This window comes from Micromonospora sp. NBRC 107095 (assembly GCF_030269705.1).
In the GTDB taxonomy this organism is placed as follows: Bacteria; Actinomycetota; Actinomycetes; order Mycobacteriales; family Micromonosporaceae; genus Micromonospora; species Micromonospora parva.
This window is the reverse complement of sequence record NZ_BSTU01000001.1, coordinates 2,097,521-2,152,827: the sequence shown is the minus strand read 5'-3', so window position 1 is coordinate 2,152,827 and position 55,307 is coordinate 2,097,521. Positions and strand designations below refer to the sequence as shown.

Genomic DNA, 55,307 nt, shown 5'->3' with positions numbered 1-55,307 from the left:
GCGACCCTCTACTTCAAGTGGCGGCTGAAGGGTGACACCACCGCCGGTCGCAACTTCGTCGGCGCCGACTGCGGTCTGTGCCGCAGTCAGTGGAGCGTCCAGCAGAAGAACCTGACGCTCGACGACGGAACACCGCCCACCACGCCGCCGCCCACCACCCCACCGCCCACCACGCCGCCGCCCACCGGCACCCCCGGCTGCACCGCTGTCTACTCCGTGCAGGACCAGTGGAACGGCGGATTCGTCGCCAACGTCAGCGTCACCGCGGGAACCACCGCGCTGACCGGCTGGCGGGTCACCCTCACCCTGCCCAGCGGCGCGTCGGTCAGCTCGCTGTGGAACGGGGTCAGCAGCGGCACCAGCGGGATCATCACCGTCACGAACCAGAGTTACAACGGGCGACTGGCCGCAGGACAGGCCACCAGTTTCGGATTCCAGGGCACCGGCACCGGCAGCGGAGCCACAGCGAGTTGCACCGGAAGCTGACCACGTCGCTCGGCGGGCCGGTGCCGGGGGCACCGGCCCACCGAGGGTGCGCGAGGGCCAGCCGGATAGGGAAGACTGGCCGGCATGGCTGATTCGAGCGACATGAAGGCTGCGCTGCACCTCTACCTTCGAGGGACCCGCGAAGACCTCATCTGGAAGCTCGACGGGCTCAGCGAACGCGAGGCCAGGCTGCCCCGCACGGCGACCGGAAACAACCTGCTGGGCATTCTCAAGCATTGCCTCAATGTCGAAGCCGGCTACTTCGGGCCCACCTTCGGCCGCGAGTTCCCGACCCCCGACGAGTTGGTCCCGATGGCGGCGTTCGACGAGGACCCGCAGGCCGACTGGTACGCCCGGGAGGACGAGACGAAGGACGGGCTGATCGCCCTGTATCGCCGGGTCGGCGCGTTCGCCGACCAGACGATCGACCAGCTACCGCTCGACGCGCCGGGGCACGTGTCGTGGTGGCGGCCCGGTTCGCAGGACGTGACGCTGCACCGGATCATCATCCACGTGACCTGCGATCTCGCCCGTCACGCCGGGCACGCCGACATCATCCGCGAACAGCACGACGCGGCGATCGGCCTTCGGCGGGACAGCAGCATCCTCCCCGACGACTACGACTGGCCGGCGTACGTCAGCAAGCTGACGAAGCTGGCCGACCGCTTCGCCTGAGCGGGAGACCCGTCGACGGGCGAGACGACCTCGCCCGGATCGAAGCGGCGTTCGCGGGCACCTCACTGGCCGGCCTGCGCCGGTGGGAGGTCGCCGTCGCCCTATCGGCCGGTGACGTGTGGTTCGTCCACAACCGGCCCTGACCGGCCGACGGCGCGGGAGACCTCGCGGATCAGTTCGAGCGGTTGCTCGGTCCAGTGGGAGACGAGGACCAGCTCGCGGGCCGGATCGATCCACAGCAGGTGTCGTCCGCCGTTGCCCCGGGCGCTGCGGCCGGTGGCCGGGGCCCCCGGCCACGGCACCTGATCGTCGTTGAGCCACCACAGATAGCCGTACTCCCGCTTCACCGGGCACGGAGACCACGACTGGTCAACCCACTCGGCGCTCAGCAGCCTGGTCCCGCCGTGGGTCCCCCGGTCCAGGAAGAGCTGACCGATCAGGGCCAGGTCCCGGGCGGGGATGATCAGCCCGCCGCCCCAGTGCGCGCCGCCGGAGACCACCTCCGTCGGGCGACCGTCGATGTCGACGACGCTCGTCCGGTACCCGTGCCACGACCACCGGTCGGAGGCGCCCAGCGGGTCCATGACCCGCTGCCGCAGCACCTCCGGCAGCGACCGGCGGAGCCGCAGCGTCAAGGCGTACGCCAGCAGGTTCATCCGCACGTCGTTGTACGCCCACCCCTGCCCCGGGGGCGTACCGTGCACCTCCGTCCGCTCGCGGAAGCTCTGCGCGTCGACGCTGGTCGGCTTGCCCCACAGCTCGCCCTCCCACTGGCTCGACTGCTGCAGCAGATGACGCCAGGTGATCTGCTCGTTGTGCGGCCCGTGGAACTCAGGAACGTCGACGACCTCGTGCACCGGTTGGTCCGGCACCAACAGCCCGTCGTCGAAGGCCAACCCGGCCACCACCGACACGACGGATTTGGTGACGCTGAAAGCCATCTCCGGGACGTCCGGGTCGCCCCAGGCAGCGACCTCGCGGCCGCCGACCAGGACCACACCGCTGGCCCCACTGGCGGCGAGCAGCGGGCCGACGACCTCCCGGTGACTGACGTCCGCGACCTGCGCCGCCAGGTAGGTCCCGATGTCGGCGGCGTCTCTCGTCCACCGCGCGCCGAACTCCTGGACGACCCGCCCCAGCCGCTGCTGGTCCACCGACACGTGACCCATGCCCAGCAGTGTCCAACACCGCCAGGACGAGTCGCGACCGGCCACCTAGGATCGGCTGACCGTCGCCGGACATGAGGAGCATCCCGGATGACCCTGTTGGAGCGACTGCACCGGGCCGGCCTGCGTGAGGTGGTGACGGTGCAGCCGGTGACGGGCGGGCTCGCGGCGCTGGCGGGCATCGCCACCCGCCGGGACGCTCCGCCGGTGTTCGTCAAGGGTTTCGCCGACCCACCGGCCGACGACGTCTTCGCCGCCGAGGCCGACGGGCTGGCTGCGCTGCGCGAGCTCGGCGGGGTGGCGACCCCCGAGGTGATCCTGGCGGATCGGGACCTGCTGGTGTTGTCGGTGCTGCGGGCCAGGCCGCGCAGCGAGGCCTTCTGGGAGCGGTTCGCGCACCTGCTCGCCCGCCTGCACCTGAACACCACCCATCCTCGCTTCGGCTGGCACCACGACAACTGGCTGGGTCGCCGCCGCCAGATCAACACCTGGAACGACGACGGCTTCGCCTTCTTCGCCGAGCACCGGCTGCTTCGCTGGCTCGATCAGCCCCGCGTCGAGGCGGCGCTGGACGCGGCGGACCGAGCCGCGCTGGAACGGCTCTGCGACCGGCTGCCGGACCTGCTGCCGGACCGGCCGGCGTGTCTGACGCACGGCGACCTGTGGGCACAGAACATCCTGGCCACCGTCGACGGGGAGCCCGCGCTGATCGACCCGGCCGTGTCGTACATGTGGGCCGAGGTCGACCTCGCGCACGTGTGGTCCACCTCTCCCCCACCCGAGGCGCGACGGATGTTCGCGCTCTACGCCGAGCTGACCTCGCTCGACGGCGACTGGGAGGCCCGCATGCCGCTCATCCAGCTGCGGCAACACCTCGCCGTGCTGGCCCAGTTCGACGACGACTGGGGCGCGGCTGACCAGATCCGCGCCGTCCTCGCGCCGTTCCGGACCCGACAGTGACCGGAGGCCCCTGCCGTCGACCGCGGCAACCGGCCCACCCGTGACGTGATCGACGTCCGGCGGGAGACCGTGAGCGGGGCGGAGGTCGGGGACTCCACTACGGTGACCCCTGAAACGGGGGTGGGAGATGGCACCGGAGGTGTCGCCGCGAAGGGCCAGGGCGGTGCTCGTCACGCTCTCCCTCGCCGCGTTCGCGTTCATCACGACCGAGCTGCTGCCGGTCGGTCTGCTCACCCACATCGCACCCGATCTCGGCCGGTCCCGCTCACAGGTGGGACTGCTGGTCAGCGGGTACGCCGTGGTGGTGGTGCTGGCGTCCGTGCCGCTGACCCGGCTGACCCAGCGGATCCCCCGGCGGCAGCTGCTCGGCGTCACGATGCTGCTGTTCGCCGCCGCCAACGCCGCCGCCGCGCTCGCCTCGACGTACACCGTGCTGGCGGGCGCCCGGCTGGTGACCGCCCTCGCCCAGGCGCTGTTCTGGTCCGTCGCCACGGCGACAGTGATCGGGCCGTTTCCGGTAGCGGTGCGTGGCCGGGCGGTGGCCATGTTCGCGACCGGGGCGACGCTCGCCCCGGTGCTCGGCGTACCCCTGGGCACCTGGCTCGGGCAGCAGGCCGGCTGGCGCGCCGCGTTCGCGGTGCTGGCCGGGGTCGGTCTGGCGATCGCCGCCGCGGTGGTGGTCCTCCTTCCGTCCTATCCTCCGGCCGCTGGCGGCGCCGCCCGGGGCTCCGCGCCGGACGGGCGTCGCTTCGCCGTGTTGTTGATCGCCACTGCCCTCGGCATCGGCGGCTTCATGACCCTGCAGACCTACGTGACACCCTTCCTGCTCGACGTCAGCGGCTTCGCCGACGCGGTGCTGGCACCGCTGCTGTTCGTCTCGGGTGCGGCCGGGGTCGTCGGCACCCTGGTCGCGGCGCGGACTCTGGACAGCCGACCGATCGCCTCGCTGCTGACGCCGCTGAGCATCGGCATGGTGTCGCTACTGGGGCTGTACGCGCTCGGCGCGCTGAAGCCGGGTGTGGTCGCGTTCCTCGCCGGGATCGGCCTCGCGTACGCGGCGTTCGGCTCCGCCGTGCAGAACCGGATGCTGCACCTGGCCCCGGGCAGCACCGACATCGCGTCGGCCGGGGTCAGCATCGCCTTCAACACCGGCATCGCCGGCGGGTCACTGCTCGGCGGCGCCCTGCTGCCCACCTCGGGGGCCCGCCCGCTGGCGCTCGTCGGCGGGCTGCTGGCGCTGGCCGCGCTCACCCTGCTCGCCGTGGACACGCGTCGCGGTCGCGCCGTCGGACCAGCACCGACCGACCCCACCGCGTCGCATCCTCCGCGCACGCTCCGCCGTCGAACGGTCAGCCATCGGCCCCGCTGACCACCGCCATCATGACCAGATCGCCCTGCTCGCCCACGACGGCCGGCTCCTCTGACGCGAACCGGCGGTCAGGCCAGCGCCACCGGCAGCACGAGGACCGCGAACCGGACCATCCGACCGGACAGGCACACGACCGCGAACTCCCAGCGTCGAAGGCCCGCGGTGCCGGCGGCGAGGCTGACGACGGCCAGCGGTGGAACCCCCACCGTGGCGGAGACGAGCACGGTCGGCAGGGCGGTGCGGCGACGGGAGAGCCAGCGCCGGACCGGCGCGGTCCACCGTACCGTCCGGGCCGCCGCGCGACCTGATTCGCCGCGCTGCGCGAGCGTCCGGGCCAGCCGCCCCGATCCGCGTCGCGCCGATTCGAACAGGAGCAGCTTGCCGGCGGTCTGCCCGAGCGCCAGGGCGAGCACGGCGAGGAGAGCGTGCCCGCCACGGCGCCCGGCGACCACTGCGTACGCCTCGGCGTTGACGACCGGGACGAGCGCCGAGGCGAGGCCGTAGCCGAGCGCCACCGCGGTCTCGGCGAGGCTGTTCACGCCCGGCCGTCCCGGTGCAGCAGCCGGACCACCGCTGCGACCGACCACAGCTTCACCGCGACGACGGCGACGGCGACGCCCAGCGCGAGCCGGTACTGCCCGAACGCGATGGCGCCGATCACCCCGGCGGTGTTGGCGACCTTGGCCATCGGCGACCAGTTCCACGCCCATATCCGCCGGTCGACGGTGTGGAAGTAGTTGGGGCTGAGCACCGGCCAGCACAGGAACGCCAATGACAGCATGGTGTCCAGCACCAGGAACGAGAGCAGAAAGACCACTGCCACGACCGCGACCTCGGGCACGAGGGCGACCAGGCCCCCGCAGAGTACGGCGGTGCAGGCGCGGTCGCTCACGATGTCGAAGACGGCCCCGGCTCGCGTTTCCTGGCCGAGCCGGCGGGCGGCCCACCCGTCGAGCACGTCGCCGACCCAGTAGATACCGTACGATACCGCCATCAATGTGACCGAACCGGAGACGAGGGCGACGACACCGACGGCGACAGCGGCGACCGTACGAACGGCGGTGATGTAGTTGGGAACCGTACGGAAAGGGCCGACGGTGAGGGCGGCACGGGAGTCGACGAGAGTCACCCCCGCAGGTTCGTCCGCTGAGCGTTCACGCGGAACGTGCTGTGGTGCCGATCTGGACGCGCGGGCGGTACCGGGGTGCCGGCCGATCCGGTACCTGGGTACTGGTCGGCGTTCCGGCTGGTCGCGGAGACTGTGCGGGTGATGACTGGAATCCGCGAACTGTTGCGCGACCCCGCGCGGGCGCGCCGGCTCGCGTACGGCGTGGTTGGTTTGATCATCGTCGCCGTGGTCACCACCGTCGAGGGGGGCGTGTCCGTTCCGGCGGGCTGGGCGTGGCTGGTGCTGCCGGTCGGCCTCGGAGCCGCGGCGCTGCACCCGCGCCACCGAACCCTGATCTTCGCGGCCTGCGCGGGGTTCGTGGCGATCGTGAGCACCGGGGAATCGGTGCAGCTGGGCCTCGCGGCCGCCGGCCTGGTGTTCGTCTCGACCTGCGAGGACCCGGCCCGACACCCGTGGCTGGGCTGGGTGGGTGGCTTGACCGGTGCGACCGGCGCACTCGGCATCGCGCTGCTCAACGAGCGAGGGCTGTACGAGCAGCCGTTCTTCCTCGTGACGGCCGGCTACCTCCTGGCGATCCTGTTGCGCTCATGGTCGCGCGGCTACGCCCTCACCCGGGAGACGGCCGACCTGCGCGGCCAGGCCGCCTGGCTCGAACAGCGCACCAACCTGGCCCGCGAGCTGCATGACGTGGTCGGCCACCACGTCACCGCGATGGTGGTGCAGGCCGAGGCGGGCCAGCTCAGCGACGACCCTGGGGCGGCGTTACGGGCGATAGCGGGCAGCGGCCGCACCGCACTGAGCGAACTCGACACTCTCGTCGTGCACCTGCGCGACCCGAACGCGTCGATCGCGGTGAGCGCGCCGCCGCGCCTATCCGACATCGACGAACTGCTCGCGCAGCCGTTGCGCCAGCAGGGCGTGACGGTACGGGTCCAGTTGGACCCCGAGCCGGGCCTGGACGAGATCGGGGTGTTGACCGCCTACCGCATCGCCCAGGAGGCCCTCACCAACATCGCCCGGCACGCGAAAGCCACAGCGGCCTGGGTCGAACTGGTCCGGGTCGGCGACCATGCCCGCCTGCGGGTCAGCGACGACGGCGTCGGGCCTCCCCGCACGCCCACCAGCGGGTCGGGGCTGCTCGGCATCGGCGAACGCGTCTCCGCGTGCGGTGGCAGCTGGGAGCTGAGCCAACGCCCCGGCGGCGGCACCGTCGTGCAGGCCAACCTGCCGGTGGCGAACCGGTGATCCGCGTCGCGATCGCCGACGACCAGGAGTTGGTCCGGGACGGCTTCAGCCTGATCCTGCGATCCCAACCCGACATCCAGGTCGCGGCCGAGGCGGCCGACGGCCGGCAGTTCCTCGACGCCGTACGCCGCGACTCCCGCATCGACGTCGCCCTCGTCGACATCCGCATGCCGGTACTCGACGGTCTGCAGGCCACCCGTGAGCTGGCCACGATCCCGCACGCACCGGCCGTCATCGTCGTCACCACGTTCGACGACGACGCCTACGTGCTGGACGCCATCGCCTCCGGTGCCCGCGGGTTCCTGCTGAAACGGTCCAGCGCCCGCGACCTGATCGCCGCGGTGCGCACCGTCGCGGCCGGCGAGGCGGTCCTCTCCGCCGAGGTCACCGGTGCCGTCCTCGACCGGGTCCGGGCGACCGGCCCGGTCACCCGGGTGGACCTGTCGGCCTACCAGTTGACCGCCCGGGAGCTCGACGTGCTGGCCCTGATCGGTGCCGGGCTCAACAACAACGAGATCGCCGAACGCCTCTACCTGTCGATGAGCACCGTCAAGACCCACGTGACGAACGTGCTGGCCAAGACCGGCAGCCGGGACCGGGTACGAGCGGCCATCCTGGCGATCCAGGCCGGCCTCGCACCATGAGTGATCCGGGCCGGCAGGCCGTAGGGTGCAGGTATGGCACAACGACTCGTGAGCGTATGGCAACCGTTCTTCCTCGCCAGCGAGAGTCGGGGCGCGGTGATCGACGCCGCGACCGAGCTGGAGGATCTCGGCTATTCACGAATCTGGTTCTCCGGTGGTTTCGGCGAGAACGTCGCCCCGCGCTTCCGGGAGATCCTGGACGGGACCACACGCATCGGGGTCGCGTCAGGAATCGTGAGCATCTGGCACTCGTCGCCCCCCGAGGTGGCGGCGTTCGCCCAGGACGCCGAGCGGGCGCATCCGGGCCGGTTCCTGCTCGGTCTCGGCGCCAGCCACGCCGTGGTGGTGGAGAGCGGCGGCACCGACTACCGCAGGCCGTACTCAAGAATGGTGGACTACCTGGACGGCCTCGACGCGGCCGGGCTTCCGCCCGAGCGGCGCATCCTGGCCGCCCTGGGCCCGCGGATGCTGGAACTCTCCCGCGACCGTTCCGCCGGGGCGCACCCGTACTTCGCCCCGGCCGAGCACACCGCTGAGGCCCGGGCGGCGATCGGGCCCGACCGGCTGCTCGCCCCCGAGGTCGCGGTGGTCCTCGACGCGGACGCCACCACCGCGCGCGCCACCGCCCGGCAGTACACGAGCGGATACCTCGCACTACCGAACTACACCAACAACCTGCGGCGCTTCGGCTGGACCGATGAGGACTTCGCCGACGGCGGCAGCGACCGGCTCGTCGACGCCCTGATCCCCTGGGGGACGATCGAGAAGGTGGCGGCCGGCCTGGAGCAGCACTACCAGGCCGGCGCGGACGAGGTGGCGATCCAGGTGCTCAACGGCGGCGACGCCACGACGTTCCCCGCCGACGCGTTCCGCACCCTGGCCGCGGCCCTGATCTGAAGGACGGCTCCGACGGTCCGGTCTGCCGCGACCGGCACGGCTCAGGCTCGCTCGCCGAGATCGAGGCCGGTCAGGTCGGCTGACAACGCCCAGAGTCGGGCTGCCTCGCCACTGTCCGTCCGGTTGCTGTCGGTGAGGTGGCAGTCCACGCAGTAGTCGCCGCCGTTCGCGTCGAGCTGGGGTGACGTGGCGGCCCAGACCTGGGTGGCCGCCCCTTGCTCGACGGTCTTGAACAGGCCCGGCGCGAGGTTGCGACGCCCGGTTGGTGGGTAGGACCTCGGCCCCGGGGCCGTGAGTACGCTGGACCGGCGACAGCCGCAGACGAGAGGCGAGACCACACGATGACCGCAGTGCCAGGCCAACGGTCTCCTGCCGCTGCGGCTCCGGCTGCTGCCGAGCGAGCAGCGGAGGAGGACCTGCGGGGGTTGTTCGGGCAGTCCATCGCCGTCTTCGCGTCGCTCGCGGGGCCTGAGCACCTGCTGGAGACGGCCAACCCGGCGTTCTTCGCCACCATCGGTGAGGAACGCGCCCGCGTCGGGCTCCCGCTCGCCGAACTGATGCCCGAACTGGCCGATCAGGGGTTCATCGCGCTACTGGATCAGGTCTTCCGCACGGGTGAGCCCTACACCGGTCGGGACATCCAGGTGATGCTGGGCAGCGGCCCGCAGGTGCGGGAGGCGTTCTTCGACTTCACCTACGAGCCGCGCCGGGACGCCCACGGCAACGTCACCGGGATCCGGGTGCTCGGTGTGGAGACCACACAGGTCAGACATGCCCAACGGCTGATGGCCGAACACCGGGCACTGCTGGAGCAGATCGCCCGCCAGGCACCGCTGACCGAGGTGCTCGACGGGATGGCCCGCTGCATCGAGAATCTCGCACCGGGGGTGCTCGTCTCCGTCCTGCTCGCCGACGCCGACGCCCGACACCTGCGTCACGGTGCCGCGCCGAGCCTGCCCGACTTCTACAACAAGGCCATCGACGGCATCGCGACCGGCGAAGGTGTCGGCTCCTGCGGAACCGCCGCCCACCGGCGGGGGCCGGTCATCGTCACCGACATCGCCACCGACCCGTTCTGGGACGACTTCCGGGACCTGGCCGACCAGGCCGGACTGGCGGCCTGCTGGTCGACGCCGATCCTGGCCCGCGACGGTGGCCTGTTGGGCACCTTCGCGATGTACCACCGCACCCCGCGCGTCCCGCAGGACACCGACCTCGCCCTCGCCCGGCTCTTCGCCGGCACCGCAGCCCTCGCCATCGAACGCCACCACATCGAGCAGGCGAAGCTCGCCGCCGAGGCACACGCCAGGTCGGCCAATGACGAGCTGGCCAGGGTGGTGCGCGTGGAGCGGGAACTCCGCGCCGAGGCTGAGCAGCGTGCCGCCGCCGCCGCGGAACTCGCCACCCAGATGCGAGCCGCCGCGGCGGCGCAGGCCGCCGCGCCGCACCCTGAGCACTGCCAGCTCGGCGGCGCCGCCGGGTGCACCGCGCCGGCCGAGATCAAGATTGCCGATTCGTGGGGCGACGCGGCGTGGGGCTGCCCCACCCACGTCGAGGAGGCGATCCTCAACGTGCGGTCGGTGTTCATCGCCAGTGAGGAACTCGGCGGCCTGGCCGCCTACCTCAACCGCTGACGGTTCACGGGGGCCTGCCGGACACCTGTGTGCGCAGCATAGGCCGCGCCCCACTCCGGGCCGACGTCACATGCTTGACCAGGCATCCAACGAACTTGCCGGGAGCCGCCGCCGGGCGTCCGACCCGGCCGGGTCAGGGTGTCCAGCGCACGCCCGGGTTCACCTGGCCGGACCAGTTGAAGATGGCCATGTTGTCCCACTGGTTTCCGGTGCCGTTGATGTTGGCCGGGTCCCAACCGTTGCCGCGGACGGCGTACCAGGTCGGCTCCCAGTAGAAGACACCGATGGCCCCCGCGTTGCGCGCCGTGTTCTGAACCCAGTCGAACTCCTGGGCCTGCCCGGACCAGGTCGCGCTGATGCCGTCACAGGTCGCGTCGCCGATGGCGTTCGGCTCGCTGTCCGCGTTGTCGCGGGTGAAGGGGTACGCCGTCTCCACGATCACCACCGGCTTGCCGTAGCGACCACGCAGGTCGACGATGTTGTTGTAGAGGTTCGCCAGGCTGCCGTGCCACATGCAGTAGTACGACTGGGCGGTGATGTCCCACTGCACACCCTGGGCGCGGATGCCGTCGTAGAACCATCGGGCGTTGGCGTTGCTGTCGGCGTTCGCGGTATGGATCATCACCGGGATGCCGCCGCCGCACGCCTTCGTCGCGTGGTAGCCCTGCTTCAGCAGGCTGGCGAGCGGCGCGAAGTCGTTGTTGACGACCCTGCCCTCGTTCCACAGCATCCCGACGTTGATCTCGTTGCCGATCTGGACACTGTCCGGTGGGGTGCCCTGGCCGCTGAGGCTGGCGCAGACGTCGTAGGTGAAGGTGTAGACGTCGGTACGCAGCTGGCTCAGGTTGTGGGTGGCCCAGGCGGCGGGCTTGTACTGCTTACCAGGGTCGGCCCAGGTGTCCGAGTAGTGGAAGTCGATGAGCACCTTGAGGCCCTTCGCCCTGGCCGCCCTCGCCTGGGCCAACACCCTGCTCTTGTTGTTGTAGCCGCTGATCGGGTTGTTCCAGACCCGCAGCCGGACGTAGTTGACGCCGACGGATTTCAGGATGTCCAGCGGGTCGCGGGCGACGCCTCCGGCGTCGTGGTACGTGGCCCCCAGATCCAGGCTTCGTTGCAAGGATGAGACGTCGGCGCCCCTCATGGTGAGCGTGTTCGCGGCGGAGACCGGTGTGGGCGCGCCGACGAGCGTGGCGGCGACGAGGATGCCGGCGGTGACAGCGGCGACCAGGGCCCTGGTACGGGGATGGGTGTTCACGAGACTCCTTCAGCCCACGCTGCAGGCGGCGCCGTTCAGCGAGAACCCGGTCGGCGACGCGTCGCTGACACCCCACCGGCCCTGGATGCCGAAGGTCGCCGACCCGTCCGGCGCGAGGACCCGGTTCCAGTCGACGTTACGGGCGGTCACGGTGGCACCGGTCTGGCCGATCGTGGCGTTCCACCCCGAGGTGACCTGCTGGTCTCCCGGGTAGCTGAACGTCACGGTCCAGCCGTCGACCGGCGCTGCCCCGAGGTTGTGGACCGTCGCGGTGGCCACGAAACCGCCCGGCCACTCGGACTGGTTGCGGTAGGTCACCCGGCAGGTGGAGGGTGGCGGCGTCGGGGGCGTCGTGGGCACCTCGACCGTGTTGGACGCGATCGAGACGTTGCCCACCGCGTCCCGGGCCCGCACGTAGTAAATGTCGCGCAGCGGCGTCGACGTCGGTAGCGACGCCGTGTACGTCGTACCCGACACGGTCGCGATCAGCCTGGAGGTGTACCAGCCGTCGAACCGGTAGACGTTGTATCCGAGCACGCCGACGTTGTCCGTCGACGGTGACCAGGACAACGCGACGGTCGAGGCGGTCACCTCACCGACGGTCAGGCTCTGCGGCGCGCTCGGCGGGGTGGTGTCCGGGCCGGTGTCCGTCACCGGCGTGACCACGGTCAGCCTGTCCGACCAGTTGGAACGTTGCCCGAGGCTGTCCCGGGCGATCAGCCGGAACGAGAGTTGCATGCCCGGCCCGACATGGGCGGTGATCGTGGTCGTGGTGACCGCGCCGGCGGTGGCACTGAAGATGACGTCGCCAAACTCCTGGTAGTACGTGATGTCGTAGCCGGTGATGGCGCAGCAACTGGACGTGGCAGCCGTCCAGGTGAGGGTGATCGACCCGGTCCGAACCTCGCTGGCGGTCAGGTTCGTGGGCGGACTCGGCGGGACGGGCGTGGTGCTCGGCGTGCTGACCGGCGCCGGCGGCGCGGTTCCGGCCGGCACCGCGGCCGCACCGGCTGCCGGGGCGACTCCCGGATGGGCGGCGGGCGCAGCGGTGGCGGCATCGGCCCGCGGTGCGGCGCTCAGGGCGGTTCCGAGGACCGCCGTCGACAGCAGGACGGCGGCCAGCAGGGCCGGCCGCGGACGGCAGAACAGTGAGGACCAGGAGACGCCTGTCATACCTCGACCATGCAGTGAGACATCGATGATCGCCAACTTATCTCACCCCTCGGTCGGCGGCGGCCCGGCTCGCACCCGAGGGTGCCGCGCCCTTCCTCCCGGGTCGGCACCATTCACGCCCCTCGCTGGGCTGGGAGCGATACCAGCGGGGCAAAATTCAATCCCTCCGATCGCTAGACTCGCCGCAACGCCGGCACCACCCGCAGACCTCTGCCTGCGCCAACCCCGATCGAATGGAGACGCCTATGACCCGCGACAAGGCGGCACCCGCCGGCATCGACCCCACCATTCCCAGCGTGGCCCGGGTCTACGACTTCTTCCTTGGCGGCAAGGACAACTTCGAGGCCGACCGGAAGGTCGCCGAGCACGCCCTGCGGATCACACCGGACGGGCCGGCCGCCGGCCAGGCCAACCGGGCCTTCCTGCGTCGGGTGATCCGCTACCTCGTCACCGAGGCGGGCATCGACCAGTTCCTCGACATCGGCTCCGGGCTGCCCACCCAGGGCAACGTGCACGAGGTCGCCACCGAGCAGAATCCGAAGGCTCAGGTGGTCTATGTGGACAACGACCCCATCGTCCTGGCGCACGGGCGCGCCCTGCTCGCCGCGGAGGGCACCGCCACGGTGATCCAGGCGGACATCCGCGAACCGCAGGAGATCCTCAACCACCCCGACGCACGCCGGTTCCTCGACTTCGACCGGCCGATCGGGTTGCTGCTCTTCGCGATCCTGCACCACATCGGTGACGACGAGGACCCGAAGGCGGTGGCGGCGGCGCTGATCGACGCGCTGCCCTCCGGCAGCTACGTGGCGATCTCACACTTCCGCGACCCGGGCGACCGGGACCCGGAGGGCTCGCGCAAGGCCCGCGAGGTCGAACGGGTCTTCAACGAGTCGCTGGGCACCGGCCGCTGGCGTACCGACGAGGAGATCCTCTCGTTCGCCGAAGGGCTGACGGTGCTGGAACCGGGGCTGGTGCCGTTGGCCGAGTGGCGCCCGGAGCCGGACGCTCCCGCCACGGTGCAGACCGACACCTATCACACCTTCGTCGGGCTGCTCGCCCGCAAACCGTAGGCCGCCCTGCGTGAGGTCCGTCGGCGGGAGCATGCCCCGCCGACGGACCCGCGTCAGCTCCGACCGGAGCGGGAAAATGCCCGCAAGACTCCCGTACGCGGTGCCAGCAGACGCGTCCAGCGGCTGCCGCCCGCCCCGGCTACGCCCTACTCCTCGGCGGTGGGTCGACTGCGCACCACCAGCTCGTCGATCTCCAACCGGCCGACGCGCAGCTCCCGCACGAGTGCCCTGCGGATAGCCAGCCGCCCGATGGCCAGCGCCCCTACGGCCACGGCCCCTACGGCCAGTGCCCCCACGGCCAGCGCACCGATCGACGCAGCCCCCGCAGCCCGCGCGCCGGTGGCCGCCGCACCCGTCGCCACCGCGCCGTTCGCCCGCGCCCCGGTCAACCGCATCAGGCTCACCTCTCGCTTCATCCCCCCATTGTCGGCGTACCGCTGTCCGCCCGCTTCCCCAGCAGGCGGAGTCGCCGGACCCGATCAACCGGTTCGGGGGAGCAGCAGCCGGCCCGGCCGTCCACGGTAATCGAACCGTTGCTGTGGGCAACTGTAACCGCCCGCCCGGTCCTGCTGTCGCATCGCTGACACCCATCTTCTTCCCTCTATGGCCTGCCGTAAGGGTGTAGAGCCCAACGTGAATTTCATTGAGTCCTAGCGGCGATCCCGGAGGTGGATGTGGTCTCCTCGCTCAAACACGCACCGGCCGCGCAGGAAGCAGAGCCGACGGGTAAATCGTCGTCGGCTCGTGTCACCGCAGAGCGAAAAGTGGTATCGCCGCCATCGGCCCTCTCCGTTTTCGTCACCTGCATCCTCATGGCGCTGTTGTTTGTCTTCGTGATCGTCGGCACTCCGGACAGCTGGGGTGCCGACCTGAGATGGGCGCTACGGGCACTGGCAGCGTTGACACTCGGTCTGCTACTCGTCATACACACCCGACGCCGTTACGTTCTTCCGCAACGGACATCACACCGATCCACAAAGGTATGGGGGCTACCCGAATACCAGGTCAACGTCCTGCAGCGAACCGCCGGCCAAGCCCAGATCAGCAACACCTCGGACAACGCCGGCCCCGCGCAGGCGCGTATCTTCGCCTCTGCCGTCATCTATCCCGCACACGTTCGTCAACGGCTCACCGAACGATACGATCCGGGCCAGCGGACGCTGACCCAGCTGGTCACCATCGATGCGCAGTTGCCGTCACGGGACGTCCAACGGCTGCTGAACTCGGCTGATACCGCGACACTTCAGAGGCCAGGGATTCCGGCCCAGCGGACAACAACAGGCAACGAGGGCTCCGAGGGTGGGCGGAGCGACGCCGCCGACGCGACCCAGCATCCGGCCGTCATCCTCTTCCCCGTGCTCGTGCCCCGCAAGGGCGAAATGGTGGACAACCTGCGGGTCCTGGCCGCCGACGGCAGCGCGGTACCGGTGCTCTCCTACCGGCAGTACCTGCAACTCGTCGCCAAAGTGCTCCGGACCCTCCTCGACATCGCCTACGGCGAGGACATCTCCAACGGCAGACACCCGGACGCTCTCGAAGCGGAACGGACCGCGCTCCAGGCGGTGATGCGCCGGGCCACGACCACGACTGATGAGCCTGATGACAGCGAGGGCAGCAACGCGCTGTACCGGGCAGGACACGTGAACGGCCGGGCGAAGCTCGCGAACCCCGCAGCACTGAAACTGGCGGCGCAACTGATCAAGAAGCTGTCATCCCACTACGCGGTGGTGGCGGCCGTGCCCTGCCCCGTGGATGGTCGATTCGTCGTCTCGTACGAGCGGATGATGACGCCCACCCTCGCCCTTGCGCCCCTGTCCGAGGGCATCCTGAGCTGGTTGAAGGCTCGCGCACGTCTGCTGCTCGGCTCCCGACCTGTCGACTTCTCCATATCGTTGGACAACGCGTGGACCACGCAGAGCTATCACCTCATCATCGACTGCCAGGACGGGGTGTTCGTCGGCGTACAGGAGGCGCAGGAACTGGAGGGATACCTGAACGCCCACTGGAACGATCGCCAGTCACGACTTGAGCAGAGCTTCGCACAGGAGAGGTCGGGGCCGCTGCTGGAACTGACCACGCCCCCGCCCTACTACCGTTTCCGCCGACGCGCCGGCCAACGCTACGCCCACTTCTACACACGATTCTTCCCCGAGCCCAGAGAAAAGCTGCCCAACGGTGATCGCATCCCGGATGTGCGGTTCCGCTTCTACGAGGTGCCACCGGGTTCGGTCTTCCGCGCGCTCATCGCTTCGACAGCGGCGGCACTCCTCATCTGGCTGATCGGCTTCGTCACCTCGCGCGACCCCGACCCGGGAACCGACGTGCCGGCGTTCCTTCTGGTCTTTCCCGCCGTCGCCGCAGCCTGGCTCGGCTTTGACAGCCAACCACGACGTCTGCTTGAGGGGACACTCGCGGCGCGGATCTCCCTGCTGGCCACTGTGCTGTGTTCGATCGCCGCCAGCGGCCTGTTCATGGTTTACAAAGCAGAACTCCCCCTCCTGCAATGGAAAGTCCCGGCCGAAATGCAGATCCTGGGAATCACGTCGATGGCGTGGAGCGCGCTGATGTTGCTGGCCCTGTTGAACGCGAGCACCACCGGTTACGCGTACCTTGCGAGGACGTGGGAATTCATCCATCTATCGGGCAGAACCGACGGATTCGGTGGCCCCAAAGAGCACCTTCACTAGGGTGGAGCCCTGTTACACTCGGCCCACAACATCGAGCGATCGCAATGCATTGACGCACCCATCTGTGAACCAGAACGGCACCGCGTACGTCTTCACTGCGGTGAGCCCCGTACGCCCCGGCAGATCGGATCGGTTCAGGTGATGTCCATGGACTCCGAGTACCACGTCTCATCGCACGACTGGCCAGCCGGCACCGGCGCTGACGACCTCACCCTTGACCAAGCCAACGAGGTGTTCGACCTCTTCGACTCGTACTACTCCATGGCGATCCAAGGCCTGTCAACGGTCCCGATCCTGCTACCCAAGCGTCCGCAGCTCAGCGACGGCACGGTTGACGGCAGCTGAACCGTCCCTCATCAGCCCCGACCGCAGACGGTAATTCGGAGGCGCGGAGAATCGGGCGATGGCTAGCGTAGGCGGATGAGCGCTGTCGCGACGGCCGGGCCGCGTCTGCGGTTCTGCACGGATCCGGGCGAGTTCCTGGCCTCGGCGGGTGCCTACTTGACCGCCGATCCGGTCGTCAGCACGGTCGTGACGACCGTCGCGCACCGGCTGCTGTCGCAGCGGGCCGAGGGCATCTCGCAGCCCGACCGCAATTGGTGGCTGGTGGTCAGCGACGACTCCGGCGTCGTGGTCGGCGCCGGGATGCGTACGGCACCGTATGCCCCCCACCCCTTGTTTCTGCTGCCCATGCCCGACGAGGCGTCCGTTGCGCTGGCTCACGCGTTGCACGAGCGCGAGGAGGAGGTACTCGCTGTCAACGGGGCCCTGCCCGCCGTTGAACTGTGCGCCGCCGAGCTGACCCGGCTCGGCGGGGGTCGAGTCGACATCACCCAGCACACCCGACTGCACGAACTCGGCGAGCTGACGATGCCGCCACCGGTGCCGGGCGGCTTGACGGTCGCTACCGAGGACGATGTGGAGCTGGTCACGGACTGGTTCGCCGCGTTCATGGACGACGCCGACGAGCAGGCCGGCCGACCACGGGGCACCAGATCCCATGAGATGCCCGACCGGGCGGACATGTTGCGCCGCCTCCGAGCCGGAACGCTGTGGTTCTGGGTCGACGACGCCGGAGAGCCGGTGCACCTCACCGGTGCCAACCCGCCGTCGTTCGGAGTGGTCCGCGTGGGCCCGGTGTACACCCCGCCCGCCCAACGGGGACGGGGGTGGGCCAGCAACGCGGTCGCCGAGGTCTCCCGACGGATCCAGGCCGAGGGTGCGCGGGTCTGCCTGTTCACCGACCAGGCCAACCCGACCTCGAACAAGATCTACGCGACGCTCGGCTACCGACCGGTCGTCGACATGGCCAACCTGATCATTCTCCGCTGACGGCCGGACGCGGGTGATGAGGCAACCAACACTGTTCCTGACTGTGGGACTCCCCTGCACCGGGAAGACCACTGCCGCGCGACGCATCGAGATCGAGCGGACAGCGCTCCGTCTCACGAAGGACGAATGGGTGAAGGCTCTCTACGGGCACGAGAACCCGCCGGCGGCTGGGGACGTGATCGAGGGCCGGCTCATCCAGATCGGGCTGCGCGCCCTTGAACTGGGCAACAACGTCGTGATCGACTACGGCCTCTGGAGTCGGAACGAGCGTTCTGCGCTACGCCAGGCGGCAGCGGACCGAGGCGCGCTGGTCGAGATGCACTACTTCGCACTTACCCCAGCCGAGCAGCGAAGACGACGTGATCGACGTCAAGCCGAAGCGCCACACACGACGTGGCCGATGTCCGACGACGAACTCGCCGAGTGGGCTGCCACCATCGAAATCCCCACCCGAGCGGAACTCGACGGCAGTGAACCTCTTGACGATCCGCCGGCTGGATTCTCGACATGGGACGAGTGGCGCGAACACCGCTGGCCGCCGTCGCTCTCCTGACCACCCCGCTACGCAGAGGTGGTGATGGCCGTCCGTCACCATTCCGACACCGAACGGCCATCACCTGCATCCGGCCCCGCCGACAGCGGCTGCGGGACCGCTCCGGTCCGACCCGCACCAAGTGAGTTACTGACCGGGTCAGCAGCGCGTGCAGGGGGAGTCTTTTCGGACACTCCAGGTGAAGGTGGTGCTGCCCTGTCCGCCCCCGTCGGCCGTGACCGTGACGTTGTAGCTGCCGATGGTGCTGAGCGTGCCGCTGATCAGGCCGGTCGAGGGGTTGATGGCCAACCCGGGAGGCAGGCCGGTCGCCGACCAGGTGTACGACCCGCTCCCGCCGGTGGCCTGCATCTGCAGCGCCACGGAGTCCAGCTTGAGCATGCTCTGGGTGCCCGGGTTGGTGACCGTCACCGCCCCACTCGGCGGGGTTATCGGAATATCCGGGGGCGGGCACGTCAGCGATACCGTCAGAGAGTTTGTCGATCTGGTGATGTATTCCGGACTTCCCGAAAGGAACTGGACGGTGGCGGTGGCTCGACCCGAGTAGTAGCCCGACTCGCAGAGCGTGCCCGGGTTGGTGACGCCGAGACCGAACAGGGTCACGTTGGTGTTCTGCCACACCTCGGTACGGCCGTTCACCGTCTGGCCGGGGCCACCGACCAGCCCGTGGTAGAGCAATTCCACGGTGAGGTCGACGCGACGCACCGGACCGTCGCACTGGACAGTTGCGGTGTAGTTGACGGTCTTGGCGTCAGTCTTGCCTGGTGGGCTGTCCGGCGAGATCCACCCACAGTAGTGACCGTCTGAGGCCACGGCGGACGCCGGCGTGGCGAAGCCCAGGGATGCGATCGACACGGCAGCCGCTGCCATGGCCAGCAGTAGACGGGACCTGCCGCGTCGCAAGAGCTCGATATTCATCGATGAATGGTCGCACGCGAGTGTCGGAGTCGGCAACGGCCGAGCCGGGGATCAGCCCTGCCAGGACGGTCGCCGTGAGCTGTTCGTCCGAACGACCCGCGGTGTTGGTTCTCGATTCCGGTCGCACGATCCCCGACGTCGGCCGGGAGCGTCTCGTGCTGGACAACGCGGCATGGCAAAAACCGGCTCTGACCAGGCATTCTTGACGTATGGACCGTCCGATGAACCTACCCCTGGAGGTACCACGATGTTCACCACGAAGTTTTGGAAGGCCACCGCCGAGCGTGCGGTGAAGAGCGCCGCGCAGGGTCTGCTGCTCTACTGGGGCGCTGACGTCGTGTTCAACGCGTGGCAGGCGGATTGGGCGGCGGCCGGTGGCATCGCTTCCGGTGCAGCGGTGCTGTCCGTGCTCACCTCACTGGTGAGTGCGAAGGTGTCCGGTGAGGGCGACTCGCCCAGCCTCGTCGCTGCCGAGCAGTAGCTTCAGCACTGCGAACGGCAGCGTTGCGCCGACCTGGGCCGGCGGGGCGTCTCAGCTCCTCCGGCCTGTCGGCAGGGGTGCGCCCAATCTCGGCCACTGTCCCCACCCGCCCCGCCGGGCATGCGTACGTGTCGGAGAGCGGTGCGCATCGGCGCGCAGCCGATGCTAGGTTCGCCGGCGTGACGGTGCAGATCACGGCCGGGCAGTTCCACGCGGCCGACGGGGTCGATGACTGGCGCTGCCTCTACCACGTGGTCTCGGCGTATTTCCGCACCGGCTCGATGGCCAAGGGCGTAGCGTTCGTCAATGAGGTCGGCCGGCTCGCCGGTGGCGCGGAGCAGCAGTACGTCACCGTCGATCTGCGTCATGTCGGCGTCACGGTGTCCCTGTTGTCGCGCGACGTCGCGCTGGCCCGGCGGATCTCGGCTGCCGCCAGGGACCTGGACATCCCCGCGGACCCGACCGCCGTGCAGCTCGTCAACGTCACCCTCGACGCCCTCGTCGGCGCGGACGTGCTGCCGTTCTGGCGGGCGCTGCTGGGTTACCGCCAGATCGATGATGACTATCTGGCCGACCCGGCGCGCCGGGGTCCGGGCTTCGGGGTGCAACCAATGGATGTCCGGCGTCCACACCGCAACCGCATGCACCTTGACGTCGCCGTCCCACACGATCAGGCCGAGGCCCGCATCGCCGCCGCATTGGCTGCGGGTGGCCAGCTGGTCTCTGCGACGCAGGCACCGAAGTGGTGGGTGTTGGCCGATGCCGAGGGCAACGAGGCGTGCGTCGCCACCTGGGTCGGGCGACAGTAGCTGTTCGATCGAAGGTCCACGGCCGCGATCGAGACGGCCAACCGTCGAGCCCAGAGGTCACCCGCTCCTGGCTGCACGACCAGATCGCACATCACCGGATCTCCGCCGCTGCCGGATCGGACCGGCCGCGCCGCGGCAGCCGATCGACGCTGCCGGGAGCCATGCCGGCCGATGCTTCCACACCTCTTCCACGGCAGTTGCACCAGGCTTGCACCGGGCGTCGGCAGGGTGTTCCACAGAGGAAGCACGGTGCTCCTCGGGTATCTCGGGAGGCTCGGATGAAGGGAATCATCGAGGGCATGGGCGGCCGGTTGCTGGCCATGTTCGTACCCAAGATCAGTGCGTCGGCGGGCTGTGGTAGCTGGCCTTCGTGCTGGCAGTGCATCAGCCGGTGCGGACGGGCGCTGCCCTGCGACGCCTGCACCGTCGGGGAGATCGATCAGCCCGGTGAGTGGATTTTCTGCAAGGGCTGCTGACACCTGAGGCTGCCGGGCGACTGATCGCTGTCACCATGCGGCCTTCCGCCTCCGGCCGAGGTCGTGAAGCCAATTCTCCGATGGGGATTCCGTCGGGAACGGGTGGTCGATCCTCGGCCGGGGTGGCGGGCGTCAACGAGTCGAAGCGAGGGGAACACCGATGCACTATCTGACCATCACCGTGCGGTGCGCGATCGGCCTGGTATTCCTGGCGTCCTCGGTGAGCAAGGTGTGGGGACGGGACGCGTTCCCCGCCTTCGTCGCCTCCCTGCGCGGAGTCGGACTGCTGCCGAGGCGCCTGGTCCGTCCGGCCGCGCTCGTCCTGGTGCTGGTGGAGGGCGCGCTGTGTGCGGCGTTGGCGGTGCCCACGGGTCCTGTCCCCCGCATCGCGCTGGTCGGTGCGGCAGTGCTGCTGGGCGTCTTCACGGTCGGCGTGGGAATCGCGGTACAACGGGGGACCGCGAGTACCTGCCGCTGCTTTGGTGCCAACACGGAGAGACTCGGCCGCCGGCACGTCGTCCGCAACGTACTGCTGACCGGCCTGGCGGCGGGTGGAGCCGTCGCGGCGGTCGCTTCGGCCGCGTCACCACCCAGCTCGCTCCGGCCGGCGGGGCTGGTGCTCGCCGGCTTCGTCGGCCTGCTGCTGGGCGTCCTGGCCATCAGATCCGACGACCTGGTGGCCCTGTTCCGCGGGGTCGACCACGATCCGCGACTTACCACCCACAGTCGTTGACTACTTTCGGGAGCATCAGATGACCCTTCTTGCTTCGGCCGTTCTGGTCGTGGGCCTGCTCGGTACGGTGAACTTCCTCCTCACCTTCGGCGTCCTGAAGCGTCTGCGTGAGCACACGGCGCTGCTCTCGAACGAGGCCGGGGTCTCCGCCGAACTGGGCATCGCCGACCCGGTGGGCGACTTCGCCGCCGTCGACATCGATGGCGTACCGGTGCGTCGCGAGCTGCTGCGGGCGGAGACCTTCGTGGCCTTCGTCTCCACGTCCTGCGACTCGTGCCGGGAGAAACTGCCCGAACTCATCGAGCACGCCCGGCGGGTGCCCGGCGGCCGGGAGCAGGTACTCGCTGTCGTCGCCGCCGGTGCCGACGACGCCGACGCGTTCGCCGAGCGGCTCGCCCCGGTGGCGCGGGTGGTCGTCGAGCCGAAGGGCGGTCCGCTCAGCAACGCTTTCCGCGCCTTCACCTATCCCACCATGATGTGGGTCGGTCCGGATGACGCCGGCCGGCTGGTTCGGATCAAGCAAACGGCGCCGGCTCCGGCATGATCGGGTGGCGGACGCGGCGCGGCGACATCGCGGCGGATGACGCCCGCGGGTTGAGGGCGTCGGCACCACCGGCGCGGTCGGCGCGCCGCATCCGTACGGCGTGCCTGCTCGTCGGCCGGGCCGCCCCGGTGACAGTGCTCGGGTACGTGGTGCTCATGCTCGGCACCGGTGCGCTGCCGGTACTGATCGCATGGTTGACCAAGGGGATTCTGGACGGAATCGCCGGCGACGCGGCGCCGAAGACGCTGACCCAGATCGGTGTGGCGCTCGCCGTCGCCGGCATGGTGGCGGGGTCGGCGCCGCAGCTCACCCGGTACCTGCGGGCGGAGTTGGACCGGTCGGTCGGCCTGCTCGCCCAGGATCGGTTGTTCACGGCGGTGGACCGCTTCGTCGGTCTCGACCGGTTCGAGGACCCCCAGTTCCTGGACAGACTCCGACTCGCCCAGCAGACCGGTGGCACCACCCCGAGCCAGGTCGTGGACGGCGTCCTCGGCACCGCCCGTACGGCGATCACCGTCACCGGCTTCCTCGGGTCGCTCTACCTGTTCAGTCCGATGCTGGCCGTCCTGGTGCTGGCGTCGGCGGTGCCGATGCTGGCGACCGAGATGCTGTTGGCCCGCTACCGGGCTGGAATGCAGTGGCGGATCGGGCCGGCGGAGCGCCGCGAGTTCTTCTACAGCCAGTTGCTGTCCACCTCCGCGGCGGCGAAGGAGGTAAGACTGTTCGGCACCGGCGGCCATCTGCGGGACCGGATGTTGGCCGACCGCCGGACGGTCAACCGGGCCAAGCACCGCAACGACCGCCGCGAGCTGTTGGCGCAGGTCGGCCTGGCGCTCGTGTCCGCGGTGGTCGCCGGCATCGGCCTGCTGTGGGCGGTCCGCGCCGCGGCGGCCGGTCGGATCACGGTAGGTGAGGTCACCGTCTTCGTCGCGGCGGTCGCCGGCGTGCAGAACGCGTTGGCCACGCTGGCCGGGGAGATCGCCCGCGCGCACCACGCGTTGCTGATGTTCGACCATTACGTGGCGGTGACGACCAGTCCCCCGGATCTGCCCATCGCCTCGGTCGCACGACCGGTCGACCAGCTCAGGCGTGGCGTCGAGCTGCGGGACGTGTGGTTCCGGTACTCCGCCGAGTCGCCGTGGGTCCTGCGTGGGGTGAATCTGTGGATCCCGGCCGGTGCCACCCTCGCGGTCGTCGGGCTCAACGGTGCCGGCAAGTCGACGCTGGTGAAGTTGTTGTGCAGGTTCCACGACCCCACCCGTGGGCAGGTGCTCTGGGACGGGGTGGACATCCGCGAGGTCGACCCGGCCCATCTGCGGCGCCGTATCGGCGCTGTCTTTCAGGACTACATGCACTACGACCTGACCGCAGCCGAGAACATCGCTCTGGGTGATCTCACCGCCCTGTCGGATCGAGGACGGATCACCGCCGCCGCGCGTACGGCCGGGATCCACGACGTGCTGACCGCCCTGCCGCACGGTTACGACACCCTGTTGTCACGGATCTTCTACCAGGAGTCCGACAAGCAGGACCCGACCACCGGTGTGGTCCTCTCGGGTGGTCAGTGGCAACGGCTGGCGCTTGCCCGCGCCTTCCTGCGTGACCGGCCGGACCTGCTGATCCTCGACGAGCCGTCGGCCGGGCTCGACGCGGCAGCCGAGGACGAGATCCACCACCGCCTGCTGCGGTACCGCACGGGCCGGACCAGTGTGCTGATCTCCCACCGTCTGGGCACCCTCCGCGACGCCGACCTGATCGTCGTCATCGCCGACGGTCGGGTGACGGAACGCGGCACGCACGATTCCCTGATCGCGATCGACGGCACCTACCGCCGGTTGTTCAATCTTCAGGCGTCCGGCTACGGCGAAAACGCCGAGCGAGCGCTGACGACGGAGGCACGATGATCCGGGCTGCCACGTTCGGGACCTCGCTCGCGGAGACGTCGAGGCCGTACGAGTTGTTACTGATCTTCGGGTTGTTGGCTGCCCTGACCGGCGCGGCCCTGCTCGGATGGCGCCTACTGACACGTCGTCTCGTCGCGGTGACGGTGGACGGCGCCAGCATGGAGCCGACCTACCGGGACGGCGACCGGGTGCTGGTGCGGCGGGGCCGCGTGCCGGCCACCGGGCATGTGGTGGTCGTGGAGTATCCGTCAGTCGACGGCAAATGGCCGCTGCCGCCACTGCGCGACGGCGCCTCGGCCGCCGAGGTGGGCCGACGCCGATGGTTGATCAAGAGGGTGGCGGCGGTGCCTGGTGACCCGGTACCCCGGGACCGGGTGCCGGCGTTGGCTGAGGAGCGAGTACCACCAGGCATGGTCGTACTCCTGGGCGACAATCCGGGGTCGAGCTTCGACTCACGGCGAATCGGCTACTTCTCCGGGGAGCGGATACTGGGCGCGGTTCTCAACGCCCCTCGCTCGCCCTCACCATGACCCACGGCCGGCACCCTCGCCCGGGTGAGTTCCAGCTTGGCCCGTACCGCGTCGGCGTCGCCAGCGCGCAGCTCGGTCATGATCGCGTACGCCCGTCCCCAACTGTTCGCGGCAGCCGCCATGTCGCCCAGTGCGTGGTGGCAGTCACCCAGATGTGCCAGGGCCTCGGCTTCCTTGAAGCGATGCCCGACGTTCAGGCACAGCGCCTGCTCGTAGCACTCGATGGCGATGGTGTACTCACCCAGGTGGTGGTAGGCGTAGCCGAGGGTGTCCCAGGTGTTCACGGCCCCGGCGTCATCGCCCAGTTCGGCGTGCAGCGACAACGCCTGCCGGCAGTAGCCGATGGCCTGCCGGTAGTTGCCGACCTGCGCGTAGTCCCAGCCCACCGCGTTCAGTGCCCGGGCCTGCCCGCTGCGGTCGCCACCTCGCCTGAACAGGTCGAGCGCGACCTGGTCGTGGTGTGTCGCCGACCGCTGATCACCCTGCAACTCGTACAGCCAACCCAGGCTCAGGTGGTTGTACGCCTGACCGACGGGATCCGCGGCGTCGGAGAGGTCGATCAGTGCCCGGTGCAGCTGGTCCCGCGCCTGCTCCAGTCGCCCGAGCCCGGCGAGCGCGTGGGAGAGTTCCCTGCGGCACTGGGCCTGCGCCGGCCGGTCGTCGAGGCGGACCGCCGCCGCCAGGGCCAGGGACTGGATGGTCAGAACGTCGTGCCAGTAGCTGCCCCGGCCAAGATAGGTCGCCATCGCCCAGGCCAGCTGCGCGGCGTGCCGGTCGAGACCGGCGTGGGCGGCGCAACCGACCACGGCGATGAGCGTCTGGTGCTCCACGGTGAACCAGGCGAGGGGGTCGACCTCCGCCGGGTCTTCGGGCGTCACACCCTCCTCCGGTGCGACCACCGCAACCGGTTGCCGGTACGGCATCAGCACCTTGTCCGCCGCGACAGCCGAATGCAGGTAGTGGTCCAGCAACCGGCGTCGTGCGGCCTGCCGTTCGGGCTCGTCCTCGCACAGTTCACCCGCGTAGGCGCGGAGCAGATCATGCAGGACGTACCGGCCGGGGACCCGCTCCCCCGTCAGGTGGGCACCGGTCAGTTCGACGAGCAGGGCGTTGGCCGCGCGCCGGCTCAGGCCGGCCAGGCTGGCCGCCGCTGCCGCGGTGAAATCCGGGCCCGGATGCAGGCCGAGCAACCGGAACAGCCGGGCGGCCGCCGGGGTCAAGGCCCGGTAGGACCAGGAGAACACCGCGCGTACGTCCACCGAAGAGTCGCTGTCGGTGAGCCTGTCCAGCACCCCGGCGCTGGCCAGGTCACCGGCGAGGGACCGGAGGGTGAACTGGGGGTTGGCAGCGGCCCGGGCGGCGGCGATGGACAGTGCCAGCGGGAGGCCCGCACAGAGCCGGGCGATCTCGAAGACGGCCTCGGGTTCCTGCCCGGCGCGGTCGATGCCGATTCGGTCGCTGACAAGCTGGCCCGCCTCCCTCTCATCGAGCAGGCCAAGGGTGAGCGGGTGGGCACCGTCGACGGCGATCAGGGATGACATCCGATTCCGGCTGGTCACCACTGTGACGCACGTGGCCGAGCCGGGAAGCAGCGGCCGGACCTGGTCGGCGCTGTGCGCGTTGTCGAGCATGATCAGGATCCGTCGGTCCCGCAGTTGGGCCTGGTATCTGGCGACCTGCGCGTTGAGGGTGGTCGGAATCTGCTCCGGTGCCACACCGAGGGCCTCAAGGAAGGCGCGCAGCACCTCGGTCGGCGCCAGCGCCGCGGCGGTGGCGTCGAAGCCCCGGAGGTTGGCATAGAGCTGTCCGTCGGGGAACCGAGGGGCCAGCCGGTGCGCCAGGCGCACACTCGAACTGGTCTTGCCGACCCCTGCCGGACCCACGACAAGCAGAATCGCCGGCCGCTGCTCGTCGCGGTCGATCAGCCGGGCCTCCGCCGTGGACAGCTCCTGCGCACGACCGACGAAGAACGGCAGGTCCGAGGGCAGCATCCGGGGCACCGTGGGCCGACCGGCCGAACCGCCGGCCGGTTGTCGCACCTCCCGCCGAAGGATGTCGCGCTGTAGGTCGTGTAGCTCCGGTGCGTCGATGCCCCGGCGGCCCAGCAACGCCAAGCCGTCCCGGCACACCTCCGCCGCCTCGTCGGCGCGGCCGTCGCGGTAGAGGGTGAGAGCGAGCATGCAGCGCAGGCCCTCGTCGTACGGGTCGGCGGCCACCGCGCCGGTCAGGTCGCCCATCGCCTCGGCGTGCCGCCCCAACCCGTTGACCGCCTCCGCGTAGAGGAGCAGTGCCGTACGGTGCACTGCTCGAAGTCGTGCGACTTCGGCCAGGGCGAAGGGTTTGTCCGCGAGGTCGGCGTAGGGCTCGCCGTGCCACTGATCGAGCGCGGAACGCAGCATCGCGGCGGCCCGGTCGGCGTGCTCGGCATCACCGAACGCCAGCAGTCGACGGCTCTCCCGGAGCGCCTCCTCGAACCGGACAGCGTCGACGCACGCCGGGTCCAGGTCCAGCCGGTATCCCGATGCGGCTCCGCGGCCGACCGTGGCGATGAGCCAGTTGCCACGCCGCCCCCGCTCAGCGGGTTCGAGGGCACGCCGCAGGTGGGCGACATGGCTGCGGAGGGTGGCTCGCGCGGCGTCCGACGCGTCGTCGCCGGTGAGCAGTGTCGCGAGTCGTCGACTCGGCACCGGCTTGCCGAGCTCCAGCAGCAGGATGGCGAGCAGCGTGGTGAGCTGTGGACCCAGCGGGACCGGGACGCCGTCGCGGCGCAGCTGAATGGGGCCCAGTATCGAGACGTCCAACCGACCGTTCGTCACATGGCCAGTCACCGGCACGCGCCCAGGTCACCGAGAGCAGTTACGGTCGGGACCGTCGCACCTGGGGCCGGTCCGCCTGCCAACCGGAAAAGGCCGACGAGCGCTACCTGGATACGCAGCAGATTCACCTCAGCCATGGTTACAGCTCGATATAGATGAGGTGCATTGTATAGACATCGTCGGGGCGTCGACACCATGCTGCCGACCGATCACCGGCAACTCGCAGCGGCTCGCCCGTTACCGATGTTCTGCTGGCACGGTTTCGTCGACCTCCCTGACCCATCCGAGGAACCGGCGGTGCAGCACGCCGGCCGGGGTCCACGGCATGTCCTCGGTCGCCTGAACGAGGTAGGACCCGAGGTAGAGAGTCAGCGACACGGGGGCATCCGCATACTCCGCCCGCAGCTCGCGCTTGCGAGTCCGGCAGGGCCAGGGCAGGCCGCAGCCACCGCAGCTCCAGATCGGCATGACCGGACCGTGCACGGTCACCGCACACCCGCCAGGAAGCGATCCGTGATCGCCCGGGCCTGCCGGCTGGTCACCCAGTCCACCTGCCAGCACGGGTACGGCGTGAGCCGAGCCCACCACACCCGGCAACCGACACACATACCGTCCAACCCGCGGACGTGCACCGCGACGATCGCCTGCTCCTGACCGCTGTTCACTCCTCGCCCACCTGCGGCCAGTGACCCCGACTGATCGGAATCCGGTGCCGGCCACGGCAGGGCAGGTCGGCTCCACAGCGGCAGATACGCCGCCAGAGCTGCCACGACCACACCGGCCGATGCCGCCGGGCAAAAGTCAACGCGGTGGCCGAGAGGTACTCGTCGTACGAGACGCGCCGCATGTGCCCTCCCTCGTCGGTCAGGAGGGCGGCATCATCGCCCTCCGCTGAGGGGGACACGACGACCAGGCGACTGCCGCACCGCCCGCCGCATCCCGTGAGGGCGACGCTACGTACCGTCGCAGTGCGGAATGGGTAAGGTTCCTACCCCCTAGATCACGAGACCAGGCCAACCTTCACCGCGAGGTCACGGGCATCCTCGCGGGTGGACCGCGGACCGTCGAGCAGGTCCAGGGTGATCTGTCGGGCGTACCCGTTGAAGCGGATCGTCTCCGGGGCCGACTCGTACGCCTGACGGAGGGTCGCCACGGTCCTTTCGGTGTCGTCCTTGCCGTAGTGCGCCCGCGCGACCTCGATGAGATGGCGTGCCCGGCGCGGCCTCGACGGAATCGCCGCCGAATCGTGGCGGCGCGCCTGCCGAACCGCCTCACCCGACTTCTGCAACTCCACCGCCACGGTCACCGCGTGGGCGCCCATGATGACCTGCGAGAACGACGTCTGCGGCTGGTAGAAACCCTGCGGCAGTCGCTGCGCCACCCGGTCCGCGCGATCCCAGTACCGCCAGGCCCGCCCCTCCTCACCGGCGCGGGCAGCGGTGTAGGCAGCCTCGAAGTTCAACGCGCCCCAGAGCGCCAACAGGTTGGTGTTCCCATCGGACGTACGCGGCTCCAGCACCGACAGAAGATCCAGGGTCACCGCCATCGCGGTGTCCCAGTCACCGGCATCCCGATGCACCTGGCACAGGAACCATCCCGCGCACGCCAGCGCCTCCGGGTCGCCGGACTCCTGCCCCGCCACCATCGCCCGGTCCGCGACCCGCCACAACAACTCCGCAGCGGGTTGGTAGGCAAGGAACATCTGCGTCAACCCGAACGTCTCCGCCAACAGGGCCTGAGCCTGCCGACGCTCATCACCCTGGTACGCCAACGCGGCGCGCTGCACGTCGCGCAGCAGCCCCGGCAACAACCCGCCCAGCACCGTACGGTGATCCGACGCCTGATGACGCGCCCGCCACGCCATCGCCAGCCGACCTCTCAGGCTCGCCAACGACTCCGGAGAAGCCTCATCGGAAACTGCGAAACGGTTCACCGCATCCCGGACCGACGCCAGCGCCGGATGCTCCGGCCCGTTGACCACAGCAGACCGGGCGCCCAACTCACCGGCCAGGGCAGACACCTCGACCTTGAGAGCACGCGCGATGCGATCCAGCATGTGAATGCGCGGCGGCAGGAGGCGATCGGTCTCCACTGCCTTGACCCATTCGGCGCTGCGCCCCACCAACCCACCGAGCACCGCACGGGTCTTCCCCGACCGCTCCCGGTAGACCTTCAGTCGCTGCCCGAAGGTCAACTCTGGCAAGGAATCCATCACGGGCCTCCTCGTAGCGCAGGACGGACCATCGGCAGCCAGGCCGCCGCCAGCCAACGCTACCGGCCTGCCTGCCGCCTTATAACCCCTCACACGCCACGCGGTGGCTTTGCTTTCTCACCTCTACGGCGCAACTGAGCAAGGCCCTGGCCAACGCCTCGGCTCGGTCTGCCGACAACCACAACGAGCCATGTGGCACATCGTCATCGGCACCGGCCCACCCTCACCCCTCCTTGGCGACCGCTTCGGGCCCAGAGAACGGCGGGGCGACTTCGACCAGGCCGGATACTCACTCACCACTGAGAGCGAACCCCACGGCGGGGTGGTCGAGCTGATCGGGTCCTGCCATCCTGACGTCGTGAAGCCCAACCTGGAGAGAATCTCGGGAAAGCAGGACCGGCTGGCAGAGGCGATTCTGGCTCGCGCGCCGCGACGCATGGATCAAAGATTCGTCAGCTCCCTCGATCCCTCTGCGTCACTCGCCCTGGGGCGATACGGCGTCCGCCTCGCCACGCTGGCGCTGAGGCAAGACTCTCCCGACCTACTACGCCGTTCATTGCTCGCAACAGGGCTCTCCGGATGTTTGGCACCCGACGATGTCCGGGACCTCATGGTGGGTTTGGCATTGCCGTGGACCGTGGCACAGCAGCTCGGCGCGTCCCCGGCCACGGTGTTCGCCGCTGTCGCCGACAGCCTTCCGGATGGTCCGATCGCCAAACTGTTCAAGACCTTCGGTGCCCGGACAGACATCACCTTGGAAGCCTTCGGCTGGGAATTGGTCACAACCGTCAGCGGCCCGGACTTCCGCCCGCAGTACTGACCACAGGGCGCACCCGGCCGCTCGGGGCGGGGCACCTCACATTCCGACTGCGACTGCGAGCGACCGACTCTCGGCGGACAACCCCTGGCCTGGCTCACTCCCGGCCGCAGGAGTAAGCGTCCAACACCTTCTGTTCTGTTGATCACGAGCACAGGCGTAGTACGCCAAGGTGAGCCGAACGCGGATGTGCAACGATGATCGGCATGTCGACCTTCCGAAAGGGCAATGCCGCGTAGGCGTCCCGCACAACTGCGTGCCGACTCCATCTACCGGCGACCGCTTGACGGGTCAACCTCTGTCATCCCTGGGCTCTCGGTCCGGAGCTTGAGAGCCATCGCCTACCTCGAACGCACCCGACTCTGGAATCAGGCGGTGTCTGATGCGCTGGGGGCCTGGTCATGGTTTGTGCGCCACCCATGGCATCGCTTGTGGGACCCGACCGCCGGCTGTGGGGTGATGCAGTGCTGTCCGAACCCTCCCGAGCTGCGCTGGATCTTGGACGTCGTCGTTACGGTCCTGCCACCGAACGATGCCCGGCACCTCCGTAAGTAGATCGCAGCCCTTGATGAGCATGGGTGATCGGGCGTGAGGGTCGGGCCCCTACGACTCGCGCACCCGGTTACGGCGGTGGTGGACGATCAGCGCGACCGCGCAGAGCAGCGCCACCAGCCCGAACCCGGAGCTGAGCCACTGGTTGTCCGCAGCGGTTGACAGCACCACGTTGGCCGCCGCGCTGACGAAGAGCACCAGCCACAGCAGCGGGCGTAGCGGGCCGCCCGACTTCTTCGGTGCGGCGACCGGGGCCTCGGTGATGCGGTACGGATCGGTCATGACTGCCTCCTTCGGCGGATGTTCCTCGACGCCGTCAACGCTAGGTAGGCGGCGCGGCGGCGACGATCCCGCCAGCTCGACGACAGGGGTACAGCAGGCTGTACCTTCCGCGCCGAGCGTTGCTGGGCGGGGCCTGCGGTGGCCTATGTTGGCGGGGGAGGTGGGTCGATGGGGTACGTGCGGGGCCGGGTTCGCGCCTCGGTCGCCGCCTTGGAGCACCTCGTCGGAGGGTTGGGCACCGCAACGCTGGCGCTGGGCGCGCTGCTCTGGGCGGCGATCGTGGCGGTGGCCTGCCTGGTCGGGGTGGGGTTGCTGGCGGCGCCCGGTGCGTTGCGGGCGGTGCGCTGGGTGAGCGACCGCGAGCGCGCTCGGCTGTCCCGCTGGGGCGAGCCGATCCCCACGCCGGGGCCGGTGCCGACCGGGTTGCGGACGGCTGTGCACGATCCGTTCATGCGCCGGGAGCTGGGCTGGGTCGCGCTGTACTCGCTCGTCGGCCTGGTGACCGGGCTGGTCGGCGTCGCGTTGCCGCTCTATGCGGTGCAGGACGGCACCTTCCCGCTGTGGTACCGGCTGGTCCCCCCCGACGCTGCGCCGGGGATCGTCTGGTGGCGCATCGATGGCCTGTCCGACGCGCTCTGGGTCGGGGTGCTCGGGCTGGGTTGCCTGGCCGCCGCGATCTGGTTCAGCCCGGTCCTGGCCCGTCTCCAGGCCTGGCCGGGCCGTCGGCTGCTGCCTCCGCCGCCGGGTGTCGACCTGTCGCTGCGGGTGGCCGAGCTGACCGCCACCCGCGCTGCGGCGCTGGACGCCCACGCTGTCGAACTGCGCCGGATCGAGCGGTCGCTGCACGACGGCACCCAGAACCGGTTGGTGGCGGTCAACGTGTTGCTGGGCGCCGCACGGCGGGCCGTGCGCCGCAATCCGGACCGCGCCGACGAGATCCTCGGGCAGGCGCAGGACGCCGCGGAACAGGCACTCGGCGAGCTGCGTACGGTGGTGCGGGGGATCCTGCCGCCGGTGCTGGACGACCGGGGTCTCGCCGGGGCGCTGGCGGGCCTGGCCGGCAGCTGCGCGGTGCCCTGCCGACTGGAGGTGGACGTGGCCGTGCGGTGCGCGGCCTCGGTCGAGGCCACCGCCTACTTCGTGGTGGCCGAGGCGCTGACCAACGTCGTCCGGCACAGCGGTGCGAGCCGCGTTGACGTGGCCGTGCGCCGCGAGCACGGCCGGCTGCTGGTGAGCATCGAGGACGACGGGCACGGCGACGCGGACGAGACACGTGGCTCGGGGCTCACCGGTATCCGGCGGCGGGTCGAGGCGTACGACGGCCGGATGACGCTGACGAGCCCACCGGGAGGGCCGACAAGGATGGACGTGGAGCTGCCATGCGGATCGTGATCGCCGAGGACGACCCGCTGCTGCGTGAGGGTTTGGCGCTGCTGCTGCGGGCCGAGGATCTGGACGTGGTCGCCACGGCCGGCACTCCGGGCGAGTTCCTGGTCGCCGTGGACGAACACGCGCCGGACGTCGCGATCGTCGACGTACGGATGCCCCCCACCCACACCGACGAGGGCATCGTGGCCGCCGTGGAGGCCCGGCGGCGGCGCCCCGGCCTGGCGGTGCTGGTCCTGTCGGCGTACGTGGAGCAGGCGTTCGCCACCGACCTGTTCTCGGTCGGCGCCGTCGGGCTCGGTTACCTGCTGAAGGAGCGGGTGGGCCGGGTCGAGGAGTTCCTCACCGCGCTGCACCGCGTCGCGGGCGGCGGCAGCGTGATCGACCCGGAGGTGGTGGCGCAGTTGCTCGCCCGCAACCGCCGGACGGACACGGCGCTGAGCGAGCTGTCGCCGCGTGAGCGTGAGGTGCTGGGGCTGATGGCCGAAGGGCTTGGCAACAGCGCGATCGCCGAGCGGCTGTTCGTCACCGACGGCGCGGTGCACAAGCACATCCGCAGCATCTTCTCGAAGCTTCAGCTGCCACCGGACGACCGCGCCGACCGCCGGGTCACCGCCGTGTTGCGCTACCTGGACGGCGATCGGCGGTAGCGCCTGCTGTACCCGGACCTGGCAGCCCGCGGGATGGTTGCCGTTCTCCCACGTCAATAGCGTTTCTGGTGCGCGCAGTTCTTGCCGATGACACGGAGAGAGGCCACCAGAATGCCGGACTATCCGGGACAGACAAGCGAAGCGGCGGTACGCGTCGAACACCTCACCCGCGTGTACGACGCCGGCCCTCATCAGGTGGTTGCGCTCGCGGGCCTCGACGTCCGTTTCGACAGGGGCACCTTCACGGCGGTGATGGGGCCCTCGGGCTCCGGCAAGAGCACGCTGTTACAGACCGCGGCCGGGCTCGACCGGCCCACCTCCGGTCGGGTGGTGATCGGAGGCACCGACCTGTCCGGGCTGTCCGAGACCCGCCTCACCGAGCTGCGTCGTACCCGGATCGGGTTCGTCTTCCAGGCGTTCAACCTGATCGGCGCGCTGACCGTCGAGGAGAACATCGTGCTGCCCCTGCGCCTGGCCGGCGTCCGTCCGGACCGGGCCTGGCTGACCCGGGTGGTCGAGCGGGTCGGCCTGACCGACCGGCTGCACCACCGGCCGGCCGCGCTCTCCGGCGGCCAGCAGCAGCGGGTGGCGATCGCCCGCGCGCTGGCCACCCGCCCCGAGGTGATCTTCTGCGATGAGCCGACCGGCGCTCTCGACTCCCGCAGCGCGGCGGAGGTGCTGACGCTGCTCCGCGCGGTCGTGGACGAACACGGGCTGACCGTGGTGATGGTGACCCACGACCCGATCGCCGCGTCGTACGCGGACCGCGTGCTCGTGTTGGCCGACGGTGTGATCGTCGCCGACCTTCCGCAGCTCGGAGCCGCCGGTATCGCCGAGCACCTGGCGTCGCTGGATCGGCGGGTCCTCCGATGACCGGGCTCGCCGCCCGCCTGCTGCGGCACCGCGCCGGTCCCGCCGCCGCCACAGTGCTGGCCCTGACCGTCGGCGTGCTGATCCTGGTGGCGATGGGCACCCTCGTGGAGTCCGGGCTGCGTTTCCGCGCGGAGCCACGGCTCTGGGCGGCGGCCGACGTGGTCGTCGCCAACCGCACCGTCAGCCACACGTTCAAGGAGTTCGGCGACACCACCACGAGCACCGTCGCGCTGCCCGAGGGCGGCACTGTGGACGCGGCGGTGGTGGACCGGATCCGCCAGGTGCCGGGCGTCGCGGCCGTCGCCGGCGACGACGCGGTGGTGATCGGCTCCCCCGCCGCCGTGGGCCACGGCTGGGACACGTACGCCTTCACCGGTCGTCGGATCGCCGCGGGCGCCGCGCCACGGGCCGACGACGAGGTGCTGCTCGACACCCGGTTCGGCGTGGCACCCGGCGAGCGCATCGACCTGGTCGTCGGCGGGGTCGGGCGGTCGTACCTGGTGAGCGGAACCACCGAGACCGGTACGGCGGCGGTGTTCTTCACCGACGCGCAGGCCGCCCGGTTGTCCGCCCACCCCGGCCGGGTGGACGCGATCGGCGTGCGGATGGTGCCCGGCGCCGACGTCGGCGCGGTGCGCGAGATCGCGTCGGCGGCCGGCGCCACGACGTACGCCGGGAACGACCGTGGCAACGTCGAGCAGTCGGACAACCAGGCCGCTCAGACGTTGCTGGTCACGGCCGGATCGGCTTTCGGCGGGTACGTCGTCCTGCTGATCGTCTTCGTGGTGGCCGGCACCATCGGGTTGTCCGTCCGGCACCGTCGACGTGACCTGGCGTTGCTGCGCGCGGTCGCGGCCACGCCGGGGCAGGTGCGCCGCATGCTGATCGCCGAGGCGGCGCTGCTCGCCCTGGTCGGCTCCGCGGTCGGCGGACCGGCTGGCCTGCTGGCGGCCCGCTGGGTGCACGGCGAGCTGGTCGAGCGGGGATTCGTGCCGGCCAGCTTCCCGATGGCCGGCGGCCTCTTCGCGGTGCCGGCCGCTGTCGGTACGGCGGTCCTCGTGGCGGTGCTCGCCGCGTTGGTCGCCGCCCGCCGGGTCACCGGGATCAAGCCGATCGAGGCGCTGGGAGAGATCGCCGTCGAGCCCCGGCGTAGCGGCCGGGTGCGGCTGATCGCCGGTGTGCTGACGCTGGCGGCGGCCGGCACCTCCGGGGCGTTCACGCTCGGTGCGGGCGGGTCGACCGGGGCGCTGGCCGGCGCGGCCGGCATGTTGTACCTGTTCGTCATCGCCGTGGCGCTGCTCGCACCGAGGATCAACGCGTACGCGGCACGCCTGCTCACACCGCTGCTGCCGCGGGTGTGGCGGGTCAGCGGCTACCTGGCCGCGGCCAACCTGCGGGCCAACGCGCAGGGCATGGCGACGGTCCTGACCGCCCTGGTGCTGTCCGTGGGGTTCGGCGGCTCGGTCTGGTTCCTGCAGACCAACCTGGAACGGCAGACCACCACGCAGAGCAGCGCGGGAACCCTCGCCGAACGGGTCATTGTCGCCCCGGGCGGGCTACCGGCGGACGCGGCGCGGGAGATCCGCGAGTTGACCGGGGTACGGGCGGCCACCGGTGTGCGCCATACCCAGGTGGTGGTGCGGGCGCTGGGCGGCATCGAGCCGGTCGGCGCGCAGTCGGTCGACCCGGTGGGCATCACGTCGACAATGGACCTCGCCGTGCGCGCGGGCAACCTGGCCGACCTGCGCGCGGGCACCGTCGCCGTGTCGGCTGCGCAGGCGTCCTCGTCCGGCTGGGACGTGGGCGACAAGGCGGACCTCTGGCTGGGCGACGGCACCCCGGTCACGTTGGACGTCATCGCGATCTACGGCCGGGGCCTCGGCTTCGGCGACGTCACGTTGGCCGCCGAGACGGTCGCCGGCCACACGGCCGGGAACACCACCGACGAGGTCCTGGTCAGCGCCGGCCCGGAGGCCGACACCGCGTTGGCCACGTGGTCGGCGGGGAGACCGGGCACCGAGGTTCTCGACGCCGCCACCCGTACCCGCCTGATCAGCGCCGATCTGGCTCTCGGCGCCTGGCTGAACCGGCTGCTGATCGGCGTGATGGTGGGGTACGCGGCGCTCGCGGCGGCCACCACGATGGTGATGGCCGCGCTGGCCCGCCGCCGCGAGTTGGCGTTGCTGCAACTGGTCGGGGTCACCCGCCGGCAGATTCGCGCGATGGTCCAGGCCGAACAGGCCGGGTTGCTCGGCACCGCGGTGCTGATCGGCGCGACGATCGCGGCGCTGACCCTGAGCGCGATCGTCAACGGACTGACCGGCAGCCCGATCCCGTACGTCCCGCCGCTCGGCTGGGTGGCGGTGCTCGGCGGCACGACGCTGCTGGCGCTGACGACCACAGTGTGGCCCGTCCGACTGCTGCTCGGCGCGTCTCCGATCGACAACATCGGGGTGAAGGAGTAGGGCCTGCCCCACCGCCGACGTTCCCGTTCACCGGCTGTCACCTGGATCTGCCGCTTCATAGGGTCGGAGGGAGCCATCGAATTCGATCTACTGGTCGTTACGGGGGTAGCAGCGTGAGGTTCTCCATCAAAGACCCGCCAGTCGTGAATGAAGGGCCGTCCGGGCCGTTCTCCCGGATCGCCGCCGTCGACGGGTTGCGCGCCGTGGCGCTGCTCCTCATCCTGATTGTCAACATCGCCTTCTTCGCCTCCGGCTACCCCTTCCATCTGGTTCCGGATCCCGCGCACGACTCGTGGGGCGACCAGGCGATCCGGTGGCTGGTCGAGTTGCTCTTCACGATGAAGGCGTACCTGCTGTTCTCCTTCCTGTTCGGCTACAGCTTCACGCTCCAACTCGACTCCGCCGCGCGGCGCGGCGTCGACTTCGCCCCCCGGTTCCGGCGACGGTTGGCAGGGCTCTTCGTGCTCGGCATCCTGCACGCGGTGCTGCTGTTCCAGGGCGACATCCTGACCACCTACGCACTGCTCGGCCTGGTCCTGCTCGCCATGCGACGGGTCGCCGTCGGGACCGCGCTGCGCGCCGCCGTCCTGCTGACCGGCGGGATCGGCTTCGTCCTCGCGCTCGCCGCCGTCGGCGGGACCCAGTTGGTCACCGATCCGGCGGCGGCACTGGCGGCGGGGCAGCGATCCACCGAGGCGCTACAGGGCGGAATCGGGTCGGTGATCACCGAGCACGTACGGCAACTGCCGGCGATGTTCGGCGCGCTCCTCGTGCAGGGGCCGCTCGCCCTCTCGGCCTTCCTCTTCGGTTACGCGGCTGGGCGGCGACGGCTGCTCACCGACATCGCCGGAAACCGGCAGCTCCTTCGCCGGGTGCAGCAACTGGGCTATCCGATCGGCCTGGCGGGTGCGGTGATCTTCGCCTCGGGCGGGGGCACCGCCAACCTGACCGGGCTGACGGTGGGCGTACTCACCGCGCCGCTGCTCGCCGCCGCGTACGCCGCCACCCTTCTCCGCTTCTTCCAGACCACCCGGGGACAGCGGGTGGTCGCCGTACTCGCCCCGGCCGGACGGATGTCCCTGTCGAACTACCTGGGTCAGTCGCTGCTCTGTGTGCTGGTCTTCACCGGCGTCGGACTGGGCCTCGCCGGCACCGTCGCACCTGGGGTCGCTCTCGTCATCGCGGTCGCCATCTACGTTGCTCAGCTCGCCGTCAGCGCGGCGTGGATGGCTCGGTTCCGGTACGGACCGATGGAGTGGCTGTTGCGGGCCTGGACCGAGCAGCGGTGGCCACAGCTCCGCGCCGCCGACCCGGTCTGACGGCCGTGTCCCAGCTCGCCACCGTCGTTGCGTTCCGGGACATCAGCCGATCGGATGGCCGGCGGCGATGATCGGCTATTTCCATGTGCGACGGGCATCCTGCGACGCCTAGGAAGGAGGCATGACCAACGAGGTGACTGTTCCCCTGCTGCCGTGCGCATCCATTGACGACATCGAAAACTTCTACGGCGTTCTCGGCTTTCGCACCACGTACAAGCAACGCAAGCCCAACCCATGCGTGGGGGTGCGGCGCGAGGACATTGACCTTCAGTTCTTCGAGATCCCCGGATTCGACCCGGAGCAGTCCTACGGCTCCTGTCTCGTGATCACCCCGGACATCGAGGGACTGCACCGGGCATTCGCCGCCGGCATGCGCGCCGAGTACGGCAAGGTACTGGTGTCCGGGACACCACGGATGACCCGGCCCAGGGCGCGGAAGAACGCCGACGGGTTGGGCGGATTCAGCGTCATCGACCCGGGCGGCAACTGGATCCGCGTCTTCCGGGACCCCACCGCCGCCCCCATGCCGGCCGCCGCGCCGACCGGGCGGCTGGCCAAAGCCCTGGCGAATGCTGTCGTACAGGCCGACTCCAGGGGAAGCGTCGGACAGGCCGTCCGGATCCTCGACAGCGCGTTGGCCCGCCCGCACGCCGACGACGACCCGGTCGAGCAGGTAGAGGTCCTGGTCTACCGCGCCGAACTGGCGATGGTGCTGCACGACCCGAAGACCGCGGCCGAACTGCTGGCCCGCGCCCAGTCCGTCACGCTCACCGAGGACGAATCAGAACGGGCGGCAGCCGCGTTCGACAATGCCGCCGAACTCACCACAGCACTGCGATGACTCACCACGCGAACGCCTCCATCATCTCGGCGTGTCGACCGGGGGCGCACGCTCACGATCACCACGCCTTGTCAGCGACAGATCAGTATGCTCGAGGCCGCAGAAGTCGTTTCCGTTGCGAGGCGTTTTCTTCGCTCGCCGCATGAACGCGATCAGCTTGCCGCCGCTTCAAGGAGTTGCTGTGTCGTACGGCTACATCGGATCGATGAAGGCCAAGCCGGGCCACCGGGATGACGTCGTGGACATCCTGCTCAGCGGTGTTGATGGCCTGCGCAAGCTCGGATGCGAGCTGTACGTCGTGAGCGTCTCGGACACCGACGACGTCACGATCTGGGTGAGTGAGGTGTGGCAGAGCAAGGAGAAGCACGCCGCCTCGTTGCAGCTCCCCGAGACCAGGGCGGCGATCGCCAAGGCCATGCCGATGCTGACGGGCGAGTTCAGCAGCCAAGAGGTGACCGTGGTGGGAGGCCTGGGCGTGTAGGCCTGTGGTCGCCGTCCCGCAGGTTGCCCGGCGGATCGACGTCGTTCGGCAGGGTGCCGGGTACGCGTCAGCGTGGCGGCGAGGCCTCCTCCAGTGGACGGCCATGGGCCCGGGTCGTGTCGGAGACGGCAACGCCGAGCAGGACGGCGGCTGCTGCGGCGGCGACCCCGAGGGGCGGTAGGCCGACCATGATCGGTGCCATGGCCGCGAGGACGAGGATCCCGATCGGCCGTGGCCAGGACACTCGGGCGAAGGCCACGTACTCGAATAATGAGCGCCCGGCGAGATAGAGCGCAGGCCCTCCGAGGATGGCTCCGACCCAGGCGGGTTTGGCGTCTCCGGATGGATCCATGAGGACGAGCTCAGAGCCGGCCGAGCTGGCGAGGATGCCGGACACCATGAGCAGGTGCGCGAACTCGGCCAACCGACCGAGCCGGCCAGGGTCGGCGGATGCCGCGATGGCCTCCCCCAGGATCTGGCCGGCTCGGTAGAAGTAGATCCGCCACAGCAACACCGTGGTGAGGAACGACAAGGTGAGGGCCATCATTCGTTCGGCCACGATCGGACCGCGGAGAAGACTCGACCCGGAGGTCAGGATCGTCTCACCGAGCGCGACAATGACCAGCTGCCAGTAGCGTTCGGCCAGGTGCTCGCCCGCCACGGCCCACGGGGACACCCGCGAGCGGCCCAGCCCCGGCACCGGCCAGCCGAGCCTGGCCCCCAGGTAGTCGATTGCCAGGGCCACCGTCCACAGCGAATTGCGCGTCACCTCGGGAGCGAAGGCTCCGGCGAGCCACGGTACGGCCGACGCGGCGAACCAGATGAGCGCCAACATATTGACGCGGCGCAGATTATGACCGCGCACGATGCCCACGAAGAAGAGGGTGCGGCCCAGCTGGATCGCGACATAGGTGCTCGCGAAGAGCAGGCCGGTGTCGGCGAGAGCCCCCGAAATGGCGACCGCCATGAGGAGGCTTCCGTACATCGTCGCGACGACAACGAACTGGATCGGCGGCTGGAACGGATCGAATCTGCTGGTCACCCAGGCCGTCTGGGTCCAGATCCACCAGAGGGCCAAAAGCAGCAGCAGAGTCTCGCCGTTCTCCGCGAGGGAGGTGGTCAACCGCTCCGCGACGTGGCCCCTGGTGTAGTCCAACACCAACTCGTGCACGATCCGGGTGAGCGCGAAGACATAGACGAGATCGAAGAACAGTTCCAGGAAGGTCGGCCGCTGCGGACTCTCACGTCTGCGCAGCAGGTTGGCCACTCTGTTGCTCGTCACCCGGCCCGCTCGCTTCGTCGGCTAGTCGCTGAAGCAGTCGTACCACGTTGCCGCGGCGCCCACGGACAAAAGACGCACCCGCGATGGAGGATGTTGCAGGTCGGAGCGGGACCCGCGTGTCGGGCCGCACCCGGCGACGTCCAACGGCGGAGCGCGCACCGCCGGTCCCACGCCACCCCCGCACACTGGTAGCCGTCGTCTGCCGTTCCAGGAAATCAATATAATTTCTCTACTTTGGATGACTTACCAGGAAACATGAGCCCTGTGCTGCGGCACCTCGCTCCAGGGCGCTACCGGGACAAGGGAGCGGCATGGCTCGGCACGAGCGGCCCGTAGATCCGACGGCTGGACCGTTGTCGTCCTTCGCCCATGAGCTACGGAAGTTACGTGTCGAAGCGGGCAACCCCACCTACCGGCGATTGGCCGAGGTCGCCGGCTACAGCGCCTCGACCCTCTCCGCCGCTGCCAGCGGAGTCCGGCAACCCAGCCTCGACGTGCTGCTCGCGTACGTGGGGGCGTGCGGCGGGGACACCGCCCAGTGGAGGCAGCGGTGGCTCGAACTGGACGAGGAACTGCGGCCCTCCAGTTCGGCCAGCGCACCAGCCGACCCGGCGAGGGCAGAAACACCCGACCCGACGCCGGCCGAACCGCTCGCCACGCCCCTCGCACGGTCACCATCCGCTGTGATTCCATCAGCCCCGGCCACGAGTGAGCCAACCGGCACCGGCGGCGCAGCCGGACCGGCCCATGACCGGCCCACGAGCCCTCCGCAGCACCGGAAACTCCGACGGCGACTGGCGCTGGCGGCGGTGGCGGTCGCCGGCCTCGCCGGTACGGCCGCTGTGGTGCCGATGACCCAGCTGAGGTGGCCGGCCAGCGGGGCGACGGCCGCCGCCGGCACGACGACCACCACAGCCTGCCCGGCGACCACCACGGACGCCGCCTTCACCGCCGTCACGTACGGCGGTGGCGTGCACGTCCGGAGCGAGCCCCGCCGCGACCAGGGCATCCTCTACACCATTCCGCCCGGCTGCGTGGTCGGGCTCACCGGCTACTGCCTGGGTGAGCGGATCACCGACTCCACCTCCCAGACCCCCGACATCCGCTGGTTCACCCTCGCCGACGGTGGGCTGATCGCCTCCGGGGTGGTGCACGGCAACCCGCCCACGGGCCTGGAACCGTCCCGCTGCCGGGGCGACCGACCCGGGCCGGCCGCGATCGCTCTCGCGATCGCCCCCGATGAGACCGGCCCGGGTGGGTGGCGGCTGAGCGCGACCGGCACGCACGTGGAGATCGTTGGCTTTGCCGCCTACTACGCGGACGACCCCGCGCTGCCGGCGGAGCGCCGATGGCACCAGATCGGGTTGACCGGTATGGCCGCCCCGCCGTTCGACCTCGTCTGGAAGCTCGACCGCCTGTCCGTGCAACCCGGATCCACCGCCGAGATCCCGGTGGCCGCGGTCGCCTGTCTCGGTGGTGGCGCGCCGACCGACGTACTCGACGTGCAGGCGGCCCGCCCCGACGGCTCCAGCACCGCCGAGGCCCTGCCGCTCGCCGCCGACCAGCGGCTCGCGGCCCGCCGTACCGCCTGCCTCTACCCCTGACGGGGGCGTACGCGGACGGCCGCCACCGGTGGCCCGGCGGGACGGATCCCACCGGGCCACCGGTCAGGCGTCACCGGACTCAGCAGCCCTGGCGACCGGAGTGGATCCAGTAGGTGGTGCCGGCCCAGTCCATCTCGCCGTACGCGTCGACGCAGTTGTTCGCCGTGCCGGTCACTCCGCGCGGCCCGGCGTAGTACAGGTAGTCGGCGTTGTCCTTGGTGGAGACCGCGGTGGCGGTACACGAGCCGCTGCCGGAGGTCTCCGCGCACCGGGCGATCTGCACGGAGGTCCGCGCCGAGGAGCCGTACGCCGCGCCGCGGTGGTACATGCAGGCGCTGTTCGTGCCGCCGTTGGTGCTGTTGTAGTAGATGACCAGCTCGGCAACGGGCTTGCTCGGCGGGTACGCGTAGCTGTAGGTGACCGTGCCCGAGCAGGCCACCGCCGCCTGCGACGGGGCCGCCGTGACGACCAGCACCGTACCGAAGGTCAGCAACGCCAGCAGCGCTCCGAACGCCTTGCGCAGCAACATGTCTTCCACTCCTCTGGGACGAGGTTGGTTGAGAGCCGTCCCGCCGTCCACTTCTACGGAACAGAGAAGTTGATCGCCGCTGATGGTGGCGGCAATCAATCAATTCCGCACAACGCCGAACCAGATCACGCGCATTCGCTCGGCAACCTCGTATGGCGGGTCGTGGATACACTGACGCCTCTAATGCCCCTGCTCGGCAACGGAAACGGAGGCGCGATGGCTAATCCGCTGTTGGACGCCGAGGATGCGCGGGAACGCCTGGAGGCATGGCAGGCCAATGCCGTGCGCCGGGCCGCCGACACGCAGGCCGCCGCTGCCGGCTTGCGCGCGCTGCGGGTCACGGCCAGCGACGCCCACGGGATCGTCGAGATCACCGTCGACTCCACGGGGGCGATGGCCGACGTCCGGCTCTCCGCGCGGGCGCAGCGCGTGAGCCTGGAGCAGACGCAGCAGGCGATCATGGGCGCCTATCGCAACGCGCGGGTCAAGCTCGCCGAGGCTGCCGCCGAGGTCGTGCGGGAGACGGTCGGCGCCGACTCGGCGACCGGCCGGGCCCTGCTGGCCGGATTCCGGACCGCCGACACCGAGGACGAAGAGGGGCGTTACTGATGCACGGGGGGTTCGAGGTCGACGTCGAGGCGCTGCGCGCGCACGCCACGGCCATGTTGGCCATTCACGACCGCTTCGCCGCCGTCAAGGCCGCGAGCAGCACCATCTTCCAGGCCGACGATGCCTACGGGCAGCTCTGCCAGTTCTTGCCGCCCATCCTGGAGGGACGCCACCGGGACCAGGACAAGGGCGTGGGGATGCTCGCCGAGAACATCCAGCTGCTCGCCGCGGGAATCAAGAAAAACGCCGACGCCTACGAGCGGGCCGAGGAGTCGAACACCGACGGCTTCAACTCCTTCCACTCCGCGACCTGAGCCGGCCCGGCGCCCTCTCATGAGCAACCCGCTGGTCGCCACGACCTCCGACATCGCTTCGACAAGCGCCGCGCACCGCGACGGCTGGACCGGCCTGCCGCTCGCCGACGACTACATGGGCATCAAGAACGCCATCGACTCCGGCAGCTGGATCGACGGCTCAGTCGCGGGCTTGGGCGCCGCTCTCGACGGGGCGTCCATCGTCATCGACCCGTTCAGCACGCTCCTGTCGATGGGCATCGAGTGGGCCATCGAGCAGGTCGAGCCACTGAAGCAGGCACTCGACTGGCTGGCCGGCGACCCCGAGACCATCGAGACGCACGCCTTGACCTGGGACAACATGGCCAGCGAGCTGTTCTCCATCGCCGAGGACCTCAAGGCGCGGCTGGTCGGCGACCTCGACGGATGGCAGGGCGCCGCCGCCGACGCCTACCGCGACATCCTCACCATCAACATCGACGTCGCCGGGATCTTCGCGGGCACGGCCGCCGGCATTGGTGCCGCGACCCGTGGCGCGGGGGTCCTGGTGCAGACGGTGCGGGAGGTGGTGCGCGCCTTCGTCGCGGACTGCATCGCCAAGGTCGTGGTGTGGCTGGCCGAGGTGGTCTTCTCTGTCGGCTTCGCCACACCGCTGGTCGCCTCCCAGCTCGCGGTCGCCGTCGTCCGCTGGACCGGCCGCATCTTCGGCTGGCTGATGGGCCTGATCAGCAGCCTCTCCGCCCTTCGCGCACTCCTCGACGTCTAGGCGGCCCACGATGCGACAACTCATGGCGGCTCTGCGGACCACCGCCGTCCTGGTGGTCCTGTTCGCTGTGGCGGGCCTCCACAAGCGCCCCCCGGGCCCCACCCCACCGCACGGCGGTGGCGACGATGGCCCCAAGCCTAAAAAGTTCAACCCGGCAATGATGCCCAAGCGCGTGGGAGCAGCCCAGCAGCACGGCATCAGGCGCGCCGAGGAGGGCCACCCGAAGGGCGCCGACACATCCGAGCCCGAGGTACCCAAGAGGACCAACCCCTGGGACGACCCCGAGTTCGCCGACGCCCTGTACGACATGGACCGCTTCGGTCAGATGGGCGACGGGGCGATGGACAAGATCTGGGACGGCGACGGCCTGGGCAGTGGCAACCACAAGCCTTCGTCCACCGAGCCCAACAAGACGCTCTTCCCGCCCGGCACCACCAAGGAGCAGGTCGAGGGCTGGTTCAAGAGCATCGCCACCAACCCCGACAGCCGCCCTGAGGCGCGCCTCGACGGCGACGGCTGGCGCGTCACCGGCACCCGCGACGGCATCACCTGCGTCGTTATCCTGGACAAGGACGGCAGCATCTCCGGCGGCTACCCGCTCAGCGGCGAGGGCGTCACCACCAACCCGCCGGCCAACCGGCCGACCTAGCCACCGCACCTACGGGAGACCCATGGACCTCAACGGTTTTCACTGGTTCAGCCGCCAGATCACCGACCAACTCGCACCTAAAATCAGCCCGAGGTACCGGCCGATGGTTCTGCAAGACGGCGGCGCCGGGGAATGGCCCATGGCGCTCGAGACGCTCGTCGGCGCCCTGTCGGAGGAGAACGTCGTGATCACCACGGCGGAGAAAGACGCGCTGCGGGAGCTGCTGGAGTTCTGCCGGAAGCCTCTGACGCGCCTGGAGCAGATCCGGACCTCGGACTGACGGCCGAAGCGTAGATCGGGCCCCTCGAACCCTGCACTTGTCGACCAGCGGGCGTCCCAGATCACCTCGCGCGCCTCGTCGACTCTTGCTGGCACGTCGGACGGCCCATGGGCACCGACACCGCCGCAGGTCAGCAACGCGTGAGCGGACGCATCGGTCGGGAAAACTTGCCCACGAAGCCTGGCTCACCGGGGCCGCCGCACGAACCGCGACCTCCGCCGCCTCGACCCGGCCCGGCAGCGGGAGCACACCAACGCGTTCGGCCTCCACCGCTGACCCGTCCCGTCCCCGCTACCCAGCTCCCCCGCTTCTCCCACGGCCTCGCGTGGCCCGACCTCCACCCAAAACACGGCAGAGAGCGTGATGCCTGTGAGTCATCATGATGACTCACAGGCATCAGGCATTCTGGAGAGTCCACCTCGGGAGCGGCCTCGCGCAGGGTGTGCGCGTCGGTGACGGTGGCGGTGGCGGTGGCGGTGGCGGTGGCGGTGGCGGTGGCGGTTTACAGTGTCGCCGGGCCGCCGGCCAGCAGCAGCCGAGCGACACCGGCCTCCACCGCCGCGGGCCCGGCAGGTCGCGACGGGTCGACCACCAGCAGCGACCCGGTGGCCGGGGCCCCGCCGAGCACCGCCGGGCCGGCCCAGCCCCGCCGCGTGCGGCCCCACCGCGAGGGACTGGTCACCGTCCTGCTCGGCTTCGGCATAGCCAAGGTCAAGACGCGGGTGGGAACGGGGGCCAGACGACCGCCGCAGACAACGCGTCCTGGCCAGCCTCACCCAGTCGTCACCGTACGGATCTTCTCCAGAATGCGGTCAGCGTCCTGGCCCAACTCCACGATGATGTCCAGCGCTTCCCGCCACACCCCACGCGCCGCCGACCGTTCGCCCACAGCGAGATGGGTGTCGCCGAGGTGCGTAAGCGTGGTTGACTCGTAGTAGCGTTCGCCCGTCTCGCGCCAGAGCGACAGGGCCTGTCGGTAGCACTCGGTGGCCTCGGGATACTGGCCCAGATGGTGGTGCACGCACCCGAGGCTGTCCCAGGTGTGAGCCTGCCAGTAGCGGTCACCGGCCTCCTGTTGCAGCAGCAGTGCCCGCTGGCAGTGGTGTAGCGCACGCTCGTGGTCACCGAGCTGACTGTGGTACCAACCCGCGTTGTTCAGGGCGTTCGCCTGCCCGGCTCGGTGCCCGGCCGCCCGGAACAGCCGCTGCGCCAGTTCGGCGTAGCGCAGGGCGAGCCGGGGCTGACCGCGATGCTCGGCGACCGTACCCAGGTTGAGCAGGGTGCGGGCCTGCCCGACCTGGTCGCCGAGCCCGCGGTAGAGCCGCACCGCGTGCCACAGGTGGTCGCGGGCCTCGCCGTGCAGACCCCGACGCAGATGCGCGATGGAGATGTTGCGGTGTGCGCGGGCCTGCCCGTCCCGGTCCCCGACCCGGCGGGCCGCCTCCAACGCGAGCTGTTGAACGATTGCCTGGTCATGCCAACGGCCACATCGGTCCAGGAACGTGGTCAGGGCCCAGCCGAGCTGCCACGCGTGGACGTCGTACCCGTCGCCGCCGGCCCGTCGCAGAAGATTGAGCAGCACCGGGTACTCCTGGCTGAACCAGGTCCGGGCGACCTCGCGGTCGTCGATGGCCGCCACGGTCACGCCCGCCACCGCCGGTGGTAGCCGGATCGGATCCCGATGCGGATGCAGTCGCAGGTCGGCGAGGTGGGCGCCGGCCAGGTAGTGGTCGAACATCCGGTTGGTCACCGCGAGCCGCTCGGCGCCGTCCTCCTCGATGTCCGTCCGTTCCATGGCGTACGCGCGGAGCAGATCGTGCATCGTGTACCTGCCGGGCGTGTGCTCGGTGACCATGTGCGCGTGCGCGAGCTCAGCCAACAGCGGGCGTACCCGCGCGGGTGGAACACCGGCGAGGCTGGCCGCGGCGCCCACACCCAGATCCGGGCCGGGATGGATGCCGAGCAGTCGGAACAGGCGCGCGGCCGGACCGCTCAGGGCGCGGTACGACCAGGAGAAGACCGAGCGGACGTCGGTTTCGGCGTCGGTGAACCCCTCCAGACCTCCGTGGGCCAGGTCCAGTTCCTCGGCGATGGCCCGCAGTGAGAAGCGGGGGTGGTCGACCAGCCGGGACGCAACGATGGCCAGCGCCAGGGGCAGCCCCGCCGACCGGGCCGCGATCGTCGCGACGGCTGCCGGCTCGGCGGTGAGCCGGGTCGCTCCGAGGCGGCGGATCAACATACTGTGCGCGTCGCCGAGCGGCAGCGGGTCGACGGTGACCGGATGGGCCCCCTCGGTCATCACCAGGCCGGTCAGCCTGCTGCGGCTGGTGACCAGGGTGAGGCAGCCGGGTCCACCCGGCAGCAGCGGGCGGACGTGCTCGCTGTCGCGGGCGTTGTCCAGCACCAGCAGGACCCGACGACCGGCCAGCAGCGTGCGCAGCAACGCCGACTGGGCGGCGAGCCCCTCGGGCAGGTGCTGTGCCGGCACCTCGAACGCGTCCAGGAAACCACGAACCGCCTCACCGGGATCAAGCGGCGGACCGGTCGGATGGAAGCCACGCAGATCGACGTGAAGGTGACCGTCCGGAAACCGGTCGGCCACGAGACGGGCGAAGTGGACCGCCAGGGCCGTCTTCCCCACCCCCGCGATGCCGGAGAGGACTGCCACCACGGCCGTGCCGGTCCGAGCCCCCGCGTCCAGCAGCCCGGACAACTCGGCAAGCTCGGCGGTGCGTCCGGTGAAGGCGTACGGCGACGCGGGTAGCTGCGCCGGAACCGGCTTGGTCGTTGTCGATGCCTCCGGCTGGCTGGGCTCCGGCCGGGAGATTGCCGCGGGCGCCGTGACCGGTGCCAGTCGCGGGTCGGCGTTGAGGATTGCCCGGTGCAGCTCGGTCAGTTCCGGTCCCGGCTCGATCCCCAGTTCACCCACCAGGAGTCGGCGTACCTGGTGATACGTCCGGAGCGCCTCGGTCCGGCGGCCTGCCCGGTACAGGGCGAGCATGAGCTGTCCGTGGGCCCGTTCGCGCAGTGGTTCCGCCGCGACCAGGTCGGCGATCTCGTCCACGAGTTCGGCTCCGCCGCCCAGCGTGAGTTCAAGCGACAGGCGTTCTTCCTGGAGGCTGCGGCGTTGGTCGTTGAGCTGGGCCGCCGCCGCCTCGACCAGCCGGCCGGTCACTCCGGTGAAGGCGGACCCGCGCCACAGCGCCAGCGCCTCCCGCAGGTGGACGACCGCGCCGGTCAGGTCACCGGCCGCAGCGAGCCGGCGGCCCTGCCGTGCGCGCTCGACGAAGACCCGCAGGTCGATCTCGTCGTCCGGGACGCGAAGCAGGTAACCGCCGGAGTCGGTGACGATCTCGCCCGCCCGCGCCAAGTGCCTCCGCAAGGTCGACACACAGTTGCGGACCACCTTGACCGAGCTGGTGGGCGGATGCTCGTCCCAGATCACGTCGACCAGCCGCGACATCGGCACTACGTGGTTCGCGTCGAGCAACAGGGCGGCCAGGATCCGTTGCTCCCGTGCTGCGCCCAGGGAGATCTGGCCACCGTCGAGTCGCACTCGGAGCGGCCCCAGCGCCTCGAACCTCACGTACCTCCCGCCCTCGTCCGCGCCGCACGAGCTGTTCTCCGTGAACCGCGTGGGACCGCTGAATGAGCCCCGCCACCGCGGATTTTCCCACCGCTACGAGCTATTGCACAGCTAACCGTCGATGGCTCTGATCCGTGGTGTTTCGGCGCCGCCGGGGACGAGCCGGGGATCGATCGGGGACGGCCGGGCGCAGGGTGCTCCGGAAGAGTCACTGCTGTGCGGGAGGAAGTCATGATGCATCGCAAGATCTGGTTCGGCCTGCTCGTGCTGGTCCTGGCAACGGTCTCCCTCGGCTTCGGGGCGCGCGGCCAGGCCGACCCCGGCTGGCCGGGCCCACCGCCGCGACACCGGGCCACGGAACTCTCCGACGCGATCCTGTTCAACGACGGGCCGGCTGCCTTCCGACTGGTGTACCTGCAGCGCCCGCCGACCCGGTGGACGTCGGCGCTGCGGTACGCCCAGAGCGCGCTCAACGCCGAGCTGACCCGCCGGGGCACCTGGTCCGACGTGATGATCGGACAGCGGGTGCAGAGCGGCAACCCGGTCGTGGTGCGCGACGGGCTCGTCACCCTCGTCGCACTGGCCCGCGAGGTGTTCAACCGGACATTCGGCAAGGAGACCGTGGACTCCGCCGTGCTCCTGGTCAACGACGCCCTGTTGGAGAACGCGTACGAGGTCGTCCGGGCAGACTCCTACATCGACATGGACAACAACAACCGCACCGCGCTGGAGGTCGGCACCATCCGGGCCGTCTTCGCCGGTGGCTTCGCCGACTGGTCCTGGGACATGGCCGGCAACCCAGCGCCACGGGCCAAACTGGTGCAGGACCAGTTCATCGCGACCATCGCCCGCGACCTGCGAGCCGGGTAGTCGACGGTGGACGACACCCGGTTGGGCCGGTGGATCGCCGGGATCGCGGTGGTCGCCATGCTCCTCGTGGGCTACCTCACCAGGGCGGTGCTGCCGGTGGCTGCGATGCCGGCCCCGCCCGGCCGGACGGTGGCCCGCGCACTCGTACCGGAAGGCTGGGCGTTCTTCACCCGCGACCCCCGCCGGCCCAGCCCGGTGGCCTACACGACGGACCGGGACGGCCGGTGGCGGCCCGCCTCGAGCAGCAGCCGCGGCCCGGCCGGCCTGGACAAGCGGGACCGTGCCCGCAGCGCCGAGATCTCGCTGCTCACCCGCCGACTCGACGGAACCTCGTGGACCCGGTGTGACGGGGAACCCTCCACCTGCCTGGCCGCCGCCCGGGCCACGGCGGTGACCAACACCGCCACCGTACGCACGCTCTGCGGCGACATCGGGATCGTCCTTCAGGAGGTACTGCCATGGGCCTGGAACGACCTGCCGACCGTGCTCCCGTCCCGGCTGGCCCGCCTCACGGTGACCTGCTAGACCGGTGGCCGGCCCGGCTCGGCCGGCGCTGCCGACCCGCCCTGGCCGTCGCGCCCTGGTCGAGCGGATTCGGGCTGGCCCGTACGCTGCTGGCCACCGGCACCTGCGCCACCCTGCTGGTCAACCCGCCGGCGGTCCTGCTGTCGATGGACAGCGCCGAGAGCTGCACCGGGCCGGCCGCCGCCGGCATCTGGTGCGTGCTGCCCGCCCGGCAGGGGCAGCTCGCCGCGTGGGCGGCGATCGCCGTGCTGGTAGTGGTGGCCAGCGGCTGGCGGCCCCGCTGGACGGCACTGCCACACTGGTACATCTCGTGGAGCGTGATCGCGAACCTGTCCGCGTTGGACGGCGGTGACCACATCACCGCGACCCTCAGCCTGTTGCTGCTTCCGATTGCCCTCACCGACCCCCGGCGGTGGCACTGGCAACCGCCCCCGGCGGGCACCGCGATCGGCGCCGGCCGGGTGGTCGCGTACGCCGCTCTGGTCCTCGTCTGGCTCCAGGTCGCCGTCGTGTATCTGCATGCCTGCATCGCGAAGCTCGGCGTCACCGAGTGGGCCGACGGTACGGCGATGTTCTACTGGCTACGCACACCCGGGTACGAGCCACCCGACTTCCTGCGTCCGCTCATCGAGGCGGTCACTAGTTCCGCAGTGGGGGTGACGCTGTTCACCTGGTCGGTGCTCGTGCTGGAGTTCGCCCTGGCCCTCGCCCGGCTGATGCCCGCCGAGCTGCGCCGCCTGCTCCTGGTCGCCGGGCTGGTGTTCCACGTCGGTATCGCGGTCGTCCTGGAACTGGTCACCTTCGGTTTCGCGATGAGTGGGGCGCTGCTGCTCTACCTGTTGCCCGTGGGACACCAGGTCAGGCTGCCGGCGATCGTGGTGGCGCGGGTGGGCGGTGCCCGTCGAGCAAGTCGGTAGGCGGCCTGTGGGCCCGAGCACCTCGACGCGGATCAGTATTCCAACGTCACTTGGCTTTCGCGTTGGGCGTGGCGCGGGCATGAAGACAGCCCGACGGAGAGTGGGCGATGCTGGTATCGAACCAGCGACCTCTTCGGTGTGAACTCTCGGCAAGCCGGCCGGGTCGGGCTCGATGCGAGGTCAGACGGTCCGCTGACGCGCCTCTCGGGCCGGTTCGGCTGGCACGGTTGCTGTACTTCGCTGCTGTACTTCTCTGCCGCATGGAATGCCGCTCAGCCCACCCCGAGCGTGGCGGCGAGCTGGGCGATCGTGGCCGGGGCGCGCGGGTGACGGGCAACCTCGGCGACGACGTCCCGGGCGGCGGGCCGGCACCTGATCTCGGCTGGTGCGGTGCGCTCGACCTCGGTCAGCACGCGGGCGGCGCTGCCCGTATCCCCGGCCTGCAGGTAGGCACGCGCGACGTCGAGCAGGTGCGCGGCGCGGTGTTCGGCAGGTAGCCACCGCCAGCCGCCCCGCGCGGTGGCCTTCTCGTGCCAGGCGATCGCCTCCTGGGTGTCGCCGACTTCGACGGCGGCGCGGGCCAGGTCGACGGCGGTGGGACCGAACGCGGTGCGGTGGTGGTCGTGCCCGTCGCCGACCCGCTCCGCCATACCGGCGGCCTCGTCGAGCAGCTCGCCGGCGGAGGCCTCGTTCCCGTCTTGCGCCGCCGCCAGGCCGGCTTGGATGAGCAAGGCTCCGCACAGGGACAACTCCGCAGGCGTGCCGTACTCGATCACAGGCGGAGCGATCCGATACGCGGCACCGAGCGTCACCGACGTCGCCTCTCGCACCCGGCCAAGCGCGCGCAACACCTGCCCGAGCTGCACGCCTGCGGCGGCCACCAACTCCCGGTCACCGGTGGCGGCGAGCATCGCCCGATCCACGGCCAACCAGGCCAGCTCGGCGTCGCCGAGCTTGACCAACAGAGAAGCGATGATCCGGTACGCCTCGACGAGCGGCACCCGACCCGCCACCGGCACCTCAGCATGGGCGCGCTGCGCACCGGTGAGCAGGTCCGGCGCCAGGTTGACCACCTGCGGATAGCGGGCGTACTGGAACGTCGACCACGCGTACCCCACATCCTGCAGCATCCGGTCCACCGGCAATATCGGGCTGCCCGCCGGCCTGCCCAACGGGATCTCGTAGCGGGACAGCGCTGCTCTGATCCGCTCGACGCCGTCATCGCGACCCGTTGCCTGGACCGGCGCGGCATCCCGGTCGACAAGAGCGGCGGTGTCGATGCGAAGTACGCGAGCGATCTCCTGAAGTGTTGACAGCTTGTCCAGCCGCCGAACTCCGCGCTCGACCTTGTCGACCCAGCTCTTTGACTTGCCGAGCCGGTCGGCGAACACCTGCTGCGACAGCTTCCGTCGACCCCGCCAGTACGCCACCCGCCGCCCGACCGGCAACAGCTCAACGCTGCCCACGACGCCACCGCCGATCCGGAACGGCCCGAGTCGTCTCCTCTACCGGGATGCGATCCGCCTCCGCCTCGGCGAGAAGCCGCCGCCTCGCCGCCTCCCGCTCGGCCGCCTGGATCTGCTCGCCCCGACTCACCGCCGATTCGTCGCCCTTACGCGGCATCCCCACACCTCCGCCAGTAGAAGCGGCGGCACGTCGACCGTCGCGGGTCAACAGTGACGTCGGAATGTCATCTGCTGCGACGGCACAAGGGCCGACAATCAGGTCACTTAGCCGGCGACATTAAGGCGACATGGCGCTATGGTGGCAGTCATGGTCGCCCCCAACACCGCCCTGCGGGCCGTCCGCACCGGAATGCGCATGAGCCAGGACGACTTCGCTCGCGCCCTGCAGGCCGCCGGCCACCGCGTCGGCGAGCCCAACGACGCCAACAAGAGACTCGTCCAGCGATGGGAGTCCGGCGCAATCGCCGCGCCCCGCCCCGTCTACGCCCGCGCCTTGGAGGTCGTCACCGGTCTACCCATCTCACTGCTCGGCTTCGACGCGGTGCCAGGCGGGCATGTTGCCGACGACGAACACGGCGGCCACGATCTGACCTCGCCCGTGTCCAGCCTGGCCACACCGACGCCGACGTCCAAGCCCACCACGGCCCACCAGTCCTACGAAGGCGTGTGGCTCAGCCGCTACCAGTACTACTCCAGCGGGCGGGGAGACTCTTTTGCTGGACAACACTTCGTGGTGCTGCTCCAGCACGGCGATCGGCTCACGGCGCGCAGCCTTCCTGGCTCGGCGTCATCGTCTCTCTCGCTGGACCTGACCGTGGACGGTGCCGTCGTCACCGGCACCTGGGTGGAGCAGACCGACCCCACCGGCTACTACCGGGGCGCCCGATACCACGGGGCAATTCAACTCATCGCCGAGCCGACAGGTCGACGTATGGCCGGAAAGTGGATCGGCTTCGGCAAGGACATGGACGTGAACACCGGCCCGTGGGAACTCGTCTTCCGCGACGCCTCGACTTCTAAGACGACACTTGATCGCTACAACACGTCCGCGACGTAGGTCGCTGCTGGTCCGGGAGCCCTTGACCCCTCGCTTGTAAGTTCTGGGCACGTCGTCCAACGGCGTTCGTCCAGGTCTGCGACCTCGGGCGGCTGTCCCTGGTCGGCCGCTGGCGGCTGCCCTCGTCCCGGCCGGTTGCTGTCACCGCTGCTGTCGCACACTCGCGCTAAGTCGCCGCTGCCGCCTGAGCAGCCAACGTGGCTTCAATCCCCCATGCGACTCCCTCGGCCGCTGACTCTCGTCCCTGAATGGCAGCCCCGGAAGGGGTGGCTCAGCCCTTGCGGTTCGGGTCGGTGAGAGCATCCCAGTCCTCAGCGCTCATCGGGAACGGCCCCCAATGCGGGAGGTAGAAGGGTCGCCGCGGCGGGTCGGCCACCGTGAACGGCTTGAACTCCGGATCCGCGATCACCCGGTAGACGAACTCGGCCGTCGACATGTCGAGTTGGTGCCATGGCTCGATGCCGTCCCACCGCGCGACCACAGGCCACCGGTCGGGTTCCACAGAGCGGTCCGCCAGCCAGTAGTACTCCCCTTCGGTCTGATCGCTGCCCCATTGGATCAGCCCCGCCCCCTTGTCGGGTTCGTACATCTCATAGGGGGCCCACAACCGCGCGAAGTCAGGCTCGCTTGGCCACTGCGGACAATAGGCCCATGCCTGAAACAGCGGTTGCGCGTGATCGTCGGTCGGCCGGAAAAGGTCTAGGTAGGCGTAGAACGCCCCCGGAACGAACCGGCGGCACAGTTCCTTGAAGTCCGTGGGCAGCGTAACCCCCAGCTGGGCTTCCACCTGCTCCCAACCGACACCGTCCTCAGGCACCTTGCGCCATCCGGTCACGTCGATAATCCGGTCGATCCACGTCAGCTGATCAGTCACGGCCGGCAAGGTAACAGCACAGCCGGACATCCCATCGCGTTGTCGTCACCCGTCCGCTGACCGCTGCTGTACAAAGCTGCTGTACGACAGCAGAAAGGCCACCTCCCGAACTCGGGAAGCGGCCTCTGAACTGCCAGAACTGAGAGTGGGCGATGCTGGTATCGAACCAGCGACCTCTTCGGTGTGAACGAAGCGCTCTCCCACTGAGCTAATCGCCCTCAGCGCCTCTGACTCTACCCGATCGTGGAACCGGACCGGAAATCCGGGGTCAGTGCGTCGCGAGGTACCGCATCGCTTCGGCCACCACGTCGATGCCGAGGCTGTACTTGAGGGACAGCCAGACCACGGTGGCCACGAAGACCAGGCCTGCGGAACCGAGCACGAGTCGCACCGCCAGCGACTGCCTCGTCACCCAGCGCGTCCAGCCGTGGACGTGGCGGCGGGTGAAGCCGAGCAGCCGGCGGGCCCAGTGGTATTCGACGGCCCAGATGCCCAGGCCGGCGATCACCAGCAGCCAGCCCGGCCCGGGCAGCGGGATGAGGGCGATGCCGATGGTCACCACCAGCGCCCCGGCGATCGAGATGAAGATCTTGAGCGCGATTCGGCCGGTGGGGTTGGCGCGGATGAGGTCGAGGG

58 protein-coding genes, 1 tRNA gene and 1 pseudogene (2 of these 60 running past the window's edge) are annotated in these 55,307 nt (G+C 70.1%); 38 read left to right on the top strand and 22 right to left on the bottom strand.

The annotated features are described in order from the left end of the window. A protein-coding gene (locus QSK15_RS10090; protein ID WP_285793899.1) for a cellulose binding domain-containing protein crosses the window boundary here: on the top strand, positions 1–486 show its end. Its footprint begins 720 nt before the window's first position; only the last 486 of its 1,206 coding nucleotides appear in the window; its start codon lies beyond the left edge, outside the window; it ends in the stop codon at positions 484–486. A gap of 84 nt (positions 487–570) precedes the next feature. After that, positions 571–1,161, top strand: coding sequence for a DinB family protein (locus QSK15_RS10085; RefSeq protein ID WP_285793898.1), 591 nt, complete (start codon positions 571–573; stop codon positions 1,159–1,161). Positions 1,162–1,262: 101 nt separating this feature from the next. Here QSK15_RS10085 and QSK15_RS10080 read toward each other — a convergent pair whose 3' ends face one another. After that, entirely contained in the window at positions 1,263–2,330 is a 1,068-nt protein-coding gene (locus tag QSK15_RS10080; protein WP_285793897.1) for a serine hydrolase domain-containing protein, read from the bottom strand. 87 nt (positions 2,331–2,417) lie between these two features. Here QSK15_RS10080 and QSK15_RS10075 point away from each other — a divergent pair, with 87 nt between their 5' ends. Both QSK15_RS10075 and QSK15_RS10070 read left to right on the top strand, forming a co-directional pair. After that, positions 2,418–3,287 carry a fructosamine kinase family protein gene (locus QSK15_RS10075; RefSeq protein WP_285793896.1) on the top strand — a complete coding sequence of 290 codons (870 nt, stop codon included), beginning with the start codon at positions 2,418–2,420 and terminating at the stop codon, positions 3,285–3,287. Between the two features lie 127 nt (positions 3,288–3,414). Then, the gene (locus QSK15_RS10070; RefSeq protein ID WP_285793895.1) at positions 3,415–4,656 is read left to right on the top strand and encodes an MFS transporter; all 1,242 of its coding nucleotides are present in this window, start codon (positions 3,415–3,417) and stop codon (positions 4,654–4,656) included. A gap of 68 nt (positions 4,657–4,724) precedes the next feature. On the opposite strand, the gene QSK15_RS10065 is transcribed toward QSK15_RS10070, so the two are convergent. Then, entirely contained in the window at positions 4,725–5,195 is a 471-nt protein-coding gene (locus QSK15_RS10065; RefSeq protein ID WP_285793894.1) for a hypothetical protein, read from the bottom strand. Continuing rightward, on the bottom strand, positions 5,192–5,785 hold the full coding sequence (locus QSK15_RS10060; protein ID WP_285793893.1) for a CDP-alcohol phosphatidyltransferase family protein: 594 nt from the start codon (positions 5,783–5,785) through the stop codon (positions 5,192–5,194). Before QSK15_RS10060 ends, QSK15_RS10065 begins: the two co-directional genes overlap by 4 nt. A gap of 141 nt (positions 5,786–5,926) precedes the next feature. Here QSK15_RS10060 and QSK15_RS10055 point away from each other — a divergent pair, with 141 nt between their 5' ends. Genes QSK15_RS10055 through QSK15_RS10045 form a run of 3 tightly spaced genes read left to right on the top strand, consistent with a single transcriptional unit; the run spans position 5,927 to position 8,571 of the window. Beyond that, entirely contained in the window at positions 5,927–7,030 is a 1,104-nt protein-coding gene (locus tag QSK15_RS10055) for a sensor histidine kinase (RefSeq protein WP_285793892.1), read from the top strand. Continuing rightward, positions 7,027–7,674, top strand: coding sequence for a response regulator transcription factor (locus tag QSK15_RS10050; protein WP_285793891.1), 648 nt, complete (start codon positions 7,027–7,029; stop codon positions 7,672–7,674). The genes QSK15_RS10055 and QSK15_RS10050 overlap by 4 nt, the downstream gene beginning before the upstream one ends. Before the next feature lie 33 nt (positions 7,675–7,707). Then, the gene (locus tag QSK15_RS10045; RefSeq protein ID WP_285793890.1) at positions 7,708–8,571 is read left to right on the top strand and encodes a TIGR03620 family F420-dependent LLM class oxidoreductase; all 864 of its coding nucleotides are present in this window, start codon (positions 7,708–7,710) and stop codon (positions 8,569–8,571) included. A gap of 41 nt (positions 8,572–8,612) precedes the next feature. On the opposite strand, the gene QSK15_RS10040 is transcribed toward QSK15_RS10045, so the two are convergent. Next, entirely contained in the window at positions 8,613–8,909 is a 297-nt protein-coding gene (locus QSK15_RS10040; RefSeq protein ID WP_285793889.1) for a hypothetical protein, read from the bottom strand. A gap of 3 nt (positions 8,910–8,912) precedes the next feature. Between QSK15_RS10040 and QSK15_RS10035 the strand changes: the two genes are divergently transcribed. Next, a complete protein-coding gene (locus QSK15_RS10035; protein WP_285793888.1) occupies positions 8,913–10,205 on the top strand; it encodes a GAF domain-containing protein in 1,293 nt (430 codons plus the stop codon). Between the two features lie 133 nt (positions 10,206–10,338). On the opposite strand, the gene QSK15_RS10030 is transcribed toward QSK15_RS10035, so the two are convergent. Both QSK15_RS10030 and QSK15_RS10025 read right to left on the bottom strand, forming a co-directional pair. Then, on the bottom strand, positions 10,339–11,460 hold the full coding sequence (locus tag QSK15_RS10030; RefSeq protein ID WP_285793887.1) for a glycoside hydrolase family 53 protein: 1,122 nt from the start codon (positions 11,458–11,460) through the stop codon (positions 10,339–10,341). 9 nt (positions 11,461–11,469) lie between these two features. Next, positions 11,470–12,633: a cellulose binding domain-containing protein gene (locus tag QSK15_RS10025; RefSeq protein ID WP_285793886.1), complete on the bottom strand. Its 1,164-nt coding sequence runs from the start codon at positions 12,631–12,633 to the stop codon at positions 11,470–11,472. A gap of 245 nt (positions 12,634–12,878) precedes the next feature. On the opposite strand from QSK15_RS10025, the gene QSK15_RS10020 reads away from it, so the two are divergent. After that, entirely contained in the window at positions 12,879–13,706 is an 828-nt protein-coding gene (locus QSK15_RS10020) for an SAM-dependent methyltransferase (RefSeq protein ID WP_285793885.1), read from the top strand. Between the two features lie 146 nt (positions 13,707–13,852). Here the strand turns inward: QSK15_RS10020 and QSK15_RS10015 are convergent, their stop codons facing one another. Beyond that, positions 13,853–14,122, bottom strand: a complete 270-nt coding sequence (locus QSK15_RS10015) for a hypothetical protein (RefSeq protein WP_285793884.1) — start codon at positions 14,120–14,122, stop codon at positions 13,853–13,855. A gap of 252 nt (positions 14,123–14,374) precedes the next feature. Between QSK15_RS10015 and QSK15_RS10010 the strand changes: the two genes are divergently transcribed. The 4 genes from QSK15_RS10010 (at position 14,375) to QSK15_RS09995 (ending at position 18,278) form a co-directional block, all read left to right on the top strand. Next, positions 14,375–16,393 (top strand): hypothetical protein, encoded by a 2,019-nt coding sequence (locus QSK15_RS10010; protein WP_285793883.1) that lies wholly within the window; start codon positions 14,375–14,377, stop codon positions 16,391–16,393. A gap of 147 nt (positions 16,394–16,540) precedes the next feature. After that, positions 16,541–16,738 carry a hypothetical protein gene (locus QSK15_RS10005; protein WP_285793882.1) on the top strand — a complete coding sequence of 66 codons (198 nt, stop codon included), beginning with the start codon at positions 16,541–16,543 and terminating at the stop codon, positions 16,736–16,738. Positions 16,739–16,813: 75 nt separating this feature from the next. After that, positions 16,814–17,725, top strand: a complete 912-nt coding sequence (locus QSK15_RS10000; protein WP_285793881.1) for a GNAT family N-acetyltransferase — start codon at positions 16,814–16,816, stop codon at positions 17,723–17,725. 16 nt (positions 17,726–17,741) lie between these two features. After that, the gene (locus QSK15_RS09995) at positions 17,742–18,278 is read left to right on the top strand and encodes an ATP-binding protein (RefSeq protein ID WP_285793880.1); all 537 of its coding nucleotides are present in this window, start codon (positions 17,742–17,744) and stop codon (positions 18,276–18,278) included. A 138-nt stretch (positions 18,279–18,416) separates the two neighbouring features. Here QSK15_RS09995 and QSK15_RS09990 read toward each other — a convergent pair whose 3' ends face one another. Continuing rightward, positions 18,417–19,193: an Ig domain-containing protein gene (locus QSK15_RS09990; protein ID WP_285793879.1), complete on the bottom strand. Its 777-nt coding sequence runs from the start codon at positions 19,191–19,193 to the stop codon at positions 18,417–18,419. Positions 19,194–19,440: 247 nt separating this feature from the next. On the opposite strand from QSK15_RS09990, the gene QSK15_RS09985 reads away from it, so the two are divergent. From QSK15_RS09985 to QSK15_RS09955, 7 genes are all read left to right on the top strand, one after another. Then, positions 19,441–19,674 (top strand): holin, encoded by a 234-nt coding sequence (locus tag QSK15_RS09985; protein ID WP_130401785.1) that lies wholly within the window; start codon positions 19,441–19,443, stop codon positions 19,672–19,674. A 179-nt stretch (positions 19,675–19,853) separates the two neighbouring features. After that, positions 19,854–20,483 carry a 4a-hydroxytetrahydrobiopterin dehydratase family protein gene (locus QSK15_RS09980; protein WP_285793878.1) on the top strand — a complete coding sequence of 210 codons (630 nt, stop codon included), beginning with the start codon at positions 19,854–19,856 and terminating at the stop codon, positions 20,481–20,483. Positions 20,484–20,761: 278 nt separating this feature from the next. Next, positions 20,762–20,959, top strand: a complete 198-nt coding sequence (locus tag QSK15_RS09975) for a hypothetical protein (protein ID WP_285793877.1) — start codon at positions 20,762–20,764, stop codon at positions 20,957–20,959. A 160-nt stretch (positions 20,960–21,119) separates the two neighbouring features. Beyond that, complete coding sequence (locus QSK15_RS09970; protein WP_285793876.1) at positions 21,120–21,692, top strand: MauE/DoxX family redox-associated membrane protein; 573 nt, start codon at positions 21,120–21,122, stop codon at positions 21,690–21,692. Between the two features lie 19 nt (positions 21,693–21,711). Next, on the top strand, positions 21,712–22,236 hold the full coding sequence (locus tag QSK15_RS09965) for a thioredoxin domain-containing protein (RefSeq protein ID WP_285793875.1): 525 nt from the start codon (positions 21,712–21,714) through the stop codon (positions 22,234–22,236). Beyond that, positions 22,233–24,140: an ABC transporter ATP-binding protein gene (locus QSK15_RS09960; protein ID WP_285793874.1), complete on the top strand. Its 1,908-nt coding sequence runs from the start codon at positions 22,233–22,235 to the stop codon at positions 24,138–24,140. The genes QSK15_RS09965 and QSK15_RS09960 overlap by 4 nt, the downstream gene beginning before the upstream one ends. Further along, complete coding sequence (locus QSK15_RS09955; protein ID WP_285793873.1) at positions 24,137–24,670, top strand: S26 family signal peptidase; 534 nt, start codon at positions 24,137–24,139, stop codon at positions 24,668–24,670. Before QSK15_RS09960 ends, QSK15_RS09955 begins: the two co-directional genes overlap by 4 nt. Here QSK15_RS09955 and QSK15_RS09950 read toward each other — a convergent pair. From QSK15_RS09950 to QSK15_RS09930, 4 genes and pseudogenes are all read right to left on the bottom strand, one after another. Next, complete coding sequence (locus QSK15_RS09950; RefSeq protein WP_285793872.1) at positions 24,607–27,486, bottom strand: AfsR/SARP family transcriptional regulator; 2,880 nt, start codon at positions 27,484–27,486, stop codon at positions 24,607–24,609. The two genes, QSK15_RS09955 and QSK15_RS09950, sit on opposite strands and share 64 nt — an antisense overlap. A gap of 237 nt (positions 27,487–27,723) precedes the next feature. After that, positions 27,724–27,975 carry a hypothetical protein gene (locus tag QSK15_RS09945; protein ID WP_352232166.1) on the bottom strand — a complete coding sequence of 84 codons (252 nt, stop codon included), beginning with the start codon at positions 27,973–27,975 and terminating at the stop codon, positions 27,724–27,726. Continuing rightward, positions 27,972–28,331: pseudogene (locus tag QSK15_RS32525) on the bottom strand (hypothetical protein); the annotation flags it as partial. The pseudogene QSK15_RS32525 and the gene QSK15_RS09945, both read right to left, overlap by 4 nt. A 155-nt stretch (positions 28,332–28,486) precedes the next feature. Continuing rightward, positions 28,487–29,698 (bottom strand): helix-turn-helix domain-containing protein, encoded by a 1,212-nt coding sequence (locus tag QSK15_RS09930; RefSeq protein ID WP_285793869.1) that lies wholly within the window; start codon positions 29,696–29,698, stop codon positions 28,487–28,489. A gap of 358 nt (positions 29,699–30,056) precedes the next feature. On the opposite strand from QSK15_RS09930, the gene QSK15_RS09925 reads away from it, so the two are divergent. After that, positions 30,057–30,518, top strand: coding sequence for a hypothetical protein (locus QSK15_RS09925; protein WP_285793868.1), 462 nt, complete (start codon positions 30,057–30,059; stop codon positions 30,516–30,518). A gap of 600 nt (positions 30,519–31,118) precedes the next feature. On the opposite strand, the gene QSK15_RS09920 is transcribed toward QSK15_RS09925, so the two are convergent. Then, a complete protein-coding gene (locus tag QSK15_RS09920) occupies positions 31,119–31,349 on the bottom strand; it encodes a hypothetical protein (RefSeq protein ID WP_285793867.1) in 231 nt (76 codons plus the stop codon). Positions 31,350–31,517: 168 nt separating this feature from the next. Here QSK15_RS09920 and QSK15_RS09915 point away from each other — a divergent pair, with 168 nt between their 5' ends. The 7 genes from QSK15_RS09915 to QSK15_RS09885 all read left to right on the top strand — a co-directional run bounded on the left by QSK15_RS09915 (position 31,518) and on the right by QSK15_RS09885 (position 39,364). After that, complete coding sequence (locus QSK15_RS09915) at positions 31,518–32,741, top strand: sensor histidine kinase (protein ID WP_285793866.1); 1,224 nt, start codon at positions 31,518–31,520, stop codon at positions 32,739–32,741. Next, the gene (locus tag QSK15_RS09910) at positions 32,729–33,385 is read left to right on the top strand and encodes a response regulator transcription factor (protein WP_285793865.1); all 657 of its coding nucleotides are present in this window, start codon (positions 32,729–32,731) and stop codon (positions 33,383–33,385) included. The genes QSK15_RS09915 and QSK15_RS09910 overlap by 13 nt, the downstream gene beginning before the upstream one ends. A 111-nt stretch (positions 33,386–33,496) precedes the next feature. After that, positions 33,497–34,258 (top strand): ABC transporter ATP-binding protein, encoded by a 762-nt coding sequence (locus tag QSK15_RS09905; protein ID WP_285794376.1) that lies wholly within the window; start codon positions 33,497–33,499, stop codon positions 34,256–34,258. Next, positions 34,255–36,723, top strand: coding sequence for an ABC transporter permease (locus tag QSK15_RS09900; protein WP_285793864.1), 2,469 nt, complete (start codon positions 34,255–34,257; stop codon positions 36,721–36,723). Before QSK15_RS09905 ends, QSK15_RS09900 begins: the two co-directional genes overlap by 4 nt. 143 nt (positions 36,724–36,866) lie before the next feature. Continuing rightward, positions 36,867–38,042, top strand: a complete 1,176-nt coding sequence (locus QSK15_RS09895; protein ID WP_285793863.1) for a DUF418 domain-containing protein — start codon at positions 36,867–36,869, stop codon at positions 38,040–38,042. 121 nt (positions 38,043–38,163) lie between these two features. After that, positions 38,164–38,883, top strand: a complete 720-nt coding sequence (locus QSK15_RS09890; protein WP_285793862.1) for a DUF8817 family protein — start codon at positions 38,164–38,166, stop codon at positions 38,881–38,883. A gap of 142 nt (positions 38,884–39,025) precedes the next feature. Continuing rightward, on the top strand, positions 39,026–39,364 hold the full coding sequence (locus QSK15_RS09885; protein ID WP_285793861.1) for a putative quinol monooxygenase: 339 nt from the start codon (positions 39,026–39,028) through the stop codon (positions 39,362–39,364). 67 nt (positions 39,365–39,431) lie between these two features. On the opposite strand, the gene QSK15_RS09880 is transcribed toward QSK15_RS09885, so the two are convergent. Next, the gene (locus tag QSK15_RS09880) at positions 39,432–40,646 is read right to left on the bottom strand and encodes a low temperature requirement protein A (RefSeq protein WP_285793860.1); all 1,215 of its coding nucleotides are present in this window, start codon (positions 40,644–40,646) and stop codon (positions 39,432–39,434) included. Between the two features lie 311 nt (positions 40,647–40,957). Here QSK15_RS09880 and QSK15_RS09875 point away from each other — a divergent pair, with 311 nt between their 5' ends. Further along, positions 40,958–42,250, top strand: a complete 1,293-nt coding sequence (locus QSK15_RS09875; RefSeq protein ID WP_285793859.1) for a helix-turn-helix domain-containing protein — start codon at positions 40,958–40,960, stop codon at positions 42,248–42,250. Positions 42,251–42,329: 79 nt separating this feature from the next. On the opposite strand, the gene QSK15_RS09870 is transcribed toward QSK15_RS09875, so the two are convergent. Continuing rightward, complete coding sequence (locus tag QSK15_RS09870) at positions 42,330–42,779, bottom strand: hypothetical protein (protein ID WP_285793858.1); 450 nt, start codon at positions 42,777–42,779, stop codon at positions 42,330–42,332. Between the two features lie 216 nt (positions 42,780–42,995). Between QSK15_RS09870 and QSK15_RS09865 the strand changes: the two genes are divergently transcribed. The 5 genes from QSK15_RS09865 to QSK15_RS09845 are packed head-to-tail and all read left to right on the top strand — an operon-like array spanning position 42,996 to position 45,376. After that, positions 42,996–43,388, top strand: a complete 393-nt coding sequence (locus QSK15_RS09865) for a YbaB/EbfC family nucleoid-associated protein (protein ID WP_285793857.1) — start codon at positions 42,996–42,998, stop codon at positions 43,386–43,388. Further along, positions 43,388–43,702 carry a hypothetical protein gene (locus QSK15_RS09860; RefSeq protein WP_285793856.1) on the top strand — a complete coding sequence of 105 codons (315 nt, stop codon included), beginning with the start codon at positions 43,388–43,390 and terminating at the stop codon, positions 43,700–43,702. Before QSK15_RS09865 ends, QSK15_RS09860 begins: the two co-directional genes overlap by 1 nt. Positions 43,703–43,721: 19 nt before the next feature. Beyond that, entirely contained in the window at positions 43,722–44,447 is a 726-nt protein-coding gene (locus tag QSK15_RS09855) for a WXG100 family type VII secretion target (RefSeq protein ID WP_285793855.1), read from the top strand. A 10-nt stretch (positions 44,448–44,457) separates the two neighbouring features. Further along, positions 44,458–45,096 (top strand): EndoU domain-containing protein, encoded by a 639-nt coding sequence (locus QSK15_RS09850; RefSeq protein ID WP_285793854.1) that lies wholly within the window; start codon positions 44,458–44,460, stop codon positions 45,094–45,096. A 22-nt stretch (positions 45,097–45,118) separates the two neighbouring features. Then, entirely contained in the window at positions 45,119–45,376 is a 258-nt protein-coding gene (locus QSK15_RS09845) for a hypothetical protein (protein ID WP_285793853.1), read from the top strand. Positions 45,377–45,878: 502 nt separating this feature from the next. Here the strand turns inward: QSK15_RS09845 and QSK15_RS09840 are convergent. Further along, positions 45,879–46,058, bottom strand: coding sequence for a hypothetical protein (locus QSK15_RS09840; protein ID WP_285793852.1), 180 nt, complete (start codon positions 46,056–46,058; stop codon positions 45,879–45,881). Positions 46,059–46,148: 90 nt separating this feature from the next. After that, positions 46,149–48,962 (bottom strand): AfsR/SARP family transcriptional regulator, encoded by a 2,814-nt coding sequence (locus tag QSK15_RS09835; RefSeq protein ID WP_285793851.1) that lies wholly within the window; start codon positions 48,960–48,962, stop codon positions 46,149–46,151. A gap of 231 nt (positions 48,963–49,193) precedes the next feature. On the opposite strand from QSK15_RS09835, the gene QSK15_RS09830 reads away from it, so the two are divergent. From QSK15_RS09830 to QSK15_RS09820, 3 genes are read left to right on the top strand one after another with little or no spacing between them, the layout of a single operon-like run. Further along, entirely contained in the window at positions 49,194–49,832 is a 639-nt protein-coding gene (locus tag QSK15_RS09830; protein ID WP_285793850.1) for a sporulation delaying protein family toxin, read from the top strand. 6 nt (positions 49,833–49,838) lie between these two features. Continuing rightward, positions 49,839–50,357 carry an SdpA family antimicrobial peptide system protein gene (locus QSK15_RS09825; protein ID WP_285793849.1) on the top strand — a complete coding sequence of 173 codons (519 nt, stop codon included), beginning with the start codon at positions 49,839–49,841 and terminating at the stop codon, positions 50,355–50,357. Continuing rightward, positions 50,291–51,274, top strand: a complete 984-nt coding sequence (locus tag QSK15_RS09820) for a sporulation-delaying protein SdpB family protein (protein ID WP_285793848.1) — start codon at positions 50,291–50,293, stop codon at positions 51,272–51,274. The genes QSK15_RS09825 and QSK15_RS09820 overlap by 67 nt, the downstream gene beginning before the upstream one ends. Before the next feature lie 272 nt (positions 51,275–51,546). On the opposite strand, the gene QSK15_RS09815 is transcribed toward QSK15_RS09820, so the two are convergent. Together QSK15_RS09815 and QSK15_RS09810 are read right to left on the bottom strand one after the other, a co-directional pair. Next, on the bottom strand, positions 51,547–52,740 hold the full coding sequence (locus QSK15_RS09815; RefSeq protein ID WP_285793847.1) for a helix-turn-helix domain-containing protein: 1,194 nt from the start codon (positions 52,738–52,740) through the stop codon (positions 51,547–51,549). Continuing rightward, on the bottom strand, positions 52,727–52,897 hold the full coding sequence (locus QSK15_RS09810; RefSeq protein WP_285793846.1) for a hypothetical protein: 171 nt from the start codon (positions 52,895–52,897) through the stop codon (positions 52,727–52,729). Before QSK15_RS09810 ends, QSK15_RS09815 begins: the two co-directional genes overlap by 14 nt. A 138-nt stretch (positions 52,898–53,035) precedes the next feature. Here QSK15_RS09810 and QSK15_RS09805 point away from each other — a divergent pair, with 138 nt between their 5' ends. Further along, positions 53,036–53,797, top strand: a complete 762-nt coding sequence (locus tag QSK15_RS09805) for a helix-turn-helix domain-containing protein (RefSeq protein WP_393256019.1) — start codon at positions 53,036–53,038, stop codon at positions 53,795–53,797. 271 nt (positions 53,798–54,068) lie between these two features. Here QSK15_RS09805 and QSK15_RS09800 read toward each other — a convergent pair whose 3' ends face one another. From QSK15_RS09800 to QSK15_RS09790, 3 genes are all read right to left on the bottom strand, one after another. Then, complete coding sequence (locus QSK15_RS09800; protein WP_285793845.1) at positions 54,069–54,671, bottom strand: hypothetical protein; 603 nt, start codon at positions 54,669–54,671, stop codon at positions 54,069–54,071. Positions 54,672–54,817: 146 nt separating this feature from the next. Further along, a tRNA-Val gene (locus tag QSK15_RS09795) sits at positions 54,818–54,889 on the bottom strand. A gap of 50 nt (positions 54,890–54,939) precedes the next feature. Further along, positions 54,940–55,307, bottom strand: partial view of a TIGR02611 family protein gene (locus tag QSK15_RS09790; protein WP_502889559.1) — the 3' portion only. The gene runs 247 nt beyond the window's last position; the window shows 368 of its 615 coding nt (coding positions 248–615); the start codon falls outside the window, past its right edge; the stop codon is at positions 54,940–54,942.

Coding starts and splice junctions, on each gene's coding strand:
- QSK15_RS09900 (WP_285793864.1), top strand. CDS start 34,255: ATGACCGGGCTCGCCGCCCGCCTGCTGCGGCACCGCGCCGGTCCCGCC.
- QSK15_RS10080 (WP_285793897.1), bottom strand. CDS start 2,330: ATGGGTCACGTGTCGGTGGACCAGCAGCGGCTGGGGCGGGTCGTCCAG.
- QSK15_RS09860 (WP_285793856.1), top strand. CDS start 43,388: ATGCACGGGGGGTTCGAGGTCGACGTCGAGGCGCTGCGCGCGCACGCC.
- QSK15_RS10000 (WP_285793881.1), top strand. CDS start 16,814: ATGAGCGCTGTCGCGACGGCCGGGCCGCGTCTGCGGTTCTGCACGGAT.
- QSK15_RS09855 (WP_285793855.1), top strand. CDS start 43,722: ATGAGCAACCCGCTGGTCGCCACGACCTCCGACATCGCTTCGACAAGC.
- QSK15_RS09870 (WP_285793858.1), bottom strand. CDS start 42,779: ATGTTGCTGCGCAAGGCGTTCGGAGCGCTGCTGGCGTTGCTGACCTTC.
- QSK15_RS10070 (WP_285793895.1), top strand. CDS start 3,415: ATGGCACCGGAGGTGTCGCCGCGAAGGGCCAGGGCGGTGCTCGTCACG.
- QSK15_RS10035 (WP_285793888.1), top strand. CDS start 8,913: ATGACCGCAGTGCCAGGCCAACGGTCTCCTGCCGCTGCGGCTCCGGCT.
- QSK15_RS09965 (WP_285793875.1), top strand. CDS start 21,712: ATGACCCTTCTTGCTTCGGCCGTTCTGGTCGTGGGCCTGCTCGGTACG.
- QSK15_RS09805 (WP_393256019.1), top strand. CDS start 53,036: ATGGTGGCAGTCATGGTCGCCCCCAACACCGCCCTGCGGGCCGTCCGC.
- QSK15_RS09890 (WP_285793862.1), top strand. CDS start 38,164: ATGACCAACGAGGTGACTGTTCCCCTGCTGCCGTGCGCATCCATTGAC.
- QSK15_RS10020 (WP_285793885.1), top strand. CDS start 12,879: ATGACCCGCGACAAGGCGGCACCCGCCGGCATCGACCCCACCATTCCC.
- QSK15_RS09960 (WP_285793874.1), top strand. CDS start 22,233: ATGATCGGGTGGCGGACGCGGCGCGGCGACATCGCGGCGGATGACGCC.
- QSK15_RS09865 (WP_285793857.1), top strand. CDS start 42,996: ATGGCTAATCCGCTGTTGGACGCCGAGGATGCGCGGGAACGCCTGGAG.
- QSK15_RS09920 (WP_285793867.1), bottom strand. CDS start 31,349: ATGACCGATCCGTACCGCATCACCGAGGCCCCGGTCGCCGCACCGAAG.
- QSK15_RS09970 (WP_285793876.1), top strand. CDS start 21,120: ATGCACTATCTGACCATCACCGTGCGGTGCGCGATCGGCCTGGTATTC.
- QSK15_RS09955 (WP_285793873.1), top strand. CDS start 24,137: ATGATCCGGGCTGCCACGTTCGGGACCTCGCTCGCGGAGACGTCGAGG.
- QSK15_RS09850 (WP_285793854.1), top strand. CDS start 44,458: ATGCGACAACTCATGGCGGCTCTGCGGACCACCGCCGTCCTGGTGGTC.
- QSK15_RS09985 (WP_130401785.1), top strand. CDS start 19,441: ATGTTCACCACGAAGTTTTGGAAGGCCACCGCCGAGCGTGCGGTGAAG.
- QSK15_RS09885 (WP_285793861.1), top strand. CDS start 39,026: ATGAACGCGATCAGCTTGCCGCCGCTTCAAGGAGTTGCTGTGTCGTAC.
- QSK15_RS09830 (WP_285793850.1), top strand. CDS start 49,194: ATGATGCATCGCAAGATCTGGTTCGGCCTGCTCGTGCTGGTCCTGGCA.
- QSK15_RS10015 (WP_285793884.1), bottom strand. CDS start 14,122: ATGAAGCGAGAGGTGAGCCTGATGCGGTTGACCGGGGCGCGGGCGAAC.
- QSK15_RS10025 (WP_285793886.1), bottom strand. CDS start 12,633: ATGACAGGCGTCTCCTGGTCCTCACTGTTCTGCCGTCCGCGGCCGGCC.
- QSK15_RS09995 (WP_285793880.1), top strand. CDS start 17,742: ATGAGGCAACCAACACTGTTCCTGACTGTGGGACTCCCCTGCACCGGG.
- QSK15_RS10045 (WP_285793890.1), top strand. CDS start 7,708: ATGGCACAACGACTCGTGAGCGTATGGCAACCGTTCTTCCTCGCCAGC.
- QSK15_RS09905 (WP_285794376.1), top strand. CDS start 33,497: ATGCCGGACTATCCGGGACAGACAAGCGAAGCGGCGGTACGCGTCGAA.
- QSK15_RS10005 (WP_285793882.1), top strand. CDS start 16,541: ATGGACTCCGAGTACCACGTCTCATCGCACGACTGGCCAGCCGGCACC.
- QSK15_RS10055 (WP_285793892.1), top strand. CDS start 5,927: ATGACTGGAATCCGCGAACTGTTGCGCGACCCCGCGCGGGCGCGCCGG.
- QSK15_RS09875 (WP_285793859.1), top strand. CDS start 40,958: ATGGCTCGGCACGAGCGGCCCGTAGATCCGACGGCTGGACCGTTGTCG.
- QSK15_RS09915 (WP_285793866.1), top strand. CDS start 31,518: ATGGGGTACGTGCGGGGCCGGGTTCGCGCCTCGGTCGCCGCCTTGGAG.
- QSK15_RS09990 (WP_285793879.1), bottom strand. CDS start 19,193: ATGAATATCGAGCTCTTGCGACGCGGCAGGTCCCGTCTACTGCTGGCC.
- QSK15_RS09975 (WP_285793877.1), top strand. CDS start 20,762: ATGAAGGGAATCATCGAGGGCATGGGCGGCCGGTTGCTGGCCATGTTC.
- QSK15_RS09910 (WP_285793865.1), top strand. CDS start 32,729: ATGCGGATCGTGATCGCCGAGGACGACCCGCTGCTGCGTGAGGGTTTG.
- QSK15_RS09820 (WP_285793848.1), top strand. CDS start 50,291: ATGGGCCTGGAACGACCTGCCGACCGTGCTCCCGTCCCGGCTGGCCCG.
- QSK15_RS09845 (WP_285793853.1), top strand. CDS start 45,119: ATGGACCTCAACGGTTTTCACTGGTTCAGCCGCCAGATCACCGACCAA.
- QSK15_RS09930 (WP_285793869.1), bottom strand. CDS start 29,698: ATGGATTCCTTGCCAGAGTTGACCTTCGGGCAGCGACTGAAGGTCTAC.
- QSK15_RS10075 (WP_285793896.1), top strand. CDS start 2,418: ATGACCCTGTTGGAGCGACTGCACCGGGCCGGCCTGCGTGAGGTGGTG.
- QSK15_RS10085 (WP_285793898.1), top strand. CDS start 571: ATGGCTGATTCGAGCGACATGAAGGCTGCGCTGCACCTCTACCTTCGA.
- QSK15_RS09810 (WP_285793846.1), bottom strand. CDS start 52,897: ATGCCGCGTAAGGGCGACGAATCGGCGGTGAGTCGGGGCGAGCAGATC.